The sequence below is a fragment of the Oceanibium sediminis genome, from assembly GCF_003265325.1.
Lineage (GTDB): Bacteria > Pseudomonadota > Alphaproteobacteria > Rhodobacterales > Rhodobacteraceae > Halovulum > Halovulum sediminis.
In genome coordinates this window covers 500569-555742 of the sequence record NZ_QGNX01000002.1, presented here as the reverse complement: position 1 = coordinate 555742, position 55174 = coordinate 500569, and the positions used below count along the sequence as shown (strand labels likewise).

General features: G+C 66.6%; 60 protein-coding genes and 1 pseudogene (2 of these 61 running past the window's edge). 31 read left to right on the top strand and 30 right to left on the bottom strand.

Annotated features, from left to right (window positions below; genetic code table 11):
- The 12 genes from DJ029_RS08155 to trpS form a co-directional block, all read right to left on the bottom strand.
- Positions 1-749, bottom strand: partial view of an aldo/keto reductase gene (locus DJ029_RS08155; RefSeq protein WP_112321855.1) — the 5' portion only. 256 nt of this gene lie to the left of the window's left edge; 749 of the gene's 1005 nt are visible here — the first part of the coding sequence; the start codon lies at positions 747-749; its stop codon lies beyond the left edge, outside the window.
- A gap of 39 nt (positions 750-788) precedes the next feature.
- Positions 789-1580 (bottom strand): purine-nucleoside phosphorylase, encoded by a 792-nt coding sequence (locus DJ029_RS08150; protein WP_112321853.1) that lies wholly within the window; start codon positions 1578-1580, stop codon positions 789-791.
- Positions 1581-2609 carry an ABC transporter permease gene (locus DJ029_RS08145; RefSeq protein WP_112321851.1) on the bottom strand — a complete coding sequence of 343 codons (1029 nt, stop codon included), beginning with the start codon at positions 2607-2609 and terminating at the stop codon, positions 1581-1583.
- The gene (locus DJ029_RS08140) at positions 2609-3706 is read right to left on the bottom strand and encodes an ABC transporter permease (RefSeq protein WP_112321850.1); all 1098 of its coding nucleotides are present in this window, start codon (positions 3704-3706) and stop codon (positions 2609-2611) included. Before DJ029_RS08140 ends, DJ029_RS08145 begins: the two co-directional genes overlap by 1 nt.
- Entirely contained in the window at positions 3703-5286 is a 1584-nt protein-coding gene (locus tag DJ029_RS08135; RefSeq protein WP_112321848.1) for an ABC transporter ATP-binding protein, read from the bottom strand. The genes DJ029_RS08140 and DJ029_RS08135 overlap by 4 nt, the downstream gene beginning before the upstream one ends.
- A 7-nt stretch (positions 5287-5293) precedes the next feature.
- Complete coding sequence (locus DJ029_RS08130) at positions 5294-6304, bottom strand: BMP family lipoprotein (protein WP_112321846.1); 1011 nt, start codon at positions 6302-6304, stop codon at positions 5294-5296.
- A gap of 164 nt (positions 6305-6468) precedes the next feature.
- A complete protein-coding gene (locus DJ029_RS08125) occupies positions 6469-6888 on the bottom strand; it encodes a GNAT family N-acetyltransferase (RefSeq protein ID WP_112321844.1) in 420 nt (139 codons plus the stop codon).
- Positions 6878-7483, bottom strand: coding sequence for a tRNA (adenosine(37)-N6)-threonylcarbamoyltransferase complex dimerization subunit type 1 TsaB (gene tsaB, locus DJ029_RS08120; RefSeq protein ID WP_308860889.1), 606 nt, complete (start codon positions 7481-7483; stop codon positions 6878-6880). Before tsaB ends, DJ029_RS08125 begins: the two co-directional genes overlap by 11 nt.
- 45 nt (positions 7484-7528) lie before the next feature.
- Positions 7529-8089, bottom strand: a complete 561-nt coding sequence (locus tag DJ029_RS08115; RefSeq protein ID WP_112322019.1) for a NifU family protein — start codon at positions 8087-8089, stop codon at positions 7529-7531.
- Between the two features lie 184 nt (positions 8090-8273).
- Positions 8274-8732: a universal stress protein gene (locus DJ029_RS08110; protein WP_112321840.1), complete on the bottom strand. Its 459-nt coding sequence runs from the start codon at positions 8730-8732 to the stop codon at positions 8274-8276.
- A 101-nt stretch (positions 8733-8833) separates the two neighbouring features.
- A complete protein-coding gene (locus DJ029_RS08105; protein ID WP_112321839.1) occupies positions 8834-9916 on the bottom strand; it encodes a hypothetical protein in 1083 nt (360 codons plus the stop codon).
- A 3-nt stretch (positions 9917-9919) separates the two neighbouring features.
- The gene (trpS, locus tag DJ029_RS08100) at positions 9920-10948 is read right to left on the bottom strand and encodes a tryptophan--tRNA ligase (RefSeq protein ID WP_112321837.1); all 1029 of its coding nucleotides are present in this window, start codon (positions 10946-10948) and stop codon (positions 9920-9922) included.
- Positions 10949-11033: 85 nt separating this feature from the next.
- Between trpS and DJ029_RS08095 the strand changes: the two genes are divergently transcribed.
- Positions 11034-11726 carry a rhomboid family intramembrane serine protease gene (locus DJ029_RS08095; RefSeq protein ID WP_112321833.1) on the top strand — a complete coding sequence of 231 codons (693 nt, stop codon included), beginning with the start codon at positions 11034-11036 and terminating at the stop codon, positions 11724-11726.
- A 3-nt stretch (positions 11727-11729) separates the two neighbouring features.
- Here the strand turns inward: DJ029_RS08095 and DJ029_RS08090 are convergent, their stop codons facing one another.
- Positions 11730-12302: a DNA-3-methyladenine glycosylase I gene (locus tag DJ029_RS08090; protein ID WP_112321832.1), complete on the bottom strand. Its 573-nt coding sequence runs from the start codon at positions 12300-12302 to the stop codon at positions 11730-11732.
- Positions 12303-12425: 123 nt separating this feature from the next.
- On the opposite strand from DJ029_RS08090, the gene DJ029_RS08085 reads away from it, so the two are divergent.
- Positions 12426-13286 carry an EAL domain-containing protein gene (locus DJ029_RS08085; RefSeq protein WP_157966303.1) on the top strand — a complete coding sequence of 287 codons (861 nt, stop codon included), beginning with the start codon at positions 12426-12428 and terminating at the stop codon, positions 13284-13286.
- A 10-nt stretch (positions 13287-13296) separates the two neighbouring features.
- On the opposite strand, the gene phaR is transcribed toward DJ029_RS08085, so the two are convergent.
- On the bottom strand, positions 13297-13899 hold the full coding sequence (gene phaR, locus DJ029_RS08080; protein ID WP_112321830.1) for a polyhydroxyalkanoate synthesis repressor PhaR: 603 nt from the start codon (positions 13897-13899) through the stop codon (positions 13297-13299).
- A gap of 257 nt (positions 13900-14156) precedes the next feature.
- Between phaR and DJ029_RS08075 the strand changes: the two genes are divergently transcribed.
- The 3 genes from DJ029_RS08075 (at position 14157) to phbB (ending at position 17513) form a co-directional block, all read left to right on the top strand.
- A complete protein-coding gene (locus tag DJ029_RS08075; protein WP_198671084.1) occupies positions 14157-15392 on the top strand; it encodes an alpha/beta fold hydrolase in 1236 nt (411 codons plus the stop codon).
- 126 nt (positions 15393-15518) lie between these two features.
- On the top strand, positions 15519-16694 hold the full coding sequence (locus tag DJ029_RS08070) for an acetyl-CoA C-acetyltransferase (RefSeq protein ID WP_112321828.1): 1176 nt from the start codon (positions 15519-15521) through the stop codon (positions 16692-16694).
- Positions 16695-16790: 96 nt separating this feature from the next.
- A complete protein-coding gene (gene phbB, locus DJ029_RS08065; RefSeq protein WP_112321827.1) occupies positions 16791-17513 on the top strand; it encodes an acetoacetyl-CoA reductase in 723 nt (240 codons plus the stop codon).
- Between the two features lie 179 nt (positions 17514-17692).
- On the opposite strand, the gene DJ029_RS21685 is transcribed toward phbB, so the two are convergent.
- Positions 17693-17851 carry a hypothetical protein gene (locus DJ029_RS21685; protein ID WP_157966301.1) on the bottom strand — a complete coding sequence of 53 codons (159 nt, stop codon included), beginning with the start codon at positions 17849-17851 and terminating at the stop codon, positions 17693-17695.
- 128 nt (positions 17852-17979) lie between these two features.
- On the opposite strand from DJ029_RS21685, the gene gcvA reads away from it, so the two are divergent.
- Positions 17980-18912: a transcriptional regulator GcvA gene (gene gcvA, locus DJ029_RS08060; RefSeq protein WP_112322018.1), complete on the top strand. Its 933-nt coding sequence runs from the start codon at positions 17980-17982 to the stop codon at positions 18910-18912.
- Between the two features lie 27 nt (positions 18913-18939).
- Complete coding sequence (locus DJ029_RS08055; protein WP_112321826.1) at positions 18940-19674, top strand: type 1 glutamine amidotransferase; 735 nt, start codon at positions 18940-18942, stop codon at positions 19672-19674.
- Positions 19675-19678: 4 nt separating this feature from the next.
- On the opposite strand, the gene rnhA is transcribed toward DJ029_RS08055, so the two are convergent.
- The 7 genes from rnhA to DJ029_RS08020 form a co-directional block, all read right to left on the bottom strand.
- Positions 19679-20134 (bottom strand): ribonuclease HI, encoded by a 456-nt coding sequence (gene rnhA / locus DJ029_RS08050; protein ID WP_112321825.1) that lies wholly within the window; start codon positions 20132-20134, stop codon positions 19679-19681.
- Positions 20131-20718: a class I SAM-dependent methyltransferase gene (locus tag DJ029_RS08045; protein ID WP_157966300.1), complete on the bottom strand. Its 588-nt coding sequence runs from the start codon at positions 20716-20718 to the stop codon at positions 20131-20133. Before DJ029_RS08045 ends, rnhA begins: the two co-directional genes overlap by 4 nt.
- A gap of 4 nt (positions 20719-20722) precedes the next feature.
- Positions 20723-21148, bottom strand: coding sequence for a DUF3429 domain-containing protein (locus DJ029_RS08040; protein ID WP_112321823.1), 426 nt, complete (start codon positions 21146-21148; stop codon positions 20723-20725).
- Positions 21149-21188: 40 nt separating this feature from the next.
- Complete coding sequence (ispH, locus tag DJ029_RS08035; RefSeq protein WP_112321822.1) at positions 21189-22139, bottom strand: 4-hydroxy-3-methylbut-2-enyl diphosphate reductase; 951 nt, start codon at positions 22137-22139, stop codon at positions 21189-21191.
- Between the two features lie 82 nt (positions 22140-22221).
- Complete coding sequence (locus tag DJ029_RS08030) at positions 22222-22656, bottom strand: YqaA family protein (protein WP_112321821.1); 435 nt, start codon at positions 22654-22656, stop codon at positions 22222-22224.
- A 37-nt stretch (positions 22657-22693) separates the two neighbouring features.
- The gene (locus tag DJ029_RS08025) at positions 22694-23347 is read right to left on the bottom strand and encodes a uracil-DNA glycosylase (protein ID WP_112321820.1); all 654 of its coding nucleotides are present in this window, start codon (positions 23345-23347) and stop codon (positions 22694-22696) included.
- Positions 23344-23919 (bottom strand): LabA-like NYN domain-containing protein, encoded by a 576-nt coding sequence (locus DJ029_RS08020; protein ID WP_112321819.1) that lies wholly within the window; start codon positions 23917-23919, stop codon positions 23344-23346. The genes DJ029_RS08025 and DJ029_RS08020 overlap by 4 nt, the downstream gene beginning before the upstream one ends.
- Before the next feature lie 119 nt (positions 23920-24038).
- Between DJ029_RS08020 and DJ029_RS21680 the strand changes: the two genes are divergently transcribed.
- The 11 genes from DJ029_RS21680 to era all read left to right on the top strand — a co-directional run bounded on the left by DJ029_RS21680 (position 24039) and on the right by era (position 33115).
- Complete coding sequence (locus DJ029_RS21680; protein ID WP_157966299.1) at positions 24039-24593, top strand: hypothetical protein; 555 nt, start codon at positions 24039-24041, stop codon at positions 24591-24593.
- 90 nt (positions 24594-24683) lie between these two features.
- Positions 24684-25448 carry a glycosyltransferase family 61 protein gene (locus DJ029_RS22085; protein ID WP_232823010.1) on the top strand — a complete coding sequence of 255 codons (765 nt, stop codon included), beginning with the start codon at positions 24684-24686 and terminating at the stop codon, positions 25446-25448.
- The gene (locus DJ029_RS08015; RefSeq protein ID WP_232823009.1) at positions 25442-25948 is read left to right on the top strand and encodes a glycosyltransferase family 61 protein; all 507 of its coding nucleotides are present in this window, start codon (positions 25442-25444) and stop codon (positions 25946-25948) included. The genes DJ029_RS22085 and DJ029_RS08015 overlap by 7 nt, the downstream gene beginning before the upstream one ends.
- On the top strand, positions 25929-26282 hold the full coding sequence (gene rpoZ / locus DJ029_RS08010; RefSeq protein WP_112321817.1) for a DNA-directed RNA polymerase subunit omega: 354 nt from the start codon (positions 25929-25931) through the stop codon (positions 26280-26282). Before DJ029_RS08015 ends, rpoZ begins: the two co-directional genes overlap by 20 nt.
- 48 nt (positions 26283-26330) lie before the next feature.
- The gene (locus DJ029_RS08005) at positions 26331-28475 is read left to right on the top strand and encodes a RelA/SpoT family protein (protein ID WP_112321816.1); all 2145 of its coding nucleotides are present in this window, start codon (positions 26331-26333) and stop codon (positions 28473-28475) included.
- 84 nt (positions 28476-28559) lie between these two features.
- Entirely contained in the window at positions 28560-29228 is a 669-nt protein-coding gene (locus DJ029_RS08000) for a DUF2062 domain-containing protein (RefSeq protein ID WP_112321815.1), read from the top strand.
- 43 nt (positions 29229-29271) lie between these two features.
- Positions 29272-30057, top strand: coding sequence for a pyridoxine 5'-phosphate synthase (locus DJ029_RS07995; RefSeq protein ID WP_112321814.1), 786 nt, complete (start codon positions 29272-29274; stop codon positions 30055-30057).
- A gap of 85 nt (positions 30058-30142) precedes the next feature.
- Entirely contained in the window at positions 30143-30586 is a 444-nt protein-coding gene (acpS, locus tag DJ029_RS07990; protein WP_112321813.1) for a holo-ACP synthase, read from the top strand.
- Between the two features lie 107 nt (positions 30587-30693).
- A complete protein-coding gene (gene lepB / locus DJ029_RS07985; protein WP_112321812.1) occupies positions 30694-31506 on the top strand; it encodes a signal peptidase I in 813 nt (270 codons plus the stop codon).
- A 14-nt stretch (positions 31507-31520) separates the two neighbouring features.
- Positions 31521-32210, top strand: coding sequence for a ribonuclease III (gene rnc, locus DJ029_RS07980; protein WP_112322017.1), 690 nt, complete (start codon positions 31521-31523; stop codon positions 32208-32210).
- A complete protein-coding gene (era, locus tag DJ029_RS07975) occupies positions 32207-33115 on the top strand; it encodes a GTPase Era (protein ID WP_112321811.1) in 909 nt (302 codons plus the stop codon). The genes rnc and era overlap by 4 nt, the downstream gene beginning before the upstream one ends.
- Positions 33116-33120: 5 nt before the next feature.
- Here era and DJ029_RS07970 read toward each other — a convergent pair whose 3' ends face one another.
- Positions 33121-34047, bottom strand: a complete 927-nt coding sequence (locus tag DJ029_RS07970) for a DMT family transporter (protein WP_198671083.1) — start codon at positions 34045-34047, stop codon at positions 33121-33123.
- Positions 34048-34176: 129 nt separating this feature from the next.
- On the opposite strand from DJ029_RS07970, the gene DJ029_RS07965 reads away from it, so the two are divergent.
- Together DJ029_RS07965 and recO are read left to right on the top strand one after the other, a co-directional pair.
- Positions 34177-34506 carry a DUF1491 family protein gene (locus tag DJ029_RS07965; protein ID WP_112321810.1) on the top strand — a complete coding sequence of 110 codons (330 nt, stop codon included), beginning with the start codon at positions 34177-34179 and terminating at the stop codon, positions 34504-34506.
- A 14-nt stretch (positions 34507-34520) separates the two neighbouring features.
- Entirely contained in the window at positions 34521-35249 is a 729-nt protein-coding gene (gene recO / locus DJ029_RS07960) for a DNA repair protein RecO (protein ID WP_112321809.1), read from the top strand.
- On the opposite strand, the gene DJ029_RS07955 is transcribed toward recO, so the two are convergent.
- Together DJ029_RS07955 and DJ029_RS07950 are read right to left on the bottom strand one after the other, a co-directional pair.
- Positions 35238-35654 carry an META domain-containing protein gene (locus DJ029_RS07955; RefSeq protein WP_157966298.1) on the bottom strand — a complete coding sequence of 139 codons (417 nt, stop codon included), beginning with the start codon at positions 35652-35654 and terminating at the stop codon, positions 35238-35240. The genes recO and DJ029_RS07955 overlap by 12 nt on opposite strands.
- Positions 35655-35822: 168 nt before the next feature.
- On the bottom strand, positions 35823-37520 hold the full coding sequence (locus DJ029_RS07950; RefSeq protein WP_112321807.1) for an acyl-CoA dehydrogenase family protein: 1698 nt from the start codon (positions 37518-37520) through the stop codon (positions 35823-35825).
- 241 nt (positions 37521-37761) lie between these two features.
- On the opposite strand from DJ029_RS07950, the gene DJ029_RS07945 reads away from it, so the two are divergent.
- The gene (locus DJ029_RS07945) at positions 37762-38532 is read left to right on the top strand and encodes a sulfite exporter TauE/SafE family protein (protein WP_112321806.1); all 771 of its coding nucleotides are present in this window, start codon (positions 37762-37764) and stop codon (positions 38530-38532) included.
- Between the two features lie 3 nt (positions 38533-38535).
- Here DJ029_RS07945 and DJ029_RS07940 read toward each other — a convergent pair whose 3' ends face one another.
- Together DJ029_RS07940 and DJ029_RS07935 are read right to left on the bottom strand one after the other, a co-directional pair.
- The gene (locus DJ029_RS07940) at positions 38536-40032 is read right to left on the bottom strand and encodes a gamma-glutamyltransferase (RefSeq protein WP_112321805.1); all 1497 of its coding nucleotides are present in this window, start codon (positions 40030-40032) and stop codon (positions 38536-38538) included.
- A 226-nt stretch (positions 40033-40258) separates the two neighbouring features.
- Complete coding sequence (locus tag DJ029_RS07935; RefSeq protein WP_112321804.1) at positions 40259-41872, bottom strand: phosphoenolpyruvate carboxykinase; 1614 nt, start codon at positions 41870-41872, stop codon at positions 40259-40261.
- 300 nt (positions 41873-42172) lie between these two features.
- On the opposite strand from DJ029_RS07935, the gene DJ029_RS07930 reads away from it, so the two are divergent.
- The 6 genes from DJ029_RS07930 to DJ029_RS07905 are packed head-to-tail and all read left to right on the top strand — an operon-like array spanning position 42173 to position 46636.
- Positions 42173-42871 (top strand): response regulator transcription factor, encoded by a 699-nt coding sequence (locus tag DJ029_RS07930; RefSeq protein ID WP_112321803.1) that lies wholly within the window; start codon positions 42173-42175, stop codon positions 42869-42871.
- Positions 42872-42876: 5 nt separating this feature from the next.
- The gene (locus DJ029_RS07925) at positions 42877-44589 is read left to right on the top strand and encodes a sensor histidine kinase (RefSeq protein ID WP_112321802.1); all 1713 of its coding nucleotides are present in this window, start codon (positions 42877-42879) and stop codon (positions 44587-44589) included.
- On the top strand, positions 44589-45050 hold the full coding sequence (locus DJ029_RS07920) for an HPr kinase/phosphorylase (RefSeq protein WP_112321801.1): 462 nt from the start codon (positions 44589-44591) through the stop codon (positions 45048-45050). Before DJ029_RS07925 ends, DJ029_RS07920 begins: the two co-directional genes overlap by 1 nt.
- Entirely contained in the window at positions 45040-45957 is a 918-nt protein-coding gene (rapZ, locus tag DJ029_RS07915; protein ID WP_112321800.1) for an RNase adapter RapZ, read from the top strand. Before DJ029_RS07920 ends, rapZ begins: the two co-directional genes overlap by 11 nt.
- Positions 45954-46367 carry a PTS sugar transporter subunit IIA gene (locus DJ029_RS07910; RefSeq protein WP_112321799.1) on the top strand — a complete coding sequence of 138 codons (414 nt, stop codon included), beginning with the start codon at positions 45954-45956 and terminating at the stop codon, positions 46365-46367. The genes rapZ and DJ029_RS07910 overlap by 4 nt, the downstream gene beginning before the upstream one ends.
- The gene (locus tag DJ029_RS07905) at positions 46367-46636 is read left to right on the top strand and encodes an HPr family phosphocarrier protein (RefSeq protein WP_112321798.1); all 270 of its coding nucleotides are present in this window, start codon (positions 46367-46369) and stop codon (positions 46634-46636) included. Before DJ029_RS07910 ends, DJ029_RS07905 begins: the two co-directional genes overlap by 1 nt.
- A gap of 12 nt (positions 46637-46648) precedes the next feature.
- Here the strand turns inward: DJ029_RS07905 and ptsP are convergent, their stop codons facing one another.
- From ptsP to DJ029_RS07890, 3 genes are all read right to left on the bottom strand, one after another.
- The gene (gene ptsP, locus DJ029_RS07900) at positions 46649-48907 is read right to left on the bottom strand and encodes a phosphoenolpyruvate--protein phosphotransferase (protein WP_112321797.1); all 2259 of its coding nucleotides are present in this window, start codon (positions 48905-48907) and stop codon (positions 46649-46651) included.
- Between the two features lie 12 nt (positions 48908-48919).
- The gene (locus tag DJ029_RS07895; RefSeq protein ID WP_112321796.1) at positions 48920-50149 is read right to left on the bottom strand and encodes an aspartate kinase; all 1230 of its coding nucleotides are present in this window, start codon (positions 50147-50149) and stop codon (positions 48920-48922) included.
- A 257-nt stretch (positions 50150-50406) separates the two neighbouring features.
- On the bottom strand, positions 50407-50823 hold the full coding sequence (locus DJ029_RS07890) for a DUF1178 family protein (RefSeq protein ID WP_112321795.1): 417 nt from the start codon (positions 50821-50823) through the stop codon (positions 50407-50409).
- Positions 50824-50962: 139 nt separating this feature from the next.
- Between DJ029_RS07890 and DJ029_RS07885 the strand changes: the two genes are divergently transcribed.
- From DJ029_RS07885 to DJ029_RS22610, 4 genes and pseudogenes are all read left to right on the top strand, one after another.
- On the top strand, positions 50963-52252 hold the full coding sequence (locus tag DJ029_RS07885) for an ATP-binding protein (RefSeq protein ID WP_112321794.1): 1290 nt from the start codon (positions 50963-50965) through the stop codon (positions 52250-52252).
- Between the two features lie 162 nt (positions 52253-52414).
- On the top strand, positions 52415-53401 hold the full coding sequence (locus tag DJ029_RS07880) for a substrate-binding domain-containing protein (protein ID WP_232823008.1): 987 nt from the start codon (positions 52415-52417) through the stop codon (positions 53399-53401).
- A gap of 111 nt (positions 53402-53512) precedes the next feature.
- Complete coding sequence (pstC, locus tag DJ029_RS07875; RefSeq protein WP_112321792.1) at positions 53513-54889, top strand: phosphate ABC transporter permease subunit PstC; 1377 nt, start codon at positions 53513-53515, stop codon at positions 54887-54889.
- Between the two features lie 11 nt (positions 54890-54900).
- Positions 54901-55174 (top strand): annotated as a pseudogene (locus DJ029_RS22610) (DUF3333 domain-containing protein) (its annotated part continues 197 nt past the right edge of the window); the annotation flags it as partial.

Genomic DNA, 55174 nt, shown 5'->3' with positions numbered 1-55174 from the left:
GCGTCGGTCGCGGCAAGGTTTGCGGTGAGGTTCTCGCCGGTGAAACGCGGGTTCCCGGCCAGGAAACCGGAGTCGCCGATCGTTTCGGGCGTCGGGGGCGTATCGCTCAGCAGGCCACGCCCCACGGGTGAGAAGGCTACAAGCGCCGCACCCTGACGCGTGCATTCCTGCACCAGCCCCAGTTCGGGTGCGCGGGTTTGCAGCGAGTATTCCGATTGCACCGCCGCCACCGGGTGCACCGCCGCCGCGCGGCGCAGGGTGTGGGGTGCGATCTCGGAAAAGCCGAAGGCGCGGATCTTGCCGGCCTTGATGAAGCCGGCCAGCGTTTCCGTCACCGCCTCGATCTCGATCGCGGGGTTGCGGCGATGGACGTAGAACAGGTCCACGGCCTCGATCCCTAGGCGGCGCAGGCTGCCGTCGAGCTCGGCCTCAAGATGTGCAGCGGAATTGTTGAAGCACCGCGCGCCGGTATCCGGGTCACGGGTGATCGCGGCCTTGGTCGCGATCCTGAAGTGATCGCGCGCCTCCGCCCCGCGTGCGGCAAGGAAACTTCCGATCGTGCGCTCCGAATGGCCCATGCCGTAGACATTCGCCGTGTCAATGTGATCGATGCCCAGCCGCATCGCCGCATCCAGCACCGCGTGGGAGTTCTGCTCGTTCGTCGGGCCGTAGAAATCCGTGAAGGACATCGCCCCGATCCCCACGGCCGAGACGCGGGGGCCGTCTGACCCCAGTTGGCGCTGTTGCATTATGCTCTCCCGTTTCGCACTGGCGGCGGCTGCGGCGGGCTATCCGCGTGACAGGTAGGCGCGCAGCACCTTTTCGAGCTTGGCAGCCCCGATGGGGGCCATCGCCTTGGTATGCTCATGGCTCAACACTTCGGAGGACATGCCCGCCGCCATGTTGGTGATCGTGGAAATCGCGGCGCATTTCAGCCCGAGGAACCGCCCGAGGATCACCTCGGGCACCGTGGACATGCCCACCGCGTCCGAGCCGAGCACGCGCAGGGCGCGGATCTCGGCCGGGGTTTCAAAGGAGGGGCCGGAATACCAGGCATAGACGCCGGTGTGCAGCGTCACGCCCTGCGCTCGCGCGGCGTCGTCCAGCGCGGCGCGCATGTCGCGGTTGTAGGCGTCGGTCATGTTGACGAAACGCGTGTCCGACGGCTCGCCAATCAGGGGGTTCAGGCCGGAAAAGTTGATATGGTCCGACAGCAGCATCAATTCGCCCGGTCCCATGCCGTCGCGCAGGCTGCCGGCGGCGTTGGTCAGGATCAGCTCTTCCGCGCCGAGCGCGCGCAGCACCTCCAGGGGCAGTTTCATCGCGCGAGGATCGCCAGACTCGTAGTAGTGCGCCCGACCGCCGAAGACGGCGACGCGCGTTCCCTCGAGATCTCCGATGACGAGCTTGGGGTTGTGCCCCGACACCCCGGCATGGGGAAAGCCGGGCAGGTCGGCGTAGTCGATCGCCACGCCGTCCACGCTGTCGGCCAGGTGGCCAAGTCCGGAGCCGAGGATCAGCCCGGTGGCGACAGGCGCATCGCCGGCCCGGTCGCGGATCAGGGTCAGCAGGTCTTCCATCTATCGTTCCTTCACATAGGGTTGACCGCCTGCCTTGGGCGGGGTGGCCTTGCCGATGAAGCCGGCCAGGATCACCACCGTCAGGATGTAGGGCAGGGCCTGCATGAACTGCACGGGGATGACGAAGGCGCCGACATCGACGTTCTGGTATTTCGAGCCGATCGCTTCGAGCAGGCCGAACAGCAGGCACGCCCAGAGCGCGGGGTAGGGTTTCCACTTGGCGAAGATCAGCGCGGCAAGCGCGATGAACCCGCGCCCCGCGGTCATGTCCTTCACGAAACCCGCGGCAGAGGTGCCCATCGACAGGTAGGCCCCGGCCAGGCCGCAGAGCACGCCGCAGATCAGCACCGCCGCATAGCGCTGGCGCGTGACGGAGATCCCGGCGGTATCGACCGCGCCGGGGTTCTCACCCACCGCCCGCAGGCGCAGGCCGAACCGCGTGGAAAACAGGATCCAAGCGGTCAGCGGTACCATCAGAAGCGCGATGTAGACAAGGATCACCTGGCCCGAAAGCACATCCCGGTAGAAGGGACCAATAACGGGAATTGCGCCGATAGTGTCCGCCAGCGGCAGGGTGAGCCCGATGAACCGCGCGCCTCCGGTCAGCTGCGGGGTCTGTCCGCCCATGGAAAACAGCGCCTCGCCGACCAGGACCGTCACCCCGGCGGCCAGGAAGTTGATCGCAACGCCCGAAATCAGCTGGTTGCCGCGAAGCGTGATGGACGCAAAGCCATGCAGCAGCGCCATCGCCATCGATGCGGCGATGCCCGCCATGACGCCCAGCCAGGCCGCCGTCCACCCAAGCCCCAGGCCCGAAATCTGGCCCGGAAACGGATCCGCCACATAGGGTGCCGCGGCCCAGGCGGCCACGCCCGCAGAGGCGAAGGCGGCGGCCAGCATCTTGCCCTCGAGCCCGATGTCGAAAATGCCCGCGCGCTCGGAAAACAGGCCGGCAAGGCACGCCAGCAGCAGCGGCGTTGCGTTGCGCATGGTGCTGTCGAACAGCTGGAAGAGTTCCGCCAGATCCATCACGCGCGCCCCCTGTTGAAGCGCAGGAACAAGCGTTCCACCGGGAAGCGGACCATGTTCTCAAGGCTGCCGGTGAACAGGATGACAAGCGCCTGGATCGTCAGGATCATCTGGCTGGGGATCGCCGGGATCTCGAACGCCAGTTCCGCGCCGCCCTGGTAGAGCACGCCGAACAGCAGTGCGGCCAGGATCACACCGACCGGGTGCGAGCGGCCCATCAACGCGACGGCGATGCCCACGAACCCCGCACCTAGCACCGAGTCGAGGTTAAGGCGGCGCAGATCGCCCATCACCGTGTTGATCGCCATCAGCCCCGCCAGCGCGCCAGAGATCAGCATCGTGATCATGATGATCCGCACCGGGGAAATCCCGGCGTAAACCGCCGCCTTGTCGGAAAATCCGAAGGCCCGGATCTCATACCCAAGCCGTGTGCGCCAGATCAGGACCCAGACGCCGAAGGCCGCCAGAAGCGCGAGGAAGACCGAGATATTCGCGGGCGAGCGGGAAAGCTCGATCCCGATCCAGTCCGCCATCTGGTCCAGCCGCGGGATCTGCGCCCCTTCCCCGAAACGCCGGCTTTCCGGCGACATGGAGCCGGGCACCTTGAAGACCTGGTTCAACACATAGACCAGCAGCGCGGCGGCGATATAGTTGAACATGATCGTCGTGATCACGATGTGGCTGCCGCGTTTCGCCTGAAGATAGGCCGGAATCGCGGCCCAGGCGGCCCCGAACATGGCCGCCGCGATCACCGCGAGGGGCAGCGTCAGCAGCCAGTGGGTCTGATCCAGCGACAGGCACACGATGGCCACGCCGATCCCGGCGACGCCGGCCTGACCCTCACCGCCGATGTTGAAGATGGAGGCATGGAAGGCCACGGCCACCGCCAGCCCGGTGAAGACGAAGCTGGTGGCGTAATACAACGTGTAGCCGAAACCATAGCTCGACCCGAGCGAGCCGTTGATCATGATCTGCATCGCGCGGATCGGATCCTCGCCGATGAAGATCACCACGAGTCCGGCGACGAAGAACGCAAGGAACACGTTGATCGCCGGGATCAGCACAACATCCGCCCAGGCGGGCAGGGTCTTCTTCATTGCGGTCCCTCTTTCGGATCAATCCCCGCCATCAGCAGGCCCAGTTCGTTTTCGTCCGTGTCCTGCGGCAGGCGTTCGCCGGATATGGCGCCGTCGAACATCACCACGATGCGGTCCGACAGGGCCAGGATTTCCTCAAGCTCCACGGACACCAGCAGCACCGCCTTGCCCTTGTCGCGTAGGGCGACGATCTGGTTGTGGATGAACTCGATCGCGCCGATATCCACGCCACGGGTCGGCTGGCCGATCAGCAGGATGTCGGGGTTGCTCTCGATTTCGCGCGCGATCACGATCTTCTGCTGGTTCCCCCCCGAGAAGTTGGAGGCCTTCAGATCGCAGTTGGCGGGGCGCACGTCGTATTTCTCGATCTTTTCGCGGGCGTCGTCGCGCATGAAGGTCCGACGCAGAAACCCCTTTGGGGACGAGTATTCTGCCCGGTCGTGATAGCCGAAACAGGCGTTTTCCCAGGCCGAATAGGGCATGATCAGCCCCAGCCGGTGCCGGTCCTCGGGCACATGGGCGATGCCGTGATCGCGCCGCTCACCCGCATCCGCTTGGGCGGACAGGTCCAGCGCGCGGCCGTTCATCGTGACCGTCCCGCCAGAGGCGGCGGTGATCCCGCCAAGCACTTCCAGCAGGGCGGACTGGCCGTTGCCCGCGACCCCGGCGACGCCCAGGATCTCGCCCGCCTTCAGGTCCAGGTCGATCCCCTTGAGGCGTTCCACGCCGTCCGGGTCGCGCACGCGCAGGCCGCGGATTTCCATCAGCGTTTCGCCGATATTCGGCGGGCTCTTCTCGATCCGCAGCAGGACCTTGCGGCCCACCATCAGCTCCGCCAGTTCGGTGGGCGAGGTGTCGGCGGTCTTGACGGTCGCGGTCATCTCACCCTGGCGCATGACGCTGACGGTATCAGTGATCGCCATGATCTCGCGCAGCTTGTGGGTGATCAGGATGATCGTCTTGCCCTCGCGCTTCAGCCCTTCGAGGATGCGGAACAGGTGATCCGCCTCGGCCGGGGTCAGCACGCCGGTAGGTTCGTCCAAGATCAGGATGTCGGCCTTGCGGTACAGGGCCTTCAGGATTTCGACCCGCTGCTGGAAACCGACCGCCAAGTCGCCGACAACGGCGTCCGGGTCCACTTCCAGTTCGTATTCGCGGGCAAGTTCGGTCAGCAGGGTGCGGGCCTTCGCGAGGCTGGGCTTCAGCATCGCGCCATCCTCGGCGCCCAGCACGACGTTTTCCAGCACGGTGAAAGGCTGGACCAGCATGAAATGCTGATGGACCATGCCGATCCCGGCGCGGATCGCGTCGTCGGAATTGTTGATCTGCGTGGGCGTACCGCCGATGCGGATCTCGCCCTTGTCGGCCTTGTAGAAGCCGTAGAGGATCGACATCAGGGTCGATTTTCCGGCACCGTTTTCCCCCACGATGCCGTGGATGGTGCCGCGCTGCACCTTCATCGAGATGTCTTTGTTGGCCTGCACCGGCCCGAAGGACTTGGAGATGCCGGTCAACTCGATCGCGGTGGCATCAGGGGCGGCCTCGGGCCGCCCCTTCAGGTTGTCTTCAACGACGGTCATCAGGCCCTCAGGACGCTGGGCAGCTGTCGTCGGTGGTGTAGTCGTGCACCTGGATCTCGCCCGAGATGATCTTGGCCTTCGCGTCTTCCACGGCGGCGATCATGTCCTCGGTCAGCAGGCTTTCGTTGTTCTCGTCAACGGCATAGCCGACGCCTTCCTCGGCGACACCCCAGACTTCGAGGCCGGGCTCGAACTTGCCCTGCTGGGCAGCCTTGAACGCGTCGTAAACGGCCACGTCCACGCGCTTGAGCATGGAAGTCAGGACCGAGCCGGGGTGCAGGTAGTTCTGGTTGGCGTCCACGCCGATCCCCATCACGCCGTTGTCGGCCGCTGCCTGAAGCACGCCGCGCCCGGTGCCGCCGGCCGCGTGGTAGACCACGTCAGCGCCCTGGTCGATCTGGCCGGTGGCCAGTTCGCCGCCCTTCACGGGGTCGTTCCAGGCCGCGCCGGTGGTGCCGGTCATGTTCTGGATCACGGTCGCGTCGGGATTGACCGATTTCACGCCCTGCACGTAGCCGCAGGCGAACTTGCGGATCAGGCCGATGTCCATGCCGCCCACGAAACCCACGGTGCCGCTTTCGGACTGCATCGCCGCCAGCACGCCGACGAGGAAGGAGCCTTCATGCTCCTTGAAGACGACCGAGCGGACGTTGGGCAGATCGACATAGGCGTCGATGATCTGGAACTGCGTGTCGGGGAATTCGGCGGCCACCGCCTCCATCGCGCTCTGCTGGGCGAAACCGGCGACCACGATCGGGTTGTTGCCCTGTTCCGCGAAACGGCGCAGAGCCTGTTCGCGCTGAGCGTCGGACTGGATCTCGAACTCACGGTATTCGATGCCGGTTTCCTGCTTGAAGCGCTCGGCACCTTCGAAGGAGGCTTGGTTGAACGACCGGTCGAACTTTCCGCCGAGGTCGAAGATGACAGCGGGCTTGATTTCGACATGGCCGTCGGCGACTGCCGTGACGGTTGATCCCAGAAGGGCAGCAGCGCCCATGAGGGCAGTAACGAATTTCATGAATGTAGCCTCCGTATGTTGGTGCGCTTCATCGCCCGGCCCCCGTTGGTTGACCTGGTTAGGGCCTTTGGCGGTCCTCCGGGCGGCGGTGAAACTGCCGGCAAGTAAAGTCGGACGTGCATGAGGGGTCAATCGGTTTTTACCGTTGACGCAACTGCAGGCTCTCAGCGCAGGGATTTGCCCAGCACATGGGCAGAGACCGCGCTGCGCCCCTGCGCGGTGTAGTAATCCTTGCGATACCCGCGGGGGGCGAAGCCGGCGGCGGCGTAAAGCGCGCGCGCGGGGGCGTTGGTGTCGGAGACTTCCAGCAGGATATCCTCGGCGTTCCGGGAAAAAGCCCATTCCTCCAGGCGCTTGAGCAGTTTTCGCGCGCATCCTGAGCGGCGGGATTCCGGCGCGACGCAAAGGGTCAGCACCTCGATCTCCGGGCCGGCGCAGCGCGCCAGCAGGAAGCCGGGCGCGGGATCGCAGAACAGCGCTACGCCGGGGGAGGCCAGCAGTTGCGCGAACTCGGGCGCGCTCCAGGGTCTCGGGGGGGCGGGAAAGGCGCGGGCGTGCAGCCGTGCAAGTGCCTCAGGAGTCATCCAGAATCACCGGTGGCGGATCGGCGGGCAGCGCCGCGTCGGCCGCGCGCAGGTACAGGGGGGCAGGGGGGCTGAACGGGGCGCTCATGCGCGCCGCCACCCGCGCGAAGGCGGCGATCGGGGCCGCCGCGGTTTCGGGGCCCGCCGTCAGGCCAAGGGTGTTGGCCAGTTGCGCGGCGCGATGGCCGATCACCCGCGTTTCGGGCGGCAGGGACAGCGCGCCGGGAGTCTCAAGGTCGACTTGGCGCGGCGGCAGCGCGGCGGCGCCGAACCCTTGCAGGTAGATCCGCCCCTGGCGTGCATCGATGCTGACCAGCGTCGGGCCTTCCTCCGCCTCGGCCAGCGCCTCGAAGCTGGTGACGCCGAGCGCGGGAATGTCGAGCGCCAGCGCCAGCCCCCGCACCGCCGAGACGGCGATCCGCGTGCCGGTGAAATTGCCGGGCCCGACCCCGACGGCGATACGGTCGAGGTCCCGCCAGCTCAGCCCCGCGGTTCCCAGCGCCTTTTCGGCGAGGGGCAGCAGCGCATCGGCCTGGCCCCGCGTCATCGGCTCGTCGATCTCTGCGACCACGGTGTCGTCAATGAAAACGGCCACCGCACAACGTGCCGTGGCCGTATCGAGCGCAATCAGGCGCATGGCTCAGGCGGCGACGGGGCGCACCTCCGTCACCTCCGGGATATAGTGGCGCAGCAGGTTCTCGATCCCCATTTTCAGCGTCATGGTGGAGGAGGGGCAGCCGGCGCAGGCGCCTTGCATATGCAGGTAGACGACCCCGCGCTCGAACCCGTGGAAGGTGATGTCGCCGCCATCCTGCGCCACGGCAGGGCGCACGCGGGTGTCCAGCAACTCCTTGATCTGGTTGACGATCTGGGAATCGGGCCCGTCATGGGCCGCATGGCCAACGGCGCCGCTGTCGCCTTCCATCACCGGCTGGCCGGACTGGTAATGCTCCATGATCGCGCCAAGAATGGCGGGCTTGATATGGGCCCAGTCGGTGGTTTCGTCCTTGGTGACAGTGACGAAATCAGGCCCGAAGAAAACGCCGGTCACGCCTTCGACGGCAAACACGCGGCTCGCCAGCGGGGAGGTCGTGGCCGCCTCGGCACTGGGGAAATCCGCGGTGCCGGCGGGCAGGACGGCCTCGCCGGGCAGGAACTTCAGCGTCGCGGGGTTCGGGGTCGATTCGGTCTGTATGAACATGTTCATGGGTCCTTCTGGCTCATACCCAATCTGGGGCTCCTGACCAAATAAGTCAAGCATTCTGGAATGTTTCTAAACTGGGCGGGGGTAGCGTCGCGGCGTGGCCACGTGGGCGTCACGTGGCGCTATGTGCACCGCTGGCAGGGGCGGGCTGAAAGTGGCGCGGCCCGCCCGGAAACACCGCTCAACTGACGGCGATGATGTCTTCCTTGGTCATCGAGCCGGGAACGACAGTGACCGGCACCGGCATCTCGCTGACGCGGCGACCGGCGAGTTCGGTCACCAGCGGCCCCGGGCCGTCGCCCTTGGTGCCCGCGCCGAGCACGAGGATGCCGATCTGCGGGTCGGCCTTGATATGGTCGATGATCTCGCGCGCTTTTTCGCCTTCGCGGATGGCAAGGGTCGGGGTCACGCCCTCGACCTTTTCCATACGCTCCTTGAACACCTCGAAATGGGCCTCGATCTTCTCGCGCGCTTCCTGGCGCATGATGTCGCCCACGCCGATCCAGTGCTGGAACTCCTCAGGTGCGATGATGCCGAGAAGCTCGACGCCGCCACCGGTTTTCGAGGCGCGAATGGCGGCGAAGCGCATCGCGTTCAGACACTCGGGCGTATCATCCAGTACCACGAGAAACTTGCGCATGTATCAGTAATCCAATCAGGTCAGCTTGTCAGGGCGATCCTGCGACATGGGCCAAGGCTGCGCAAGCAGAAGCGTGAGGAAGCGCCGATTCTTCGTCGCTTTCAGCGGGCCGCGCGGCGCACAATGCGCCCCGACGCCCCCTGCGCCAGGCTTGCGAGGATCGCCAGCGCCTGCAGCGCCAGCGCGATGGCAAGACCCACGAGAGTGCGTCCCGCGCGGCTGAACCGTGCGGTCAGCCGCAAGGCACGGGATTTTCCGAGCCGGTTGGTGACGGCCACGGTCCTGAGGCCGCCCGCCTCGGACAGGTTGGCGATGCGCCTTGCATCCGCGCCGTTGTCGATCAGCGGCAGAAGCGCCAGCGCGTGGGAGTTGGGCACCGCCTTCTGCATCCGCCCGAGGTAATCGAGCAGCGCCGCCCCTTCGCCCAGGGCGCGGGGGTTCAGCGCGGCGCGGTAGGCGTTGGGATCTAAACCCGCGCGCAGTCCCCGCGGGAGCTTGTCGAAATCGACCAGCTCCCCGCCGATCCGGGCAAGCTGCGCTTGTAACGCCGGTGTCAGCCCGTCCGCCCGGCGCGCCACGCGGATCACCGCGACCCCGCCCTTCACGCTGGCCGAGGAGCCCGCCGTGACAAGGATCGCCAGCGTCGCCCCGAGCCCCACCCCGGCGAGGGCGACGTTCACCTTGTCCACGGGGTCCCCGTTCATCCAGGCCCGCGTCTCGGCGGACAGCGCGCGGACGTCGCCGATGGGGGTCACCTCCACCGCTAGGGCGCAGACCAGGCCGTCGCTCATTCGGCACCCGGGTAACCCCGCGGCGCAGGCGGCGCAGTTCTTCGATTGGCCGAGCACGCCCCTGTCCCGGGCGCGCGCCGCGCTCAGCCGTGCGTCAAGCGCGGGATCGAGGGGCAGCGCGCGGGCGCGGACGATCTCCATCGTGCTGTCGATGAGCACCCAGTCCACCGGCTCCGCGTCGAGCGCGCGCGCCAGCGTGTCCCGTGCCCAAGGGCCGTCGAACTCCGTGCCGATCACCCGGTCGAGCGCGCGCTGAAACTCCGGAAGGCTGCGTTCGGCATAGACTTGGCCCAGTGGCGTGCGGGCCAGCATCGCAAGGGCCACCACCAGCGTCAGGATCGCGGACAGGCGCAGCAGCCTTGCCGCCCAGAGGATGGCCCCCCGGACGGCCATGGCCTATCGGCTCCGCACGAAGCCGATGATGTCGTAGGTGCGGTCCAGGATCGGCTCCGCGATCTCGGCCGCGCGGTCCGCGCCATTGCCGAGGATGCGGTCGATCTCGCCCGGGTCGGACATCAGTTCCGCCATCCGGGTGGAGATGTGGGACATCTTCTCGACCGCAAGGTCCGCCAGCGCGGGCTTGAACGTGCCGAACTGGCTGCCGGCATATTCCGCGATCACCGCCTCCGGCGTGGTTTCCGCCAGCGCGGCGTAGATGTTGACCAGGTTGCGCGCCTCGGGCCGGTCGTCCAGCCCGTCCAGGGTTTCGGGCAGAGGCTCGGGGTCGGTCTTGGCCTTGCGGATCTTCTTCGAGATGGTGTCCGCGTCGTCGGTCAGGTTGATCCGGCTCATGTCCGAGGGATCGGACTTCGACATCTTCTTGGTGCCGTCGCGCAGGCTCATCACCCGTGTCGCCACGCCTTCGATCATCGGCTCGGGCAGGGGGAAGAAATCTGGCGCCTCGAAGTCCAGGTTGAACTTCGTTGCGATATCGCGGGCGAGTTCAAGGTGCTGCTTCTGATCCTCGCCCACGGGCACATGGGTCGCGTGATAGACAAGGATATCCGCCGCCATCAGTGCGGGATAGGCATAGAGGCCAAGCGACGCCTTCTCCGCGTTCTTGCCCGCCTTGTCCTTGAACTGGGTCATGCGGTTCATCCAGCCCATCCGCGCCACGCAGGAAAACACCCAGGCAAGCTGGCTGTGCGCAGGCACCTGGCTCTGGTTGAACAGGATCGAGCGGGCCGGGTCCAGGCCACAGGCGATGAAGGCCGCAGCCACTTCCCGCGTGGCGCGCGCCGTGCCTTCGCGACCGGCCCAGGCATTGGTGATCGAGTGCTGGTCGACCATGCAATAGATCGTCTGCCACGCGTTGTCCTGCATCTCCACGAAGCGCTTTACGGCGCCGAGGTAGTTACCCAGTGTCAGCCCACCGGTGGGCTGGACGCCGGAAAAGACGCGCGGTTGGTGCGTGCTCTCGGTCATGGTCATCCTGTCAGGTCTGTGGTTAAACCGGGGTGCTTATCGCGCCGCGGCAAGGGCGCGTCAACACGCAGCACAGACAGGCCCCATGTTCGACCCCGACCACAGCGCCCCGCCCTTCAACCCGATTCCGCCGGTCGTCGCCGCGCTGGCGATCGTGATCTTCGGCATCGAACTGGTGTTCCAGGCCGGGGCCCGCGGCTTCATCGGCGGCCCCGAGGCGGTTGGCTGGCGGCTCACCGCGCTCAGGGACTACGGGTTCTTCGCCGGTTATTTCGACTACATGCTCGAAAGCCAGACCTGGCCCTTCGACGGGCTGAAGCGCTTCGTCACCTATCCCTTCATCCACTACAGCCTGACACATGCGCTGTTTGCCTGCGTCCTTCTGTTGGCGCTGGGTAATTTCGCGGGGCGGATGTTCCGGACCTGGGCGATCCTGGTGGTCTTCTTTGCATCCTCGGTCGTCGGGGCATTGGTGTTCGGCCTGACCAGCACCACCGAGGCGCCGCTGTTCGGCGCCTACCCGGCCATCTATGGCTTGCTGGGGCTTTATACCTGGGCGCTCTGGGTCGCGGCGGAGGAGTTGGGCGCAAACCCATACGCCGCCTTCCGCCTGGTGGGAATCCTGGTCGCGATCCAGGTGGTCTTCATCCTGATCGACGGGCGCTGGGATGGCCTGTTCGCCGAGATTGGCGGCTTTGCGACCGGTTTCGCGCTCGCCACGATCGTGGCGCCCGGCGGGTTCACGCGGCTGCGCCGGAAGTTGCAGGGCCGGCGCTGACCCTCAGGGCGCCATGCCACGGATCTCGGCGTGGCGGGGGCAGCCCGTCAGGTGGTCGTTCACCATCCCCGTCGCCTGCATGAAGGCATAGACGATGGTCGGCCCGCAAAAGGTGAACCCCGCCTTCTTCAGATCCTTCGAGAGTCGCGTGGACAGCGGCGTGAAAGCCGGCACGTCGGCCATGCGCGCCCAGGTGTTCTGGATCGGCGCGCCGTCGACGTATTTCCACAGGTAGTCGGCAAAATCTTCCCGCGCCTCGATCTCGTTGAAAAGCTGGGCCGAGCGGATGGCGCTGCGGATCTTGCCGCCATGGCGCACGATTCGGGGATCCGCGAGCAGGCGGTTCACGTCCGCCTCGGTATAGCGTGCGACCCGTTCGGGATCGAACCCGTCAAAGGCCGCGCGAAAGGCGTCGCGCTTCTTCAGGATCGTAATCCAGCTCAGCCCCGCCTGGAACCCGTCGAGAATCAGTTTTTCCCACAAGGCACGGCCGTCAAACTCGGGAACGCCCCATTCAAGGTCATGGTAAGAAACGTAAATTTCTTCATTCCCACACCACGGACAGCGGTCGCTCATGTCATCCCCCTCAACATCTTGACGATGGGAACATTTTTAGAACATTCGGGCAATATTTACCGTGGATTAACTGCCGGAACGCCACTTTCGCGTCAGGGATCAGCCCGGAAAGACGAGGCGCAAATGACACGCGACGACAAACAGACCGACCACTACAAGGACGCCGCAGGGACGGCCGACATCACGATGCCCAAGGCGCTGAAAGGCGTGGGGCAGCGCGATGTGACGGCGTCCCGCGCCATGGTGGCGCGCGCATTGCAGGTTGGGGCCGTCACGGTTGTCTATCAGCCCGTGATCGATGCCCGCTGCCTGCCGCAGATCGCCTTTTACGAGGCGCTGATCCGCTTGCGTAGCCCCTCGGGCGGGCTGCTTGCGCCGGGGCAGTTCCTGCCGGCGATCCAGGGCACGCCGCTGGCCTCGGCGATCGACAGGGTGGCGCTGGCCAAGACCTTGGCGCAGCTTCGCGCGATGCCCGATACCCGGATCTCGGTCAACATCTGCCCGATGACGCTGGACGATCCGGCGTGGCTTTCCACCTTGTCCATGGCCGCGAACGAAACGCCGGACCTGCCCTACCGCCTGATCGTCGAGATGACGGAGGACGAGGGCTTCCTCGCCCATCCGCGCTGCGCCAGCTTCCTCGCCTCGCTCCGCTCGCTCGGGGTCAGCGTGGCGCTGGACGATTTCGGGGCGGGGGCGACCGGCTTCAGCCATTTCCGCGAGCACCGTTTCGATATCGTGAAGATCGACGGCAGCTACGGGGACCAGCTTGCGACGAACCCCGATGCGCAGGCGCTGGTGCGCGCGATGCTGGGGCTGGCCCGGCATTTCGAGATGCTCTCGGTGATCGAGTACATCGACAACCCCGAGGACGCGGCTTGCGCGGTACGGCTCGGCGTCGATTGCATGCAGGGGTATCTGTTCGGGCGACCGTCAGAGGACATGGACGGGCGCAGCGGCACGGACGGTACGGCGATCGGTTGAGCCGGCGCGCTCAGCCGTCCTTTGACAGGGTGTTGAGCTGGTCCTGCATCGCCTTCAGCTGGCTCTTCAGCTCTTCGAGGTCTACATCCTTCGCCCCGCCCGCCGGTTTCGCATCGGGGGTGGCGTCCCGGGCTTCCTCGGGGTGCTGGCCGCCGAAGGGGCGGAACATGCGCATGGCGTTCTCGTAGATTTCCATGTTCGTGCGCGTCAGCGCCTCGAAATTCGCCAGGGCGGGATTGACGCCAAAGGCCGAGGTCACGCTTTCGCGCAGCTTTTCCTGGTTGCGCAGGAACGTCTCCATCGACGCTTCGAGGTAGCCGGGCACCACGCCTTGCAGGGAATCCCCGTAGAGCCGGATCAACTGGCGCAGGAAATTGGCGGGCAGCATCGTATGGCCCTTGGCTTCCTCCTCGAAGATGATCTGGGTCAGCACGGCGCGGGTGATATCCTCGCCCGATTTTGCGTCGCGGACCACGAAATCCACCCCGTCCCGCACCATTTCGGCCAGGTTCTCCAGCGTGACATAGGCTGATTTCTGGGTGTTGTAGAGCCGCCGGTTGGCGTACTTCTTGATCACCACGGGGTCTTCTGTTTCGGTCCGGGCGCGGGCCATGCAACGGCTCTCCTTATGATCACAATTCAGGCATAGCATCGGGCGTTTCCGCGCCGCAACGGAATTTTTGCATACGCGAACACGCCTTGGCCATGCTACCCCCGGCTTGTCATGACGAAAGAACCGCCCCCCCCGGCAAAGACGCCGCCCCCGCCGGAAACCGAAAGGGACCGGGCCGTGCGCTACCTCGACCTGTGGGAAGCGTACCTGAGGCATGTCGCCATCACCGGCCCCGTCCCCCCGTCGTCCGAGAGCCGATGACCGCTGACCTGCCCCCCGTCGCCCCCCATCGTGTCGGGCAACCCGCACCGCTGCCGTTCCACATCGGGGCGGCGGTGGCGGCGTATCAGCAGGCGATCCTCGCCGCGCCGAACGCGGCGGAGCCGTCATTCCCCTGGCATCCCGATCTGCCCCGCTACACCGGCGCGCCGCCGGACCTGCTGGCGCTCACCCATGAGGCGGCGTCGCGGCTGTCCGCGATGATGCGCGGCGTGGAACTGTGGCAGCGCCACCCCTGGCGGCGCAGCCTGACGCCGCCGCCGGTGATCTGGCGCAGCGGCACATCGCAGCTTTTCGACTATGGCCAGACGCCGGAGGCAACCGATCCCGCCGGGCCCGTGGTGCTTGTCGTGCCGTCGCTGATCAACCGCGCCTACATCCTGGATCTGATGCCGGGGCGGTCGTTCCTGCGCGGGCTTGCCGCGGCGGGGCTGCGCCCGCTGCTGCTCGACTGGGGCGCGCCGGGAATGATGGAGGCGCGCTTCGACATCGAGGACTACATGACGCGCCGCCTGATGCCGGCGCTGGCGGCGGCCAGCGTGCTGGGCGGCGGCGCCCCGCCCGCCGTGCTCGGCTATTGCATGGGCGGAACGGTGGCGGCGGGGCTGGCGCTGACCACGCCCGAGATCCGCGGCCTGGTCACCATCGGCGCGCCCTGGGATTTCGCGGCGGCGCGGGGCACGGCGCAAGGCGCGCGCGCCGCGGCGGCCCAAGGTGGCGGGGCGGCGCAGGTGCGCGCGATCCTGCGCACCCTCTCGGACGCGTTCGGCGCGGTGCCGGTCAGCGTCTTCCAACACCTGTTCGCCGTGGTTGACCCGATGCAGGCGGCCCGCAAGTTCCGGCGATTCGCCGAAACTCCGCAGGATAGCGCGGAGGCGGAGTTCTTCGTCGCGATGGAGGATTGGCTCGCCGACGGCGTGCCCATGGCCGGACCCGCGGCCGAAACGCTTCTGGTCGACTGGCACCTCGAAAATACCACCGCGCGGGGCCAGTGGCCGCAGGGCCGATACGGGAGGGATCGCCCGCCAAGCTTGATCGTTGCCGGCCGGCGCGACACAATCGCCCCGCCCGCCGTTGCCGGTGGCCTGCGCCGGGTCCTGCCCGACGCGGAACTTCTGTCGCCGCCGCTCGGGCATGTCGGCATGATTACGGGGGCGGCGGCCCCCGACGCCGTCTGGGGGCCAGTCGCCGCTTTCCTGCGCGACCTGCCATAGGGGGGGAGAGACTCGGCTGCGACGGTATGCAACAGTGCAAACGAGGTGGGTACTGTTATGCTGCAGTGCAGCAATACAAGCTTGGTTCAGTACTATACTGTCCAAAAGGGAAGAAAAGGGAACGCCATGACAAACATCGTAATCGCTTCCGCCGCCCGCACGGCCGTCGGCAGCTTCAACGGCGCATTCGCCAACACCCCTGCCCATGATCTTGGCGCGACGGTCATCAAGGCCGTGCTGGAGCGCGCGGGCGTCGAGGCGGGCGATGTCTCGGAAACGATCCTTGGCCAGGTACTGACCGCGGGGCAGGGCCAGAACCCCGCCCGCCAGGCGCATATCAATGCGGGCCTGCCGGTCGAATCCGCGGCCTGGGGGATCAACCAGGTCTGCGGCTCGGGCCTGCGCGCGGTGGCGCTGGGCGCACAGCACATCATGCTCGGCGATGCGGAAATCGTGGTCGCGGGCGGCCAGGAAAGCATGAGCCTTTCGCCCCATGTCGCGCATCTGCGCGCGGGGCAGAAGATGGGCGACATGAAGTTCACCGACTCCATGATCAAGGACGGCCTCTGGGACGCCTTCAACAACTACCACATGGGCACCACCGCCGAGAACGTGGCCCAGAAGTGGCAGATCAGCCGCGAGGACCAGGATGCTTTCGCTGTGGCCAGCCAGAACAAGGCCGAGGCCGCGCAGAAGGCCGGCAAGTTCGATGACGAGGTGGTCGCCTTCAGCGTGAAGACCCGCAAGGGCGAGATCGTGGTCGACAAGGACGAGTACATCCGCCACGGCGCCACTATCGAGGCGATGCAGAAGCTGCGCCCGGCCTTCTCCAAGGACGGGTCGGTCACCGCGGGCAACGCCTCGGGCCTGAACGACGGCGCGGCGGCGACGCTGCTGATGAGCGCCGAGAACGCCGCGAAGCGCGGCATCAAGCCGCTGGCGCGCATCGCATCCTACGCGACCGCCGGGCTCGACCCGTCGGTCATGGGCGTCGGGCCGATCTATGCCAGCCGCAAGGCGCTGGACAAGGCGGGCTGGTCTGTGGGCGACCTGGACCTGGTGGAGGCGAACGAGGCCTTCGCCGCGCAGGCCTGTGCCGTGAACAAGGACATGGGCTGGGATCCGGAGATCGTGAACGTCAACGGCGGTGCGATCGCCATCGGCCACCCGATCGGCGCAAGTGGCTGCCGGGTGCTGAACACGCTGCTGTTCGAGATGCAGCGCCGTGACGCGAAGAAGGGCCTGGCCACGCTGTGCATCGGCGGCGGCATGGGCGTTGCGCTCTGCGTCGAGCGGGACTGAAGACGGCTGGTGGGCGGACTGCCCACCCTACAAAGACCCGAAGGTCAGGCCCTGGCCCAGGCCTTCGGGAATAAACTTGAACAAGGAGGACTGAGAATGGGACGTGTTGCACTTGTAACCGGAGGGTCGCGCGGGATCGGCGAGGCCATTTCGAAACGACTGCAGGCGGATGGCTACACGGTTGCCGCCACCTATGCCGGCAACGACGAGAAGGCCGCGGCCTTCACCGCTGAAACCGGCATCAAGACCTACAAGTGGAACGTTGCTGATTACGAAGCCTCCAAGGCCGGGATTGCCCAGGTCGAGGCCGACCTGGGGCCGATCGAGGTGGTTGTCGCGAACGCCGGCATCACCAAGGACGCGCCGTTTCACAAGATGACCCCGGAGCAGTGGAGCGCGGTGATCGACACCAACCTGACCGGCGTGTTCAACACCGTCCACCCGATCTGGCCTGGCATGCGTGAGCGCAAGTTCGGGCGGGTGATCGTGATTTCCTCCATCAACGGGCAGAAGGGGCAGTTCGCGCAGGTGAACTACGCGGCGACCAAGGCCGGGGACATCGGCATCGTGCGCTCGCTCGCGCAGGAGGGCGCGCGCATGGGGATCACCGCCAACGCGGTCTGCCCCGGCTATATCGCCACGGAAATGGTGATGGCGGTGCCCGAGAAGGTGCGCGAGTCGATCATCGCGCAGATCCCGGCGGGCCGCCTGGGCGAGCCGGAAGAGATCGCCCGCTGCGTGGCGTTCCTGGCCTCGGACGATGCGGGCTTCATAAACGGCTCGACGATCTCGGCCAACGGGGCGCAGTTCTTCGCCTGAGGTCCTGCGCCCGTTTGGCGGGCCTGTCGCCCCGTGCCGGGCGGCGGGTCGCCGGGGCGGCGCCGGAGCCTCCGGCGGGGATATTTGAAGACTTTGGAAGGCGGGCGCTTCGCCTTCCCTGGCAAGAGGAAGGGCCGCTCCCGGTGTGGGGCGGCCCTATCGTCTTCAGCGGGATGGGGTCAGGCGGGGCGCGCCGGCGCGATGGCGTGCACCTGCAGCTTGCCCCGGGAGGCCAGGGTACGAAGGCTTTTCAGGGCGTCGTGGAAGGCGCGTGAGCGTTCCATCCGGCCGAGCGCGATGGCGTCTTCACGGGTAAGGCTGTGTTTCGCGTGGGTCATGGCGGGTTTCCTCGTAGCGTGCCGGGCAGGGGCGCTGCCCTGTCGATCCTGTCCCCAATATGACGGGGCGCGGGGGCGTCGACAAACGAGTCTTTCTTCTGCTTCGATTAAGTTATACTTATGTGGTCATGGTCGATCGCCTGCCACCGCTCACGGCTTTGCGCGCCTTTGAAGCTGCGGCGCGGCATATGAGCTTTGCCCTGGCGGCGGAGGAACTGGCGGTGACGCCGGCGGCGCTGAGTTACCAGATCAAGAACCTTGAAGCCCATCTGCAGGCGCCCCTGTTCCGGCGGCTGAACCGGGCCGTGGAATTGACCGAGGCGGGGGCGGCGCTGTTGCCCTATGCCTCGGAGGGGTTCGATGCGCTGCGCCAGGGCTGGCGCGCCGCCCAGCGCACGTTGGAGGGGGCGGTGTTGAACATCACCGCGGGGCCCGCGTTCACCGCGAAGTGGCTGGCGCCGAAGCTGTTCCGGTTCGCGCAGCAGAACCCGGACATCGAGCTGCGCTTCAGCGCGACGCTGCGCGTGCTGGATTTCGACCGGGACGCCGTGGACTTGGCGATCCGTTTCGGGCAGGGCCGGGACGAGGGGTATTTTTCTGAGGCGCTTTATCGCGGTTGGATCACGCCGATGATGCGCCCGGATATCGCTGCGCGGGTTGCCAGCCCCGCGGACCTGCTGAAGGAAAACCTGATCCATGACGAAAGCCTCGATTTCCTGCGGACGCCGCCGAATTGGGCCTGCTGGTTCCAGCATGCAGGCGTCGATGCGGCGCAGGTCCGGGGGCCGCATTTCACGCAGGCCGATCACGCCCTGGACATGGCGCTGGAGGGGGGCGGCGTGGCGCTCGGGCGCAGCTCCATCGCGCTGACGGCGTTGCAGAGCGGCGCCCTTGTCGCGCCGTTCCCGCTGGCGCTGACGGTGGACGCGCATTATCGCATGGTCTGCCCGCTGGGGCACGAGACGCGGCCGCGCATCGCCCGTTTCCGGGAATGGATCCATGCCGAGCTGGCCGCCGCCGCGCCGCTTGCGGAAGGGCGGGAGTTTGTCCATATCGAGTAGGAAATCCCCCTGCCGAGGACATTTGACATGAAGATCGGGATATTGCTGACCGGGACCCTGCCCGAGGTGATCGTGGCGCGTGGCGGCGAGTATGACGCCTATTTCAAGCGCCTGCTGCTGTCGGTCGATCCCGAGCTGGAGCTTTTCACCGTGGATGTCGTGAACGGCGAGGCGCTGCCCGCGCCGCAGTCGGCGGACGGCTGGCTGATCACCGGCTCTCGCCATGGCGTGTACGACGACCTTCCCTGGCTGGAGCCGCTGAAGGCGTTCTGCAAATCAGCGATCGCCGCTGGGGTGCCCGTGGTGGGCGTCTGTTTCGGCCACCAGCTTCTGGCCGAGGCGCTGGGCGGCAGGGCGGTCAAGTCCGACAAGGGCTGGGCGCTGGGCGTCCACAGCTACCAGCCCGGGGCAACGCCGGAATGGCTGCCCGAGGGGTTGCGTAGAGCGTGGTCGGGCCACGTGGTGCACCAGGACCAGGTCGTCGCCCTGCCCGAGGGTGCCACGGTGCTGGCCAGTTCCGACTTCTGCCCTTATGCCGCGCTTGCCTACGGCGACCCGGAGCGCCCCGATGCGCTGAGCGTACAGCCCCATCCGGAATACACCAACGAGCTGTTCAACATGGTGTCCGAGCATCGCCTGAGCGCGACGGTTCCCGCGGAAGAACGCGCGGCCGCGGCCGCCACGCTGGATATTCCCGTGGCCAGCCGCGACTGGGCCGAGGCGATGGTGCGCTACTTCCGGCGGATGAACGCCGCGGCCTGAACGCTCAGCGTTTCTTGAAGGGCGCCATGCCGGCGCGGGCCAGCTCGTCCGCGCGTTCGTTTTCCGGGTGCCCGGCGTGGCCCTTGACCCAATCCCAGGTCACGTCGTGGCGCGCGGCGGCGGCGTCCAGCGCCTGCCACAGGTCGGCGTTCTTGACCGGCTTCTTCGCGGCGTTCTTCCAGCCGTTGCGCTTCCAGCCATGGATCCACTTGGTGATGCCGTCACGGACATAGGTGCTGTCGGTCACGATCCGCACCGAGGAGGGGCGGCTGAGGGTCGTCAGCGCCTCCAGCGCGGCGGTCAGTTCCATGCGGTTGTTCGTGGTCTCGGCCGCGCCGCCGGAGAGGTCCTTTTCCTTGACGATCTTGCCGTCCCGCGTTGCGTGCAGGACCACGCCCCAGCCGCCGGGGCCGGGATTGCCGGAACAGGCGCCATCCGTGTAGGCGATGATCTTGTTCATGCGCGCGCCCAGACCGTCAGGTTCAGGCTTGGCGTGCCGTCGTAGTTCGTGCCGGTCCCGTGGGTGATTTCCCAGTCGGTAAACCCGGTCTGCTGCAGCAGGTTCGTCATTTCTTCCTCTCGAAAAGGGGTGTAGAGGCGCCCGAGGTCGTCCCGCCAGTCGCGGGGGCCCTTCTGGACGCCGATATAGAGCAGGCCGCCGGGACGCAGCGCCGTGTGGATGCGTTGAAGGATGTCGGCGCGATCCTCCCGGTCTGCGTGCTGCAGGGCATAATGCGACCAGATCGCGTCGTAGCGCGCGCGGCGCGACAGCGTCTTGAAGTGGGCGACCTTCAAGTCGAGGTCGTAGCGCTTCTTCGCTTCCTCGGCCAGGCCCGCGCTGGCGTCGAGCGCATCGACGGTATGGCCCATGTCGCGCAGGGCGGCCGCCGCCCAGCCGACGCCGCAGCCGAAATCGAGGACCCGTGCCCCGTCCGGCAGGCGCGCGGCAAAAGCGGCCAGTTTCGGGTGTTCGGCGGACTCTGTGGCGAAGTCTGCGTATTCGGCTGCGTTGCCGTCATAGAAAGCGAGCGTCCTGTCGTCCACGGTCTCACCCCAGTTTCCCGGCCACGAGGCAGGCCAGAACGCCAAGCGTCAGCGGCGCGCGCAGGGCAATCCACCAGCGCGGGCCAAGGCCCCAGCCGCGGAACATCAGGTCGAGCGCGAAGAGGAACACGAAGCCGATGATCAGCGACAGCAACGCATCGGGCGAAACCGCGACCACCGCCGCCCAGATCGCTGGCGCGACGCTGACCGCCATCTGCTTCCAGCCGGTCCTGCCCGCCTGTGCCGCGAATCCCCAAAGGCAGCCCCCCATGAAGGCGAGGATCGTTGACCCGTAGGCCTGCAGGATCAAAAGGCCGGTGATCGGATTCTCAATCCCCGGCATGAGCCCGTGAACCGCCAGAGCCCCGGCGAGGAAGGGCAACAGCCCGGCGAAGCCGAGGATAAGGGCGGGGCGTGGAATCGCGTTCATCGTGTTGATCCTTGCGGGGTTCGGGCGAAGTCGCCGCGGCTCAGGCCACGGGCTCGCGCAGGACGCGGGGGACCTTGAATTCCACGTTCTCCACCGCCGTTTCAACCATCTCGACCGTAATGTCGTAGCGATCCGCGAAGGCGCCGATCACTTCGTCAACCAGCGTTTCGGGGGCCGAGGCCCCGGCAGTGATGCCGACGGCGCTCACCCCCTCGATCGCGCGCCAGTCGATGTCGGCCGCGCGCTGCACCAGCATCGCATAGGGCGCGCCGCCGCGGGCCCCCACCTCGACCAGCCGCTTGGAGTTGGAGGAGTTCGGCGCGCCGATCACCAGAAGCGCGTCGATTTTCGGCGCCATCGCCTTCACCGCTTCCTGACGGTTGGTGGTGGCATAACAGATGTCTTCCTTGTGGGGTCCGACGATGGCGGGAAAGCGCGCCTTGAGCGCTTCGACGATACCGGCTGTGTCGTCCACCGAAAGGGTGGTCTGGGTGATGAAGGCCAGCCGCGCAGGGTCGCGCGGGGTGAGGGTGGCGACATCCTCCACGGTTTCGACCAGCAGCACCTCGCCCTCGGGCAGCTGGCCCATGGTGCCGAGCGTTTCGGGGTGGCCGGCGTGGCCGATCATCACCATCTGCAGGCCGTTGTCGTGGTGGCGCGCCGCTTCGATATGAACCTTGGACACAAGGGGGCAGGTCGCATCGACATAGATCATCTGACGTCGGGCCGCCTCGGCTGGGACGGCCTTCGGCACGCCGTGGGCGGAAAAGATCACGGGGCGGTCGTCGGGGCAGTCGTCCAGCTCCTCGACGAAGACGGCACCCTTGGCGCGCAGCCCATCGACTACGTATTTGTTGTGCACGATCTCATGGCGGACAAAGACCGGGGCGCCCCATTTTTCCAACGCCATTTCCACGATCTTGATCGCCCGGTCCACGCCCGCGCAAAAGCCGCGCGGCGCAGCAAGGTAGAGGGTCAGGGGCTGGGGCATCGGCACCTCTCGGGTTGCAGGACTGGAACCGTTTATACGCAGGGCGACCGCGCACTGCCACCCCCACCGGCGCATCGCGCGATCATACCGCCGCCAGCCCCCAGAGGACGATCGCGTAGCGCAGGGTTTTCACCGCGCCGACGATGACGACGAAGGCCCAGAGCGGGCAGCGCATGATCCCTGCGACCACCGTCACCGCATCCCCGAACGGCGCCCATGAGATCAGCAGAGACCACAGACCCCAGCGGATATACCACTCCTGCGCCCGTTCAAGCTGTGTGTCGCTTACCGGGAACCATCGGCTATGCCGGAAGTGCTCGATCCAGCGCCCGATGACCCAGTTCAGGACAGAGCCGAGCGTATTGCCGACGCTGGCCACGCACAGCAGGGCCCAGACCGGCGCATCCTGCCGGAAGTAGAGCGCGCCGAGCACGATCTCGGACTGGAACGGCAGGAGCGTCGCGGCGCCGAAGGCCGCGGCGAACAGGATGGCGAGGGCGCTGAGCGTGTCTGTCATCAACTCCGGGAACCTGCCGGTCTGTGCCCCCGGCCGATCACTCCGGGGCGTTGCCGTCGCGCATGATCGCGTCGCGCACCCGGCCCAGGACGGCGTCCAGCATGGAGGGCGTCAGTCGGCGGGTGTTCATGTTGTAACGCGAGCAGTGGTAGCTGTCGAAGACCTGCAAGCCGTTCAGGCGATGCTCGGCCCCGTGTTCGAAGGGCGCAGCCGTCTGCGGCACGTCGAGACAGCGCAGCAGCGCCTCATGCGCGACGCGCCCGACGCAAAGGACCGCGCGCAGCCGGGGCAGGGCGGCGATGCGCGCCGCAAGGAAGGGGCGGCATGCGGAGAGCTCCTCCCCGGTGGGGCGGTTGTCCGGGGGCAGGCAGCGCAGGGCGTTGGTGATCATCGTGTTCTGCAGCGCGATATCGTCCCGCCCGTCCGAGTCGTAGGTGCCGCTGGCAAGCCCGTTGCGCGTCAGCGCCTCGAACAGGGTCCTGCCGGAATCATCCCCCGTGAACGCCCGCCCGGTGCGGTGCGCGCCCATGCGCCCCGGTGCAAGGCCGAGGATCAGAATGCGCGCGTCCGCCGCCCCGAAAGAGGGGACAGCGCCGCCCCACCAGTCCGGGTGCGCCCGCGCCAGGGTGCGGCGATGCGCGACCAGGCGGGGGCAGCGCCGGCAGCCTTTCGGCGGCTCGGCCCGACTCACCCTTCGGTGTCGCCCCGCGCGGCGGAAGTCCTGTTGTAGTCCTCGCGCGGCGGGCGGCCGATCACGTCGCGCAGGTCCTCCAGCTCGATGAAGTTGTCGCACTGGCGGCGCAGTTCATCGGCAATCATCGGCGGCTGCGAGCGGATGGTGGACACCACCGAGACCCGCACGCCCTGGCGTTGCAGGCTTTCGACCAGTGGCCGGAAGTCACCGTCGCCTGAGAACAGGACGATGTGATCGACCCGCGGCGCAAGCTCCATCGCATCGACCGCGAGCTCGATGTCCATGTTGCCCTTGACCTTGCGTCGGCCCATGCTGTCGGTGAATTCCTTGGCTGGCTTGGTGACCATGGTAAAACCATTGTAATTCAGCCAGTCGACCAACGGCCGGATCGGCGAATACTCTTCCGATTCCAGCAGCGCGGTGTAGTAGAAGGCGCGCAATAGCTTGCCTCGCCTCATGAACTCTGCGCGTAAGAGTTTGTAGTCTATATCGAAGTTCAGGGCCTTTGCTGCGGCATACAGATTTGACCCGTCTATGAAAAGCGCGATGCGCTCATCCCGATAGAACATCAGTAATCCCCCGGTCAGAAATTGACTTTTCAGGTACACAAAAAGTCTCTCTAGGTGTACTAACGTGTTCACGCCCTGCGCAACACCTAAACGAGAAAAGACGAACACGACCGCCCGGAATGTCCAACCTGATTGCAATAGCAGCCCCCGTGCATGAGGAGGCACCGGATCCGCCCGACCTGATCGCGCATGCGGTCTGGTTGCTGAAGGGGCAGGGTCTTGTCGTCACGGCACAAAGTGCGTTGTACCGCGCCCCGTCCGGTCGGGAAGGGGACGGCCCCGATGTTGTCTCGTCCGTCATAGCGGCGCGCAGCGATCATTCGCTCGACGCGCTTATTGCGTCGGCCCGGCGGGTGGAGGCCGCGCTCGGCGCGAAACGTCCGCAGGCCGCGCCGCAGATCGAGGTGCTGACCAGTGGCGATGCCGTCTTGCCCGATGAACTGACGGTTCGCCGGGCAATGGCCGATGGCGCGGGGGCGGGCGCGGTATGGCCGCACCCGCAGCTACACCTTCAGCCGCGCTACCTGGTCCCGCTGGCGGAAGTCGCGCCGGACTGGCTTCACCCCGTCCTCGGCCAGACGGCCCGCGCCCTGCTTGAGGCCAGCCCCGACGCACAGCGACTGGCGTCCGCGGTGAAGGACGCCGGAGAAGCGCCGCGGGATGTTGCGGAGTAGATTTACGCGAAATGATTTAATGGAAGCCTGCCTTCCCTCGTCTGATTGCGACGGCAGGTAAGCAGACTGTTTTTTAAGGTATTCCGGCCAATGAAGAATGTCGACGTCGTTCATGGGACGGTAAATACCGGTTTTGTCCCGCTGACCGCGCCGGGAAAGGTCATTCATGATCTGCGATCGGCCAAGCGGGGGCTGCTGGATACCGTGCCGTTGAGGATCGCGTTGCTCACGCGGTCGATAAACATGGACCGCCGGATCGCTCCGGACCCGATTTTCCATGCCCCCGCCATCCTGTCGATTGGCCCCGTGTACTCGGTCGACGGGCAGCCCATCGAGGCGATGTTCGACGGCTACCACCATTCTCACCTGGCCAGGCGCTACAAGAAGGTGGTCAAGCAGCACAAGGTCATGTTCCGACGGCGCGACATGCGGATCGCGGGGGAGCGTGCGTACTTCATAGAAAAGCACAGCCTTGGAAACTACTTCCACTGGGTGACGGAGGGGTTGCCGCGCCTGGCCGCCGTCCTCTCTCATGGTGAGCGGATCGGTATCCGTCAGATCGTGGTGAACAGCGGCAACGCCGGCGCGCTCGGGTTCAAGCTGGAATCGCTGAAGGCTCATTTTCCCGAACTGGCCGACAAGGTGGTGTTGAACGCGCACCGGCGGGCCTGGGCCTTCGATGGCTTCACGGGGACATCGGCGAGTCTGTCGCATTTCCAGGCTGTCTCCAGTCCCGCAAGGCGCATATTTGGCGGCGCGCGTGGCACGCGCCTGACCTCCGCCACGCAGGAGTTCGCCGCGCTGGCCGCAGACCGGACCCGGGGCCTGACAGCGTCAAGTTCCGTCGTGTGCTGATTTCGCGCGCGGATGCGCCCACGCGCAAGATCAGCAACGAGGATGAAGTGTTCAAGGCGCTTCAGCCCTTGGGGTTTGAGCGCATTCGCGCGACGGACTACAGCCACGCCGAGCAGGTTTCGATTTTCCGCAATGCCGAGGTGATCGTCGGCGCGCATGGCGCAAACCTTGCGAATCTGATCTTTGCCAGCCCCGGCGCCCAGGTTTTTGAGATTACGAACCAGCAATTCATGAACCGGTTCTACTCTTTCGCCGACCTCGCGAACCTGCGCGGTTTGAGGTACCGCCTGCTGGTGGCGGACGAAGACGGGGACATGGCCAAGATCGTGAACAATGTGGGCAACAACATCAGGATGAGCCCGGTTTCTGTACGGGTGTTTCCGGGTTTACCCAATAGGGCGGCGGCTTATGCCTGCCCCCTTGCACCGCAAGGGATTCTCCACTACATGACAGCCTTCCCACCCCTATCCGGAGGTCCCGATGGCCCGCGTTACCGTTGAAGATTGCGTCGATAAGGTCCCGAACCGTTTCGAGCTTGTCATGCTCGCAGCGCATCGTGCGCGTGAGCTGTCCTCGGGGGCTGAGCTGACGGTTGACCGCGACAAGGACAAGAACCCGGTCGTCGCCCTGCGTGAAATCGCGGACGAGACGCTGACCGCGGACGTGCTGCGCGAGGCCGCGATCGAAAGCCACCAGCGCCAGATCGAGGTGGATGAGCCGGAAGAGGATTCTATGGCGCTTCTCATGTCCAACGACCAGCCTGAGCCGGTTCAGGACGACATGTCCGAGGAAAAGCTTCTGCGTGCGCTGATGGAAGCGCAAGGCGAAAGCTGACCGACGCCCCCGGCGGCCTGTCCGGGGCCGCCTATTGGATAAAACGCGATGATCAGTGACGAGGAACTCGTTGACCTGATACGGGTCTACAACCCGCATACCGATGCGGCCCTCGTCAAAGATGCCTACGCCTACGGGATGGCCGCGCACGAGGGGCAGGTGCGCCGCTCAGGCGAGCCCTATTTCACGCATCCGATCGAAGTCGCCGCGCTGCTGACCGAGCAGCGCCTCGACGATGCGTCGATCATCACCGCCCTGCTGCACGACACGATCGAGGATACCGGCTCCACCTATGACGCGGTGGAGCAGCGCTTCGGCACGGAGATCGCGCAGCTCGTCGATGGCGTCACCAAGCTGACCAACCTGGAGCTGAGCTCGGTCGAGACCGAGCAGGCGGAGAATTTCCGCAAGCTGCTGATGGCCATGTCCAAGGACCTGCGCGTGATCCTGGTCAAGCTGGCGGACCGGCTGCACAACATGCGCACCATCAAGTTCATGACGCCCGAGAAGCAGCAGAAGAAGGCGCGTGAGACGATGGACATCTATGCGCCGCTGGCCGGGCGCATGGGCATGCAATGGATGCGCGAGGAGTTGGAGGACATCGCCTTCCGCATCCTCAACCCCGACGCACGCCAGTCGATCATCCGCCGTTTCATCACCCTCAAGCGCGAGACGGGCGACCTGATCCCCCAGATCACCGAGGATATCCGCAAGGTGCTCGACCAGTCGGGGGTCAGCGCGGAAGTGATCGGGCGCGAGAAGAAGCCCTATTCGATCTGGCGCAAGATGGAGGAGAAGGGCGAAGGCTTCGGCCGCCTCTCGGACATCTACGGCTTCCGGATCATCGCCGACACCGTTCCCGATTGCTACATCACGCTCGGGGCCGTGCACCAGCGTTGGGCGGCGGTGCCGGGGCGGTTCAAGGACTACATCAGCCAGCCCAAGTCGAACGGTTACCGTTCGATCCACACCACGGTTTCGGGGCGCTCCGCCAAGCGGGTGGAGATCCAGATCCGCACCCGCCAGATGCACGAGGTCGCCGAGACCGGCGTCGCCGCGCATTGGAGCTACCGTGAGGGCGAGCGTTTCGAGAACCCCTTCGTGGTGGACCCGGTCCGCTGGCTGGCCCAGCTGACCGAGCGCTTCGAGCAGGCCGACAACCCGGCGGAATTCCTCGACTACGTGAAGCTCGAGATGTTCACCGACCAGGTGTTCTGCTTCACCCCCAAGGGCGACGTGATCAAGCTTCCGCGCGGCGCGACGCCGATCGATTTCGCCTATGCCATTCACACCCGGATCGGGGACAGCTGCGTCGGCGCCAAGATCGACGGGCACCGCGTGCCCCTGTGGACCCGGCTGCGCAACGGCCAGTCCGTGGTGATCGTGCGCGCCGAGGGCCAGCGCCCCCAGGCCAGCTGGGAAGAGATGGTCGTGACCGGGCGCGCCAAGTCCGCGATCCGCCGCGCCCTTCGGGAAGAGCATCGCGCGGGCCATATCCGCCTTGGCCAGGAAATCGCCCGCGTGGCGCTGGAACGGGTGGGCAAGAAGGCTACGGACAAGGCGCTGAAGACGGCGGCGAAGCAACTGTTGCTTGAGGATGCGGACGACCTTCTCGCCCGCCTCGGCGCGGCCGAACTGACCGGCCAGGAGCTGATCCGCACCCTGTACCCTGAGCTGATCCGCGACGACGACATGACCCGCGACGGGATCGGCCCCGAGCGTCCGATCATCGGCCTGCCCGGCGGGCAGACGGCGCAGCCCGCGCCCTGCTGCCAGCCGATTCCGGGTGAGCGTATCATCGGCATCGCGGTGCGTGGCCAGGGCGTGCAGATCCACGCGATCGACTGCCCCACGCTGGCCGCGCTGGAGGACCAGGCGGACCGCTGGATGGACCTGCGCTGGACCGATGGCGCCGCACGAACGCCGCATTTGGCGTGTATCGAGGCAGTGATCGCAAATGACGCCGGGGTGTTAGGGCGGATTTGTACCTTGATCGGGGAACAGCGGGCGAACATTAGCGACATCGTGTTCACGGACCGCAAACCCGATTTTTACCGGATCGTCATCGATCTGGAGGTAAGAGACCTCAAACACTTGCATAACGTGCAGACCGCACTTGAGGCTGACAGCGATGTCACGCAGGTAACTCGGTTCCGGGGGCTTGTAGCCGACCCGATAGGGACCAGCTATTAGGATATTCGCGGCGCGCGGATGATAGGGTAACAAGGGACGGCATCCGGGCGGGTAAGACCGGGATGCCATGGGGAAGACGCGAGGATGGTTTTCAAACGGCGCACACCGCTGTCCACGGCACGGAAGATCCAGGACTGGATCTATCCGCGGACCGGTTGGCGTCGCGCCATCGAGTATTTCGCGCATCGCGTGAAACGTCTGCCCGATACCCCGCACAAGATCGCGCTCGGCTTCGCCTGCGGCGTCTTCGTGTCGTTTTCCCCGCTGTTCGGCTTTCACTTCCTCTATGCCGCGCTGGTCGCGTTGATCGTGCGGGGCAACGTGCTGGCGGCCTGTCTCGGCACGTTGATGGGCAACCCGGTGACCTTCCCGCTGATCGCCTCCGCCGCGCTCACGCTGGGGCGGCAGGTCTACGGGCTTGGGGGCAGCGGCACAGAGGTGCACGGCGTCAAGGACAGTTTCTTCGGCGCGCTCGCCGGGCTTTGGGAATCGCTGCTGTCGCTTGTCGGATACGGTGAGCCGGCCTGGGGCACCCTGTCGATCTTCTTTTACGAGGTGTTCCTGCCCTATTACGTCGGCGGGCTCGTGCCGGGCCTGATCACGGCAGGGGTGTGCTACTTCGTCTCGCGGCCGCTCGTCGCGGCCTACCAGCAGCGGCGCCGCTCGCGGCTGTTGCTGAAGGCGCAGGAAAAGCTGGCGAAGAAAAAGGCTGACCGCGCGGCTGCTTCCATGGCAAAGGAAGGGTCGCGGTGATCCGCGCACTGCACCCGCTTCCAAGCTGAGGAAAGGACTCGACATGTCCCGTCTTACCCGACCCGCCGGCAACCTGCGCCTGGGCGTGAACATCGATCATGTGGCAACCGTGCGCAACGCGCGCGGCGGGGACGTGCCCGACCCCGTGCGCGCCGCCCGGCTGGCCGAGGCCGCCGGCGCCGACGGGATCACCGCGCATCTGCGCGAGGACCGCCGCCACATCCGCGACGCGGATATCGAGGCCCTCATGCGCGACATCACCGTGCCGCTGAACTTCGAGATGGCGGCCACCGACGAAATGCAGCAGATCGCCCTGCGCCACAAACCGCACGCGGTCTGCATCGTCCCCGAGCGGCGGGAAGAACGCACCACAGAGGGCGGGCTTGAGGTCGCGCGCGAGGAAAGCCGACTCGCCCAATTCATTGCGCCCCTGCGCGAGGCGGGGTGCCGGGTGTCGATCTTCATCGCCGCCGACCGCGCCCAGATCGAAGCGGCGGCGCGCATCGGCGCCCCGGTGATCGAACTGCACACCGGCGCCTATTGCGATGCCCACGCTGAAGGGCGCCTGGCCGAGCGGGACGCGGAATTCGCCCGCCTGCGCGACATGGCCGCCTTCGCCCACGACCTGGGGTTGGAGGTGCACGCGGGCCACGGGCTGACCTTCGACACGGTGCGCCCCATCGCCGCCCTGCCGGAGATCATGGAGCTGAACATCGGGCATTTCCTGATCGGCGAGGCGATCTTCTCGGGCCTCGATTCGGCCATCCGGCGGATGCGCTCGGAAATGGATGCCGCCCGGCGCGACGCCTTTGACAGCGGCGTTGCCTGAGCCACGGGGCGATGGACCGGCTGCAGGGCGCCCCGCGCCGCGGCGGCCGTTCGCGCCCCAAACGCCCCCTGGACAGGACTTCGGCATGATCCTCGGCGTCGGAACCGACCTTTGCAACATCGAGCGGATCGAGGGAACGCTGGCGCGTTTCGGCGACCGGTTCCGCAACCGCGTCTTCACCGAGACGGAGCAGCGCAAGGCAGAGCGCCGCGCCGACACGCCCGGCACCTATGCCAAGCGCTGGGCCGCGAAAGAGGCCTGTTCCAAGGCGCTCGGGACCGGCTTGCGCATGGGAATCGCCTGGAAGGACATGGCCGTCAGCAACCTGCGCAGCGGTCAGCCGGTGATGCAGGTGACCGGCTGGGCCGAAAAGCGCCTGGCCGAGATGACGCCGCCCGGTCATGAAGCGATCATCCACGTGACCCTGACCGACGATTACCCCTGGGCGCAGGCCTTCGTCGTGATCGAAGCGCGCCGCCTGCGGCGCGAACCGGACGAAGGGGCCGATGCCTCCGGCGGGGATATTTGAAGACTTTGGAAGGGGGCGCGGCGAACGGGCGGCTGGCGGGCGCTTGACACGACCGGGGCTTAGCGCGACAAGCGCGCGATCCCTAAACAGGCAAGTGGCGAGCATTCATGGCGAAGACGAAGAAATCGGGCGGCGGCATTCTTGAGCTGATCAAGACGCTGGTCTATGCGCTGCTGCTGGCGGGCGTGATCCGTACTTTCCTGTTTCAGCCGTTCTGGATTCCGTCGGGCTCCATGAAGGAAACCCTGCTGATCGGCGACTTCCTGTTCGTGAACAAGTTCGCCTATGGCTACTCGGCGGCGTCCTGCCCGTCCTACGGCGATTTCAACCTGTGCGGCGCCTTCGAGGAGAAGGAGGGCCGGCTGTTCGGCTCCACGCCGGAGCGGGGCGATGTCATCGTCTTCAAGCACCCCGTCACCGGCGAGGATTATATCAAGCGCCTGATCGGCCTGCCCGGTGACATGATCGACGTGCGCGACGGCCAGATCATCCTGAACGGCACTCCGGTGCCGCAGGTTCCCGACGGCGAGTTCATCGAGACCTACGCCCAGCAAGGCCCGGTGCGCAGCCTTCCGCGATGCCTGCGGGATGCGCCCGTGGGCCTTGGCGGGGACTGCGCCAAGACCCGCGCGATCGAGACCTTGCCCGAGGGGCGCAGCTACCCGGTGCTGGATATCGGCATCACCTCCGCCGACACCCGCGGGCCGTTCGAGGTGCCCGAGGGCCAGTTCTTCTTCATGGGGGACAACCGGGACAATTCCATCGACAGCCGCTTTCCGCAGGTGCGCAACGGCGTCGGCTTAGTGCCGTTCGAGAACCTGATCGGGCGCGCGGATCGCATCATGTTCTCCTCCGCTGGGTCGTCGATCCTTTATTTCTGGACCTGGCGCGGGGATCGTTTCTTCCGCGCGGTCAACTGAGCGATGGGGGCGTGGTGAAGCTGACGGCGGCGCAAACGGCCCTGGTCGAGCGGCTGGGACACTGTTTTTCCGAGCCGGGCCTTCTGGTGGAGGCGCTGACCCATGCCTCGCTGACGACGCCGGTGCGCGGTGACAACCAGCGCCTGGAGTTCCTTGGCGACCGTGTCCTTGGCCTGGTGATCGCGGAGGCGCTGCTCGATGCGGACAGGGGCGCGGCGGAGGGAGATCTTGCGCCGCGGTTCAACGCGCTGGTGCGCAAGGAAGCCTGCGCCGCGGTGGCGGAGGAGATCGGCCTTGGCGAGGCCATGCTGATGGGCCGCTCGGAACGCGCCACCGGCGGGCGGCGCAAGACCGCGCTGCTCGGCGATGCGATGGAGGCGGTGATCGCCGCCGTCTACCGCGATGCGGGTTTCGGTGCGGCGCGCGCGCTGGTCCTGCGCTTGTGGGCGTCGCGGATCGCCGCGGCGGACGCCATCGACCGCGACCCCAAGACCGCTTTGCAGGAATGGGCGCAGGCGCGCGGGATGTCGCCGCCCGACTACATCGAGGAAGCACGCGAGGGGCCGGATCACGCGCCCGTCTTCACCATTGCCGCCGTTCTGCCCGGGGGAGAGCGCGCCCGCGCCAGCGCCCCGTCCAAACGCGCCGCACAGCAGGCCGCCGCGCGCGCCCTGCTTCAGATGCTTGAAAAGGAAACCCCATGACCGCCACCCGCTGCGGCTTTGTCGCCCTGATCGGTGAGCCGAACGCCGGCAAGTCGACGCTGTTGAACCGCATGGTGGGGGCGAAGGTATCCATCGTCACCCACAAGGTTCAGACGACGCGTTCCCGTATTCGCGGCGTGGCGCTTGAGGGCGAGTCCCAGATCGTTTTTGTCGACACCCCCGGCCTGTTCAAGCCGCGCCGCCGGCTGGACCGGGCGATGGTCTCGGCCGCTTGGTCGGGGGCGGCGGACGCCGATCTTGTCGTGCTGATGGTGGAAGCGCACCGCGGCCTGACGGAGGGGGTGGAGACGATCCTCAAGACGCTCGACGATCGCGGCGGCACGCAGAACATCGTCCTGGCGATCAACAAGATCGACCGGGTGAAGCGCGAAAACCTGCTCGCCCTCAGCGAGAAGCTGAACGCGGAACGGGATTTCGCCGCGACCTTCATGATCTCGGCCGAGAAGGGGCACGGGGTGAAGGACCTGAAAACCTGGCTGGCCGAACGCCTGCCCGAGGGGCCCTGGCTTTATCCCGAGGACCAGATCGCGGACCTGCCGCTGCGCATGATCGCGGCCGAGATCACCCGTGAGAAGTTGACCCTGCGTTTGCACCAGGAACTGCCCTACCAGCTGACCGTCGAGACCGAGCAGTGGGAAGAGAAGAAGGACGGCTCGGTCCGCATCCAGCAGATCATCTATGTCGCGCGCGCCGGTCACCGGGGCATCGCGCTTGGCCCCAAGGGCGAGACGATCAAGCAGGTCTCCATCGCCGCGCGCTCCGAGCTCGAGGAATTCCTCGGGCGGCGGGTGCACCTGTTCCTTGAGGTGAAGGTGCGCGAGAACTGGGAAAACGAGATCGAGCGTTACGAGGAAATGGGCCTCGACTTCCGCGACGGCGACTGAGGCGGTCAGGCCCGCCCCATGCGGCGGGCGCGCATCGCAAGGCGCTCCCGGTGCAGGGTGTAGAGGCCGGTGGACATGATGATCGACGCGCCGAACAGCGTCCAGCCGTCGGGCAACTGGCCGAACACCAGGTAGCCGAGGATCGTGCCCCAGATCAGCATCGAGTACTGCACCGGCGCGACCACGACGGCCTGCGCGACTTCCATCGCCTTGATGACGCAGATCTCGCCAAGGGCGGCGGCCAGCGCGCAGGCCGCCAGCAGGCTGATCTGCGTGCCGGTGCTCGGCGTGACCCAGACGAAGGGCAGCGGCAGGATCAGAATCGCGCTGCTGACCAGCGCGGTGTAGGCGACGGTCGTCGATGTCCGGTCGCCGCCGCTGAGCATCCGGCTGATGATCTGGCGCACGGCGAACATTGATGCGGCCAGCATCACCAGCATCACCGCGGGGTGAATGACGCCAAGGCCGGGGCGCACGACGATCAGGGTTCCCATGAAGCCGATGATGACCGCGATCCAGCGCCGCCGTCCCACCGGCTCTCGCAGGATCAGCGCGCCGAGCGCGGTGACGATGAAGGGCGCGACGAAGCTGACCGCCACCGCGTCCGCCAGCGGGACGTAGGAGACGGCGAAAATGAACAGGGTGGCCGACCCGGCGGCCAATGCGCCACGGACGATCTGTAGCCGAGGATGGTCCGTGCGCAGGACGGCGGTGCCGCGCAGGCACAGCATCACCAGCACGCCGAGGACCAGCCCCGACTGGCGGATCCAGACGATCTGGATGGGGTGGAAATCCGCCGTCAGCAATTTGGCCATCGCGTCCACCCCGGAATAGGACAGCATGCCGATCGCCATGAACATCAGCCCCAGTCCATTGTCCGCGCGCAAGGGTTTCTGTGCCGGGATGATGGGGGCGGCGGGACTGATCGGCATCTGTGGTAAGCTCCGGGCGCCGCGCAAACGGCGTTTGGGGGGACGTCCTGTCCGGTCTACGCCGCTTTGCCGAGGCTTCCAAGGGAAACGATCTGGACAGCGCCGCTTGCGCCGGTCAAACAGACCCTCATGGCACGTCTTACCGCTGAATTCTGGGTCCAGGCCTACCTGACCCGCCTGCGCCTCGCGGACATTCCCGCATTCGTCGTCGCCCGTGGTGACGCGACGGCGGGGGCCGTTCTGATCAAGCAGTCGCCGCTGGACGGCAGCGCGCGGGCCTATACCCGCCAGTACGACGGCACCGGAGCGCGCGTCTGGAGCACCCTCGCCGAAGGGGACGAAGCGGAGGTGGACGCCGCCATCGCCCGGCAGCGCGGCTATGACCCCGATCTCTGGGTGATCGAGGTGGAGGATCGCGCCGGCCGTCACCTGCTGGAGGAGGAGGGCCTGCGTGACTAGCCCGGGGGGCCGAAATGGACTGGCGTGAGGAAGGCGTGCTGCTGGCCGTGCGCCGCCACGGCGAAAGCTCCGCGATCATCGAGGTGATGACCGAGGCGCGCGGCCGCCACGCGGGCCTCGTGCGCGGGGGCGGCGGGCGGCGCATGGCGCCGATCCTGCAACCGGGGGCGCAGCTTGACGTGGCGTGGCGCGCCCGGCTGGAGGATCACCTGGGCACCATGACGGTGGAGCCGATCCGCGCGCGCACCGGGCTGATGGGGGACCGGCTGGCGCTGGCGGGCCTTGGCGCGGTGACCGGCCTGGCCAGCTTCGCCCTGGGCGAGCGCCACGCCTATCCTTCGCTCTACCGCGAAACCGTCGCGCTGCTCGACCTGATGGAGGCGGGGCAGGACTGGCCGGCGCAGTATGTCGGCTGGGAGCTGCACCTGCTGGGCGTGCTCGGCTTCGGCCTGAGCCTGGACAGTTGCGCGGTGACCGGCGCGCGCGAGGAGCTGGTCTATGTCTCGCCCCGCAGCGGGCGGGCCGTCTCGGCCTCGGCCGGGGCGGAATGGGCGGCACGGCTTCTGCCGCTGCCCCCGTTCCTGCGCCAGGATACGGTCGAGACGCCGATCACGGCTGATGCGCTGCGCGACGGGCTGCGCCTGACCGGGTATTTCCTGACCCACCAGCTTGCCCGGAGCCTCGGCAAGGAAAGCCTCCCGCCGGCCCGCGACCGGCTGGTCAGCGCGTTCTCACGGCTGTGAGGGGTCGCGCGCGGTCGAGGTGAAAAACAGGCTTTGCCCGGCGTTGTTGGTCATCAACAGGCTATCGCCGCCGATTTCCGCGAAGTCCATCGCCTGCAACGCGATGAAGAAGGCATCCTCGCTGCGCTGCTGGTCGCAGGTGCGCCGGGTGCTGGCGAGGTCGGTGATCTCCAGCCAGGGCAGCGGCGCTTTCTGCACGGCGGTGTAGGTGTTGCACGGCCCCGCGCCCGAGACTTTCCCATCGTTCAGCAGCCGGACCGTCGCGCCGAAGGTAACCGGCGCGTCGTTGAAGGCCGCCAGCCGGTAGACGGTGCCCGCCGGGGCAGCCTCTCCCACGGTGTCGGGCAGGGGCGCACAGGCGGCAAGGATGCTGACGGCTGCAAGGGCGAGGGTGGGCCGGATCACGGGAATGTCCTTTCTGCGCTTTGGGCCAGAGCATAGCCCCGGTCCGGGCCGCCTGTAACCCTGTCCCGACCTTGCCGGGGGGAATACGGCGCCCTTCCGCCGGGGATGCGAAAACACCCGGACAGGGCCCGTGCGTTTCGTGAAGTCCGAAGGGGGAGGGAAGCTGCCTCAGTTCCGTCCGGACTCCAGAAGCCGCCGGGCAATCACCTGGGCCTGGATTTCGGCGGCGCCTTCGAAAATGTTCAGGATCCGGGCGTCGCACAACACCCGGCTGATCGGGTATTCCAGCGCGAAACCGTTTCCCCCGTGGATCTGCACGCCGTTGTCCGCGGCGGACCACGCCACCCGCGCCGCCAGCAGCTTGGCCATGCCGGCCTCCAGGTCGCAGCGGCGCCCGGCGTCTTTCTCGCGCGCGGCGAAGTAGGTCAGCTGCCGGGCGATGGCGATCTCGACAGCCATCATGGCGAGCTTGCCGTAAACGCGGGGAAAGGCGGCGATCGGCTTGCCGAAGGCCTGGCGGTCCGTGGCATAGGCCTTCGCCAGTTCCATGGCGTTCTGTGCCACCCCGATGGCGCGCGCGGCCGTCTGGATCCGCGCGCTTTCGAAGGTTTGCATCAGCTGGCGGAAACCCTGGCCCTCGGCCCCGCCGAGCAGCGCGGTTTCGGGTACCCGGTGCCCGTCCAGCGCCAGGGTGTATTCCTTCATCCCGCGGTATCCGAGCACCTCTATCTCGCCCCCCGCGATGGTGGCGTCGGGGAAGGGCTCCGCGTCCGTGCCGCGGGTCTTTTCGGCCAGGAACATGCTCAGGCCCGCGTAATTGTCCGTGTCGGGAACCGAGCGGGCGAGGACGGTCATCAGGTCCGTGCGCCCGCCGTGCGTGATCCAGGTCTTGTTGCCGGTCAGCACCCAATCCTGCCCATCGCGCACCGCGCGGGTTTTCAGCGCGCCAAGGTCGGACCCGGTGTTCGGCTCGGTAAATACGGCGGTTGGCAGCGTCTCGCCACTGGCGAGGCGGGGCAGCCAGTGGGCTTTCTGCTCCTCTGTCCCGCCGCACAGGATCAACTCCGCCGCGATTTCCGAGCGTGTCCCGAGCGAGCCGACACCGATATAGCCGCGCGACAGTTCCTCGGACACCACGCACATGGCGGTCTTGCCCATGCCCGCGCCGCCGAATTCCTCGGGGATTGTCAGGCCGAACACCCCGAGTTCAGCCATCTCGTCGATGATCCCGATCGGGATCAGTTCGTCGTTCAGGTGCCAGCCATGGGCGTCCGGCGTGACCCGCGCCTCGGTAAAGCGGCGGAAATGATCGCGGATCATCTCCAGCTCCTCGTCGAGGCCGGTTGCCCCGACGCTGAGCGCGCCGTCGCCCGCGCCCATCAGCGTCACCAGCCGCGCCCGCGCCGCATCCGTGTTGCCCGCCGCGATCAGCTGCGCGACAGCGGGCGCGGCGCGAAACCTGTCCCGCTGGGCGGGAGAGACCCCCATGTCCGCGCTGCGCGCCATTTCGCCTTGGCTCATGGGAATGCCGCCGTCGATCTGGGCTAGGTATTCGCCCGCGCCGATCTGAAGGATCAGAGCCTCCACCTCTCCGAAAGCGCCTTCGGCGGCCAGACGCTCCGCCCAGAGGTGCAGCTGGCGCAGGCACTGGACATAGGTCGATAGCCAGGCCAGCCCGTGGGCGGCGTGCTGCTCCGCCTCGAGCGCGGCATTGGAAACGCGCCCGTCCGCGCCGGAAATCCGCGCCGCGACAGCATTGCGCGCGGCGGCTTCCAGCACCTCCACCTCCGGCAAGGCGGCCGCCAGAAGGGCGGGGGCGTCAGGCAGCACGACGGGCGTTTCGAAGCTGTGGCGCGGGTCGGTCATCTGGGCATCCTTGTGCGTTGCGGAATCATCGTTGTGCAGTTGCTCAGACCCTAGGCGGTTCGCGGCGGCGGGTCAATTGTCGCGCAACAAAAAGACGAATAGTGCAATCATGCAGAAATATAGTTGCGTGCGGAATTCGATGCGGGCGGTTCCCCTTCGCCCCTTGCGCGCAGCCCTTTCACATGGCGGCAATCCCGTTCATAAGCGCAGAAAGCCGTCTTTCTCAGAGGAATCCCGTGTCATGTCAGAACTGGTCAGCGACTTCGGGCTGGTGCTCGTGATCGCCTCTTTCGCGGTGATGTTCTTCGCGGGCTTCGTCAAAGGCGTCGTTGGCTTCGCGCTGCCGATGATCACGATCAGCGGGATCGGCTCCCTGATGAGTGCCGAGCTTGCGATTGCCGCCGTCGTGCTGCCCGGGCTTGTCACCAACCTTCAGCAATCGGTGCGCCAGGGGGTTGGACCGGCCTGGGCGACGTTCATCAAGTTCTGGCGGATGAACCTGCTGATGCTGCTGCTCATCGGCGTGTTCGCGCAGCTTGTCGTCATGTTGCCGGACAGGGTCCTGTTCTTCATCCTCGGGACGATGGTCAGCCTGCTGGGGCTGGTGCAGCTCTGGGGTTGGCGCCCCCATTTCGCGCCGCGCTACAACACCCTGGCGGAAACGATCACCGGGATCGTGGCCGGCTTCTTCGGCGGGCTGGCCGGGGTCTGGGGGCCGCCGATCCTTCTTTACCTGCTCGCGCGCGATATCGAGAAGCTCGAAGTGGTGCGCGCCACGGGCATCGCCTTCCTGCTCGGCTCGATCATGCTGCTCGGGGCACACCTGGTCTCGGGGGTGCTGAACACCACCAGCTTGCCGTTCTCGGCCGCGCTCATCGTGCCGGCGGTGGGCGGGATGCTGCTCGGGCAGATCGCCCAGGACCGGCTGGACCAACAGCGGTTCAAGCGGGTGACGCTTGTGGTGCTGGTGGTCGCGGGGGCGAACCTGCTGCGCCGCGCGCTGATGGGCTGACGCCTATCCGGTCAGCCCGACCCCGGCGCGCCGCGCATCCCCGACAGCCAGGACAGAGCCGTTGGCCGCGCGATGTGCGGTATGGACGCCACCGAAGAACATGTTCGGCTCCGCCCAGGCGCGCGCCTCCGGGAAGGCGGCCAGCAACTGCGCGCGGCGGGCCTCGTCGGCGCCGATCTCGAAGCTGAGCCGCCCGCCGTCATAGTGCAGGCGCGGCGCGGCAACCGCGTCCTCCACCGACAGCTCGAAGTCCAGCAGGCCGAGCGCGACATTGCTCAGCGCCGAGCGTATCCGCGCCGACCCCCCCGAGCCGAGGATCGTCAGCGCCCCGTCGCGCCGCCGGATCGCCATCGGGCACATCATGGACGCCAGCCGCTGCCCGGCCCGCCAGGCCACTGGGCCGCCGGGCACGAGGTCCTCCTCGCCCAGCATGTTGTTCGGGACGATCCCGGTGCCCGGGATCAGCCTGCCGGAGCCGGTGCCATTGGACATCGTCAGCCCCACGCCGCTGCCGTCGCCCGCGATCACCGAAATATGCGTCGTCCCCCGGATCGAGGCGCGATGCCCCGCCAGCGTTTTTTCCAGGACCGCCACCAGCTCAGGTGCAAGCGCGCGCCCCGCGTCGGCGGGGGCGCCGTCCATGTCCATGCGCTTGCGGATCGCCGCGATCTCGGCAAAGGCATGGGCCAGCAGGGCCGGTTCCGGGCGATGGGGCAGGGCGCTCAGCGCAAGGGCGACCTGCACCCCACCAAGCGAGGGCGGCGGGTTCAGCGCCACCTCGGCGCCGCTCCGCGACAGGGTGAGCGGCGCGCGCGAGATCCAGCGCGCCGCCTTCAGCTCGTCAACGCTGACCTGGCTGCCGGGCAATCCCGCCAGGCCCTGGCCGATCTCGCCCTCGGTGTAGAACCGCGCGCCTTCCAGCGCGCCCACCTCCAGCACATCGGCCAGGGCCGGGTTGCTGACCAGCGTTCCCGCAGGGGGGATCTTGCCACCTGGGGCATAAAGGGCTTCCACCTCGGGATGCGATGTCAGGATCGGCGCGACCAGCCCGGCGATATAGGCCATCCGCTCGTGCTGGGCATGACCGTGGCGAGCGGCGCTGACCGCCGGTGCGAAAAGCTGGGGCAGCGGCATCCGCCCCAACCGGGCGTGGGCCTCGAACAAGGCCGGCATCAGGCAGGGAACGGCGACGGTGCCCGCCCCGATGTGGAAATCCTGCGTTTCGGTTCCGAAATCGACGGTGATCGTCGCGAGGTCCAGCTCGCCCTCGGGCAAGGCGCGGGAAGGCGTTTCCACGAAGGCATCGATCACCCGGGGCGCGCGCCCCGCTTCGGCCAGCATCAGGAACCCGCCGCCCATTGGCCCCGCGAGCACCGGCTCGACGACGAACGCCATGGCGGCGGCGGCCACGGCGGCATCCACGGCGGTGCCCCCGTCGCGCAACACCTCTGCCGCCGCCTCGCTGGTCAATGCGTGACCGGTCGCAACCGCAAAACTCATAGGCCGGATCCTCCCCGAAGCGCCGATACCCCGAACGCCACACCAGAGCAAGCTCCGGGTAAAAAGGCCAGACGCGGCCCCTCCAAAGTCTGAAAATATCCGCGCCGCAGGCACCGGGCGCCCCTTGCGGGCGCCCGGTTCGGGCCGTCGCCCCGGTGATCCGGGGCGCTGGGCTGCACGTGAAGTCCCGGGCCGCGGCCTTGGCGGGCGCGGCCCGATCCCGCCGTTACATCGAGCCGCGGAACACCACGGCTTCTTCCATCACGTCCTTGTCGACGAACGCCTCGTACTGGCGGAAGTTCTCCTCGAACATCCGCACCAGGCGGGCCGCCTGGCGGTCATAGGCGTCCGGCTTGTCCCAGGTGCGGCGCGGGTCCAACAGCAGGTCCGGCACCCCGGGGCAGGAGGTGGGCACCGCAAAGCCGAAGGCGTCGTCCATGCGGTAGGTCTGCGACTGCAGCGAGCCGTCCATCGCCGCGGACAGCAGTGCGCGCGTCGCCTTGATCGGCATCCGCGAGCCGACGCCGTAGGCCCCGCCCGTCCAGCCGGTGTTCACCAGCCAGCAGGTCGCGCCGGTCTGGGCGATCTTGTCGCGCAGCAGCGCGCCATAGACTTCCGGTCGGCGCGGCATGAAGGGCGCGCCAAAGCAGGTCGAGAAGGTCGGCTGCGGCTCGGTCACGCCCTTCTCGGTCCCCGCCACCTTGGAGGTGAAGCCCGACAGGAAGTGATACATCGCCTGCGCCGGCGTCAGCCTGGCGATCGGCGGCAGCACCCCGAAGGCGTCGCAGGTCAGCATGATGATGTTCTTGGGCACCCCGCCGCGCGCCGTGGCAGAGGCGTTGGAGATTGCCTCCAGCGGGTAGGCGCAGCGCATGTTGGGGGTCAGGCTGTCGTCCTTGAAGTCGAGCTTCTTGGTATAGGGATCATACACCATGTTCTCGATCACCGTGCCGAACCGGGTGGTGGTGGCATAGATCTCGGGCTCGGCCGTGGGGTTCAGGTCAATCGTCTTCGCATAGCAGCCGCCTTCGAAGTTGAAGGTGCCCTTGTCCGACCAGCCGTGCTCATCGTCGCCGATCAGCGTGCGGGTGGGTTCGGCCGACAGGGTGGTCTTGCCGGTGCCCGACAGGCCGAAGAACACGGCGACGTCATGGGGATCGTCCGGCGCGTGGTTGGCCGAGCAATGCATCGGCATCACGCCCTTGGCAGGCAGCAGGTAGTTCAGCAGCGTGAAGACGGACTTCTTGTTTTCCCCCGCGTAGGAAGTGCCGCCGATCAGGATCATCTTCTTGGCGAAGTTGAGCGCGATCACCGTTTCCGAGCGGCAGCCGTGCTTTTCGGGATCGGCCTGGAAGCTGGGGCAGTTCAGGATGGTGTATTCCGCCAGGAAACTTTCCAGCTCTGCCGCGTCGGGGCGGCGCAGCAGGTGGCGGATGAACAGGTTGTGCCAGGCGAGTTCCGTGATCACACGCACGTTCAGGCGGTAATCGGGGTCCGCGCCGGCGAACAGGTCCTGCACGAACAACTCTCCGCCTTCGATATGCTTCAGCATGTCCGCGTGAAGCGCGTCGAAATGCGCGGGGTCCATCGGGGGGTTGTTTTCCCACCAGATGTCATCCTCGACGGAAGGGTCGCGGACGACGAACTTGTCCTTGGGCGACCGCCCTGTGTGCTTGCCGGTGCTGACCAGCAGGGTGCCACCGTTCCCGAGCTCCCCCTCATTGCGACCGAGGGCTGCCTCGATCAATGCGGGTTCCTGCAGGTTGTAGTGGATCTGCGCGACGTTCGGAAAACCGGTCTTTTCCAGCGTTGCCGCCGGATTGACCATGCCGTTTGTCATGGGTCCATATGCTCCTTGATCGGTCCGGCGCACATTCTTTTCGGCGGCGGGCCTTCTCCCCAACAAGCTGCCATATTGGCCGGAGGGCCAGTTCCGGGCGTCAGGCGAACAGCGATCCCTGACTCGACATGACAGCGGCGATAGCGCCTCTTTAGGGCGGCGGAGCGGCGGAATCCACGGCAAAATATGTGTCATGGGTGCGTCACATCGGGCCACCTTGCCCTAATTCCGCCCCCATTCCCTTGGTATTTGGGTTTATGCATGTGAGAGTCATGCAAAACGACATTTGAGGAGCAGGCCATGTCAGCGAACATCGCTTTGGTGGATGACGATCGCAACATCCTTACGTCTGTGTCCATGGTACTTGAGGGCGAAGGTTACGCCGTACGCACCTTCAACGACGGTGTCGCCGCTCTCAGCGCGTTCGAAAAGACAATGCCCGATCTCGCCATTCTCGACGTCAAGATGCCGAGGATGGACGGAATGGAACTACTGCGCCAGTTGCGCACCCGATCCGACATGCCGGTGATCTTCCTGACCTCCAAGGACGAGGAGATCGACGAGCTGATCGGCCTGCGCATGGGCGCGGACGACTACATGCGCAAACCCTTTTCCCAGCGCCTTCTGGTGGAGCGGATCCGGACGATCCTGCGCCGCCGCGAAAACGCGTTGAAGGACCCGGTGGAGGGCGAGACCAACACCATGGTGCGCGGCAGCCTGACGATGGACCCGCTGCGCCACGCGGTGAACTGGAAGGGCCAGTCGATCACCCTGACCGTGACCGAGTTCCTGATCCTCCAGGCGCTGGCCCAGCGTCCCGGCTTCGTGAAGTCGCGCGACCAGTTGCTGGACGTCGCCTACGACGACCAGGTCTATGTCGATGACCGCACGATCGACAGCCACATCAAGCGGATCCGCAAGAAGTTCAAGGTGCATGACGACGACTTCGCGTCGATCGAAACGCTCTACGGCATCGGTTACCGCTACAACGAGGCGTAAATCCCGTGTTCGGACGCCGCCCAGAGGTGGAAGGCTCCGAAGGACCGTTCAGGATCATCCTCTCGCATCCCGACTACGAGGAAAGCGAGCCCGAGCGTCGCGGTTCGGAGGATCTGCTGGACTGGACGACCCGCTTCGGACGCCGCTCACCGCTATCGCGCAAGATCATCACCTTCAACCTGGTCGCGCTTGGCGTGCTGCTGGCGGGGGTGCTCTACCTCAACCAGTTCCAGGGCGGGATGCTGGAACTGCGCACCCGTTCCCTAGTGACCGAGGCAAACCTTCTGTCCGACGTCCTGTCCGAGGATATCGAGGACGTGGGCGTCTACCTGGCCACCGAGCGGTTGCAGAACCTGGCCCCCGTGATCACCGGCCGGGTCGCTTTTTACGATACCGACCTCGACGTGTTGCAGACCGTGACGACGCAAGCCGCCGAAGGGGCTGGCATCGATGCGGTCACGCCCGAAGACACGCCGCGCCAGAGCGCGTTCATCTCCATCATGTCCGGCGCGTGGGACCGGCTCAGCCGGATCTTTGCCGCGCGCCAGCCCGGGAACCAGGCCAGCCTGACGACTGAGGCATTGCGCCCGCTCATCCGCAGGGTGCTGGCCGAGGGCGAGATGCAGATCTCCAAGACCAGCACGCTGACCGGGGACAAGGTGGTGTCCGTCGCGCTGCCCGTCACGCCGTCAGGCGGCGGGCCGGCGGTCGGCGTGCTGCTGGTTTCCACCATTCCGGGCGATATCGACAGCTTCATCCGCGCCGAGCGGGAGCAGATCCTCCAGGTTTTCGCGCTGGCGATCATCACCTCCATCTTCCTCAGCCTCGTCCTGGCCAACACCATCGTGCGCCCCCTGCGCGACCTGTCTGAGGCCGCGCATGAAGGCGGCACCCGCAATGCGCGCCAGGTGAACCCCGAGCGGATCAACATCCCCGACATGAGCGGCCGCCCGGACGAGATCGGCTACCTTTCCTCCACCATGCGGCTGATGACCGCCGCGCTGTTCGACCGGATCGAGGCGAACGAAAGCTTCGCCGCCGACGTGGCCCATGAGATCAAGAACCCGCTGACCTCGCTGCGCTCGGCGGTGGAAACGATGCCCTACGCCAAGACCGAGGAAAACCGCGCCCGCCTGGCAGAAGTCATCAAGCAGGATGTGAACCGGCTGGACCGGCTGGTGACCGACATTTCCAACGCCTCGCGGCTGGACAGCGAACTAGTCCGCGACCAGATGGTCTCCTTCGACCTTCATCAGCAACTGTCGAGCCTGATCTCCTATAACGAGACGCAGGCGAAGGCGGTCGGGGCGACGCTGAAAGGCGACCTCATCCCCGAGCCGCTGATGATCACCGGCATGGAGGGCCGCCTCGCGCAGGTGTTCGTCAACCTCATCACCAACGCGCTGAGCTTCGCCGGCGAGGGCGATGCGATCCTCATCCGAACCGAGGTGCTGCGGCGCAGCCGCGTCCGCATCTATGTCGAGGATGAGGGCCCCGGCATCCCGGATGACAACCTGCAGGACGTGTTCAAGCGTTTCTATTCCCAGCGCCCCGAGGCAGAGGCGTTCGGCAACCACTCGGGCCTCGGCCTCGCGATCTCGCGGCAGATCATCGTCGCCCACGGCGGGGAGATCTGGGCAGAGAACATCCGCGACGCCGGGAAGGGTCGCGATACGCCGCCCAAGGGCGCGCGCTTCGTCGTCGAGTTACCGCTCTGATGGGCGAGCGGCTCCACGCGACTTGCGTGGCGCTGGACGGGCGCGGGGTTCTGCTGCGCGGAGTATCGGGCAGCGGCAAATCCTCGGTCGCGGTGCAGATGATCGGCCTTGGCGCCACGCTGGTCGCAGACGATCACGTGCTGGTCGCGCGGCGGGGCGATGCGGTGATCGCCACCGCGCCGCCCCGCCTTCGCGGAATGATAGAGGTGCGCGGCATAGGCCTGGCCCGGTTGGATTTCGTGCCCGAAACTGTCATATGTCTGGTGGCAGACATGGACAGGGCGGCGGGCCAGCGCCTGCCGGACCCTGAGCAGGTCACGATCACAAGCCGGTGCTTGCCGTTGATTCGAGGCAAGAACAGGCCATATCTGGCGCAGGAACTCATGGCATTCCTTCGTGCGGGACAGGACCCGCTTTTCGCGGATCCCGCGCAAGGTGTCGAACAGACCGATGACAGTTGACCCCCTCCCCTCAGCCGCCCGACAGGATGTGGCCATCGTGACCGGCCCTTCGGGTGCCGGGCGGACCACGACGATCCATGCGCTGGAGGACCTGGGCTTCGAGGCGATCGACAACCTGCCGCTCAGCCTGGTGGAGCGCCTGTTCGTCGGGGAAACCCCGTCACGCCCGCTGGCGATCGGCACCGACCCGCGCACGCGCGACTTTTCCCCCGAGGGGCTGGTGGCGGTGCTCGACCGGCTCAGCGCGGATGAGCGGCTGAACGTCTCGCTCGTCTATGTCGATTGTTCCACCGACAAGCTGCTCCAGCGCTATTCCGAAACGCGTCGGCGGCATCCGCTGGCCCCCCAGGAAACGCCGCTGGCCGGGATCGAGCGTGAGCAGCGCTTGCTGGCGCCGTTGGTGGGGCGTGCGGATATCATGATCGACACCTCGGCGATGTCGCCCCATGACCTGAAGGACGAGGTGGGGCGCTGGTTCTCACGCTCGTCGGCGGCGGACCTGGCGGTGTCGGTGCAGTCCTTCAGTTTCAAGCGCGGAACGCCGCGCAGCGCGGACATGGTGCTAGATTGCCGGTTCCTGCGGAACCCGCACTGGGCGCCGGCGCTGCGCCCGCTGACCGGGCTGGACGCGGCGGTAGCGGATTACGTCGGGGAAGATCCGCTGTATTCACCTTTCTTTGATCGGGCTTTGGATATGTTGACCCTGTTGCTTCCCGCGTACAAGGCAGAAGGCAAGGCGTATTTCACGCTGGCTTTCGGTTGCACGGGGGGGCGGCATCGCTCCGTCTGCGTGGCGGAGGCGGCGGCTTTTCAGCTTGCACAGGCCGGGTGGCGGGTGTCTATTCGCCACAGGGAGCTTGAGCAAGCATCTGGGGAGGTGGTGCTCGAAGACGTGGTGAAGATGTGATCGGGATCGTGATAGTTGCCCACGGCGGGCTGGCCACCGAGTATCTGGCGGCCCTGGAACACGTTGTGGGTAAGCGCCCGGGAATCCGGGCAATCAGCATCGGCGCAGAAGATGCCCGCGCGGAAAAGCAGGCGGAAATCGACGCTGCTGTCGCGGAGGTGGACATCGGCGACGGTGTGGCCGTGGTGACCGACATGTTTGGCGGCACGCCTTCCAACCTTGCCATCGCGGCCTGCGATACGCCGGGCCGCAAGGTGCTTTACGGGGTGAACCTGCCGATGCTGATCAAGCTGGCCAAGGCGCGCAACAAGCCCCTGGACGTCGCCGTGCAATGCGCGCTGGATGCGGCGCGAAAGTACATCAACTGTGCCGACGGACTCGGCATCCGCACGGGCGTACTGTCGGCCTGATGCCGAAAATGACCCTGAACATCACGAACGAGCGGGGCCTGCATGCGCGGGCCTCGGCCAAGTTCGTCGAGATCGTGGAAGCCCACGATGCCGAGGCGGAAGTCAGCCGCGACGGCATGTCCGTGTCGGGTGATTCGATCATGGGCCTGCTGATGCTGGCCGCCTCCAACGGGACCTCGATCGAGGTCGAAACCTCGGGCGCTGATGCGGACCGGCTGGCGGCAGAGCTGAAATCCCTGGTCGAGGACAAGTTCGGCGAGGGCAAGTAACCGCCCCGCATGTCAGAGCGGCGCGCCGGTTTCCTGCAACCATTTCATCAGTGCCGGGCGCACCGACTGCTCGCCCGAGCGGCGGGCCTCGTCTATCGCGATACGCGCGGCACCCAAGTCCACCGCACGCAGCAGGCGCTTGACCGGGCCGATGGAGGCGGGGCGCATGGACAGGCTGCGCAGCCCCATGGCGGTGAAGGCCAGCGCATCCACCGGGCGGCCGGCATCCTCTCCGCAGAAGCTGACAGGGGTGCCGAGGGCATCGCAGCGGGCGACGATCTGTTCGATGAAGGTCAGGAAGCTTACGTTCAGCGTGTCGTAGCGGCGGCGCACCAACTCGTTCTCGCGGTCGGCGGCGAAGAAGAACTGCTTCAGGTCGTTCCCCCCGATGGATATGAAATCCGCCAGTGCGAAAAACTGGTCAGGCGCGAATGCGAGCGAGGGGGTCTCAAGCATCGCGCCCACTTCGATCGTGGTGGGCACCGTGTTGCCGCGCGCCCGCTCCTTGGCGCAGACGTCCCACAGGATATCCCGTGCGGCGCGGAATTCGTCGAACTGGGCGACGAAGGGGAACATGATGCGCATCGGCCGCCCGGCGGCGGCGCGCAGCAGCGCCTGCAACTGCCAGACCATGATGCCCTTGCGGTCGAGCCCGATGCGGATCGCGCGCCAGCCGAGCGCGGGGTTCGGCTCCTCCGGGCGCTTCATGTAGGGCAAGGCCTTGTCGGAGCCGATGTCCAGCGTGCGGAAGGTGACCGGCTTGTCCCCGGCGCTGTCCATCACCCGGCCGTAAAGCGCGACCAGCTCGCTGCGGCGCGGGACGGTGCGGCGCAAAAGGAAGGCCAGTTCGGTGCGATAAAGGCCTACCCCCTCGGCCCCCGAGGGTCCGAGGCTGGGCAACTCGGCGATCAGCCCGGCGTTCATCTGCAGGGACACGCGGGTGCCGTCCAGCGTTTCGGCGGGTAGATCCCGCAGCCCGACATAGGCTTCCTGCGCGGCGGCCAGCATCTCCATCTTGGCGCGGAAGGCGGCGGTCACGTTTTCCTCGGGGCGCAAGTGCACGATGCCTTCGTCGCCGTCGACGAGGATCGGGTCGCCGTTGACCGCCTCGCGCGTGATGCGGCTGGCCTGGAGCACCAGGGGGATCGCCAGCGCGCGCGCCACGATCGCGGCGTGCGACCCGACGGAGCCTTCCTCCAGCACCACGCCCGACAGGCGGCGGCCATAGTCCAGCAATTCACCGGGGCCGATGTTGCGCGCGATCAGGATCGCGCCCTTGGGGATATCGTCATGCGAAATCAGCTCACCCCCGGTGAGCAGGCGCAGGAGCCGGTTGGACAGGTCGTCCAAGTCGTGCAGGCGTTCGCGAAGGTAAGGGTCCGAAATCCGGGCCATGCGGGCGCGGGTGGCCGATTGCTCGCGTTCCACGGCGACTTCCGCCGCGAGTCCCGCGTCGATGCTCGCCTCCATCCGGCGGACCCAGCCGCGGTCATGGGCGAACATGCGCCAGGCGTTCAGCACGTCGCGATGCTCACCGGCATCGGCCAGTTCGCCACCGTCGAGCATACCGTCCACCTCCGCCCGCAGGCGTTCCAGCGCATCCGTCAGGCGCGCGCGCTCGGCGGACGGGTCGTCGGCGACGGGGTTGGTGATGACGATCTGCGGATCATGGGTCAGCACCACGCCTTCGGCGGCGCCTTCCTGGCCGATGACGCCGCGCACGAAGAAGGGCTGCTGGTGCAGCGGCGGCATGTCCTGCGGCCCGCTGCCGGTAAAGGCGCCGAGCTCGGCCATCTCGGCGATGACCATCGCGACGACTTCAAGCCCGTGGACCTCGTCCTCGGTGTATTCGCGGGGATCCTGGTTCTGGATCACCAGTACGCCCAGCACTTCACCGAGGCGCTGGATCGGCACCCCCATGAAGGAGGCGTAGATCTCTTCGCCGGTTTCGGGGCGGTACTGGAAGCCGCGGGTATGGGGGGCGTCGTCGGTGGCGACCGGCTCGGCGGTTTCGGCGATGCGCCCGACCAGCCCCTCGCGCACGCGCATCCGCGTCTGGTGCACCGCGGTGGGGTTCAGACCGGTGGTGGCGCACAGCTCAAGCGTGTCATCGGGACGGCGCAGGTAGATCGAACAGACTTCCGCGGCCAGAGAGACCGACACAAGCTCGGTTATCCGGTCCAGCCGTTCCTGGCCTTCGCCGGCTTCGGCCAGCGTGTCACGCAGGCGCTTGAGCAGGACGCGGCTTTCAACCGCCTGGGTCTTCACCATTCCGGGAGCCTGTCAATTTGCCTTCTCCAGATCGAAGGCATCATGCAGTGCCCGGACCGCAAGCTCCAGATACTTTCTGTCGATCAGCACGGAAACCTTGATTTCGGACGTCGTGATCACCTTGATGTTCACCCCGTCATTGGCCAGCGCGCGGAACATCTTCTTGGCCACGCCCGCATGGGAGCGCATGCCGATCCCCACGATGGAGACCTTGGCGACATTGGTGTCCGCGTCCAGCCCGTGGTAGTTGATCTCGCCCCGCTCCATGGCCTGTTCCAGCGCCTTGCGCGCGTGGGGCACCTCGTCCACCGGGCAGGAGAAGGTCATGTCGGTGCGCCCCTCCTCCGAGATGTTCTGGACGATCATGTCCACGTTCACACCGGCATCCGCCAGCGGCCCGAAGATCGCCGCGGCGATCCCGGGGCGGTCGGCCACGGAAATCAGGGTCAGCTTGGCTTCGTCGCGCTGAAACGCAACCCCTGAAACGACATTGCTTTCCATGATTTCCTCCTCGTCACAAACCAGGGTGCCGGGCTTGTCCTCGAAGGAGGATAGCACCTGCAGGCGGACCTTGTAGCGCATCGCGAGTTCGACCGAACGGGTTTGCAGGACCTTCGCCCCGAGAGACGCGAGTTCGAGCATCTCTTCGTAGGCGATGCGGTCCAGCTTGCGGGCTTCGGCCACGATACGCGGATCGGTGGTGTAGATGCCGTCGACATCGGTGTAGATATCGCAACGCTCCGCCCCAAGGGCGGCGGCGAAGGCGACGGCGGTCGTATCGGACCCGCCGCGGCCCAGCGTGGTGATGCGGTTTTCCGGCGACAGGCCCTGGAAGCCCGCGATCACGGCGACCTGCATCCCGTCGGAGAATTTCGCGTCGAGGTTCTGCGTCTCGATATCCTCGATCCGGGCCGCGCCATGGGCCGAGGTGGTGCGCACCGGCACCTGCCAGCCCTGCCAGCTGCGCGCCTCGATCCCCATGGCCTGGAGGGTGAGAGCCATCAGCCCCGAGGTGACCTGCTCGCCGGAGCTGACGACGGCGTCGTATTCGCGCGCGTCGTAGAGCGCGCCGCTTTCGCGCACCCAGCCGACCAGTTCATTGGTCTTGCCGGACATCGCCGAGACGACAACGGCCACGTCATAGCCGGCGTCGACCTCGCGCTTGATGCGCGCGGCCGCGTTTCGGATTCGGTCCAGGTCGGCCACCGAAGTGCCGCCAAATTTCATTACCAGCCGGGGCATGGGCAGGCTCCGCCACTTGTGTCGCGGCGTGGTTTAGGCGGCTGCAACCTGTGCTGCAAGGGAAATGCGGTTGATCCGCGCAAAATGGGGCGGTCATGGCCCCGGGAGCACTCCCGCCGCCGGGGGCGCATCGCTGTCGCGATGCGCCCCCGGCCGTTGGGCTAGGCCCGTGGATTTCATCCACGGGTCCGGAGGGATTCTTGCCTCCCGCGGGGATATTTGGGGACTTTGGAAGGGGGCTTCCCAAGTGGGGGCGGTCAGTTCGTGGCCTTGCGGCTCCAGGGGAGGGGGGCGACGGGGATGCCTTCCTCGATCAGGGCGCGGGCGTCTTCGAGTTTCGCCTCGCCGTAGATGGGGCGTTGGGGACGTGTGCCTTCGTGCTGGGCGCGGGCTTCGGTGGCGAAGTTCCGGCCGACGTCGGTCGCTTCGGATTCGATTTTATTGCGCAGGGTCTTCAGCGCCTGTTCTGCGGCGCTGGCCGGTTGCGACAGGGGGCGCGCGGCCTCGTCCTGGGTGACGACTTTCGGGGCCATCAGGGCTTTTTTCACGCCGCCGCCGCCGCAGACGGCGCAGGCGAGGTGGCCGGAGGCTTCCAGCCGGTCATAGTCCTTGCCGCTGGAAAACCAGCTTTCGAAATCATGCCCCTGGGCGCAGGTCAGTCGGTAGCGGATCATCTTTCGGTCCCGGTACGACGGCGCAAATGCCGTCCGTCGACAGATAGCCATGGACACGCGGAATGCAATGCCGCTTCTCAGAACGGGCGCGGGGTGTTAGGCAGCGCGCGAACGGAAAAGCAGGAAGGACGGCCACCAGATGCCCGTGCGTTCCGGAACCCTCGCCTGGTTGGCGTTCGCCTGTGTGGCGATCGTGCTTGTCGGCGGCACCCTGGGCCTTGGCCCCCTGGGCGAGACGATCGCGATCCTTGGCGTCTTCGGCCTTGCCGTCGCGCTTGGCGCGAGCGGCCGGGCCCCGGTGCCCGACCAGGCGCCGGCGCGCGATGCCCCGCCGCTGCCCGGCGGATTCGGTCAGGCCCTGTTGCAGCGGCTGCCCGCGCCGCTGATCGTGGTCGGCCAGGACCGGCGTCTGACCTACGTGAACCCGGCGGCGCACGGCATGTTGCCGCAGGCCAGGGTCGGGGCGCATTATTCAAACGCGACCCGCGCGCCGGGGTTCATCGAAGCCGTCGAATCGGTGCTCCGGGACGGGCGGGACCGCAGTTTCACCTTCACCCAGTTGCAGGACCAGGAGCGGCACTACGAGGCGCGGGCCTCCTACTTGCCGGAGGGTGCGGGCGGCGCTTTCGGAGACGGGGCGCAGGTCCTCGTGCTGATCGAGGATCGCACCCGCGACAAGGCGATGCTGCAGACCAGGTCCGACTTCGTTGCCAACGCGAGCCATGAGCTGCGCACGCCGCTGGCCTCCATCCTTGGTTATATCGAGACGTTGCAGGGCCATGCGCGGGACGACCCGGAGGCGCGCGAGCTGTTCCTTGGCATCATGCTGCAACAGGCGAGCCGGATGCAGCGGCTGGTGGACGACCTGATGTCGCTCAACCGGATCGAGCTGAACGCCCACCAGCGCCCGGAGGCGCGGATTCCCCTGCGCCGGACCGTGGCCGAGGCCGCCGAGGCGCTGTTCCCGCTGGCCAGCCGGTCGGACGTGCTGCTGATGCTGGACCTCGACCTGGACCAAGGCGATGTCGAGGTTCTTGCGGATCGCGACCAGATTTCCCAGGTCACGGTCAACCTGATCGACAACGCGATCAAGTACGGCCGCTCGGGCGGGCGCGTCCGCGTCGTTCCGGCGGAGAAGGACCCGCGATTCCCGGGCATGACCGGGGTTTCCGTGATCGACGAGGGCCCCGGCATCGCGCGCGAGCATATCCCGCGGATCACCGAACGGTTCTACCGCGTCAGCAACAAGAAAAGCGCCGAGGTGGGCGGCACCGGGCTGGGGCTGGCGATCATCAAGCACATCATGACCCGCCATGGCGGCACACTGGACATACAGTCGAAACCGGGGGAGGGCAGCCGGTTCACGATCTGGCTTCCGCTGGCACTGGAATCGGGTGATTCTGTCGGGGCCTCAAGGAATGACGCGTAATAACAAATGGTTACGGTGTCATATAACTGTCGCGCAACTGAAATAAAGATGTCGCCGCGGCTGGCTAGGTTGCCGGCGAGCATCGGGGTACGCCCGATGTGGCGGAGCATCGCGTTCAAGGGCGGCTTCGTGTCCCATCAGCAAGTATCCGGAGAGATCCCCGTGAAACTTACCCATACCGTTTCCATCGCGCTGGCCGGCGCTCTCGTCGTTGCAGCGGGTGCTGCACAGGCCCGCGATCAGATCCGCATCGTCGGCTCGTCCACCGTCTTCCCGTTTTCCACCGCCGTGGCCGAGCAGTTCGGCAAGACGACCGACTTTGCGACGCCGGTCGTCGAGTCCACCGGTTCGGGCGGCGGTCTGAAGCTGTTCTGTGCCGGTGTGGGTGTCGAGCATCCCGACATCACCAACGCCTCGCGCCGCATGAAGGCGTCCGAATTCGAGCTGTGCAACGAAAACGGCGTGACCGAGATCGTCGAATCCAAGATCGGTTATGACGGCATCGTCGTGGCGAACGCGACCTCCGGTCCGACCTTCGCGCTGACCCGTGAGCACCTGGTGATCGCGCTTGCCGAGCAGGGCCCGAAGCCGACGCTCTGGTCCGAGGTCGATCCCTCGCTGCCCGCGATCGAGATCGAGGTTCTTGGCCCGCCGCCGTCCTCGGGCACGCGCGATGCCTTTGAAGAGCTGGTGATCGAAGAGGCCTGCGAAGGCGCTGGCATCCCGTGTGAGGGCATTTCCATCCGCGAAGACGGCGTCTATGTCGACGCCGGTGAGAACGACAACCTGATTGTTTCCAAGCTGGAAGCGAACCCGAACGCGCTGGGCGTCTTCGGCTTCTCGTTCCTCGACCAGAACTCCGATGCGCTGAAAGGCGCCACCGTGGACGGTGTCGAGCCGACCTTCGAGGCGATTGCCGACGGCGACTACCCGGTGTCGCGCTCGCTCTACTACTACATCAAGAAAGCCCATGTGGGCGTGGTTCCCGGTCTGGCTGAATATGCCGCGGAATTCGCCTCGGACGCGGCTGCCGGCGAAGATGGCTACCTTGTCGACAAGGGCCTGATCCCGCTGCCCGAAGAGGCATTCGAAGCGAACGCAGATGCGATTGCGAACATGACGCCGATGACCGGTTCCGAGTGGGATTGATCCCGACCGGATGAGCTACTGGCCCGGGGCGCGATGGATCGCGGCCCGGGCCGCGACGTGACAACAACGAAGACGCGGCGCGCGATTGGCGCCGCTTGAGGGGCAGCAGCGATGATCGGTACCGCGTTCCTGATTGTGATCGGACTGGCGTTCATGTTCATGGCGCTGGCGCGTCGGCAGGCCTTTGGCGTCGCCGACGGGAACCTTGCGCAGCTGCACTCACGCCCGGGCTATCACGGGCTTTATGCCTTTCTGATCGCCGCGCTGGCTGGCAGCGCCACGCTGATGGTGGTGACCATCGGCGGCAACATCGCGATCAATGCGGCGCTGATGTCCCAGATCGCCGATGCGCTGCCCGACGCCCTGCGGATCGAGCGGCAGCTTGTCCTGTCCGACGCCATCGCCCTGGCCGAGGGGCGCTTGTCCAGCCAGGACGACGCGCTGCGCCAGGCGGTGGCGGTACGCTTTACCCAGCTTGAGGGGATGCGCGTCTGGGGCGCGCTCGGCCTGGGGCTGATCGTGGCCTCGCTGACCGGGGGGCAGGCGCTTCGCAGTGTCAGCCTCGGATTCCGGGCGCGCAACCGCTCGGAGCAGATCCTGCGCGGCATCCTGGCCGCCTGTGCCGTGATAGCAGTGCTGACGACCATCGGGATCGTGCTGAGCCTGATCTTCGAGACGCTGAGCTTCTTCGACAAGATCGGCTGGCGGGTCGACAAGTACCTGTTCGGTACCCGCTGGTCGCCCCTGTCCGGGGTCAGCGCGGGCCAAATGGACCCGGATCGCGTGGGCGCGGTGCCGCTGTTCGCGGGCACCTTCCTGATCACCATCATCGCGATGCTGGTCGCGGTGCCGATCGGGCTTTTCGCCGCGATCTACCTGTCTGACTTCGCGTCCAAGCGCGTGCGCGCCATCGCCAAGCCGATGCTGGAGATCCTGGCCGGGGTACCGACGGTGGTCTACGGTTTCTTCGCCGCGATCACGGTCGCGCCGTTCATCCGGCGGACGGGCGAGTCGATCGGCCTGGACGTCGCCTCGGAATCCGCGCTGGCGGCCGGGGTGGTGATGGGGATCATGATCATTCCGTTCATCTCTTCGCTGTCCGACGACGTGATCAACGCGGTGCCCCAGTCGCTGCGCGACGGCTCTTACGGGCTGGGCGCGACGAAGGCGGAAACCATCCGCCAGGTGGTGCTGCCCGCGGCCCTGCCGGGGATCGTTTCGGCAGTGCTGCTCGGGATCTCCCGCGCGGTGGGTGAGACGATGATCGTCGTCATGGCCGCGGGGCAGGGCGCGAACCTGACCCTGAACCCGCTTGAGGCGGTCACGACGGTGACCGTTCAGATCGTCATGCTGATCACCGGCGACACGGAGGCGTCGACCGCCGCCGGCCCGGCGTTCACGCTGGGGTTCACGCTGTTCTGCATCACTCTGGCGCTGAACATCTACGCCTTGCGGACGGTCCGCAAGTACCGCGAAATGTACGACTGAGGGTTCCGTTGATGGTTGCGCTGTCCGATCTTTCCACCTCTCACGGTTCTGCCGCCGCCCTGTCCCGGCTGAGGAAGCGGCGCCGTGCCGAGGTGCGGCTGAAAGCCTATGGAATCGCCGCCATCTCGCTGGCGGCGCTGGCGCTGGTGACGCTTATGTCCACCGTGGTCGGCCAGGCGGTCGACGCCCTGACCGAGACTTACATCACGCTGGACGTGCCCCTGGATCCGGAGGAAATCGACCCCGAGGGCACGGGGGATCCGGCGGAAATCGGGCGCTACAACT

Coding starts and splice junctions, on each gene's coding strand:
- DJ029_RS08150 (WP_112321853.1), bottom strand. CDS start 1,580: ATGGAAGACCTGCTGACCCTGATCCGCGACCGGGCCGGCGATGCGCCT.
- DJ029_RS08145 (WP_112321851.1), bottom strand. CDS start 2,609: ATGGATCTGGCGGAACTCTTCCAGCTGTTCGACAGCACCATGCGCAAC.
- DJ029_RS08140 (WP_112321850.1), bottom strand. CDS start 3,706: ATGAAGAAGACCCTGCCCGCCTGGGCGGATGTTGTGCTGATCCCGGCG.
- DJ029_RS08135 (WP_112321848.1), bottom strand. CDS start 5,286: ATGACCGTCGTTGAAGACAACCTGAAGGGGCGGCCCGAGGCCGCCCCT.
- DJ029_RS08130 (WP_112321846.1), bottom strand. CDS start 6,304: ATGAAATTCGTTACTGCCCTCATGGGCGCTGCTGCCCTTCTGGGATCA.
- DJ029_RS08125 (WP_112321844.1), bottom strand. CDS start 6,888: ATGACTCCTGAGGCACTTGCACGGCTGCACGCCCGCGCCTTTCCCGCC.
- DJ029_RS08115 (WP_112322019.1), bottom strand. CDS start 8,089: ATGTTCATACAGACCGAATCGACCCCGAACCCCGCGACGCTGAAGTTC.
- DJ029_RS08110 (WP_112321840.1), bottom strand. CDS start 8,732: ATGCGCAAGTTTCTCGTGGTACTGGATGATACGCCCGAGTGTCTGAAC.
- DJ029_RS08105 (WP_112321839.1), bottom strand. CDS start 9,916: ATGGCCGTCCGGGGGGCCATCCTCTGGGCGGCAAGGCTGCTGCGCCTG.
- trpS (WP_112321837.1), bottom strand. CDS start 10,948: ATGACCGAGAGCACGCACCAACCGCGCGTCTTTTCCGGCGTCCAGCCC.
- DJ029_RS08095 (WP_112321833.1), top strand. CDS start 11,034: ATGTTCGACCCCGACCACAGCGCCCCGCCCTTCAACCCGATTCCGCCG.
- DJ029_RS08090 (WP_112321832.1), bottom strand. CDS start 12,302: ATGAGCGACCGCTGTCCGTGGTGTGGGAATGAAGAAATTTACGTTTCT.
- DJ029_RS08085 (WP_157966303.1), top strand. CDS start 12,426: ATGACACGCGACGACAAACAGACCGACCACTACAAGGACGCCGCAGGG.
- phaR (WP_112321830.1), bottom strand. CDS start 13,899: ATGGCCCGCGCCCGGACCGAAACAGAAGACCCCGTGGTGATCAAGAAG.
- DJ029_RS08075 (WP_198671084.1), top strand. CDS start 14,157: ATGACCGCTGACCTGCCCCCCGTCGCCCCCCATCGTGTCGGGCAACCC.
- DJ029_RS08070 (WP_112321828.1), top strand. CDS start 15,519: ATGACAAACATCGTAATCGCTTCCGCCGCCCGCACGGCCGTCGGCAGC.
- phbB (WP_112321827.1), top strand. CDS start 16,791: ATGGGACGTGTTGCACTTGTAACCGGAGGGTCGCGCGGGATCGGCGAG.
- DJ029_RS21685 (WP_157966301.1), bottom strand. CDS start 17,851: ATGACCCACGCGAAACACAGCCTTACCCGTGAAGACGCCATCGCGCTC.
- gcvA (WP_112322018.1), top strand. CDS start 17,980: ATGGTCGATCGCCTGCCACCGCTCACGGCTTTGCGCGCCTTTGAAGCT.
- DJ029_RS08055 (WP_112321826.1), top strand. CDS start 18,940: ATGAAGATCGGGATATTGCTGACCGGGACCCTGCCCGAGGTGATCGTG.
- rnhA (WP_112321825.1), bottom strand. CDS start 20,134: ATGAACAAGATCATCGCCTACACGGATGGCGCCTGTTCCGGCAATCCC.
- DJ029_RS08040 (WP_112321823.1), bottom strand. CDS start 21,148: ATGAACGCGATTCCACGCCCCGCCCTTATCCTCGGCTTCGCCGGGCTG.
- ispH (WP_112321822.1), bottom strand. CDS start 22,139: ATGCCCCAGCCCCTGACCCTCTACCTTGCTGCGCCGCGCGGCTTTTGC.
- DJ029_RS08030 (WP_112321821.1), bottom strand. CDS start 22,656: ATGACAGACACGCTCAGCGCCCTCGCCATCCTGTTCGCCGCGGCCTTC.
- DJ029_RS08020 (WP_112321819.1), bottom strand. CDS start 23,919: ATGTTCTATCGGGATGAGCGCATCGCGCTTTTCATAGACGGGTCAAAT.
- DJ029_RS21680 (WP_157966299.1), top strand. CDS start 24,039: ATGTCCAACCTGATTGCAATAGCAGCCCCCGTGCATGAGGAGGCACCG.
- DJ029_RS22085 (WP_232823010.1), top strand. CDS start 24,684: ATGAAGAATGTCGACGTCGTTCATGGGACGGTAAATACCGGTTTTGTC.
- rpoZ (WP_112321817.1), top strand. CDS start 25,929: ATGGCCCGCGTTACCGTTGAAGATTGCGTCGATAAGGTCCCGAACCGT.
- DJ029_RS08005 (WP_112321816.1), top strand. CDS start 26,331: ATGATCAGTGACGAGGAACTCGTTGACCTGATACGGGTCTACAACCCG.
- DJ029_RS08000 (WP_112321815.1), top strand. CDS start 28,560: ATGGTTTTCAAACGGCGCACACCGCTGTCCACGGCACGGAAGATCCAG.
- DJ029_RS07995 (WP_112321814.1), top strand. CDS start 29,272: ATGTCCCGTCTTACCCGACCCGCCGGCAACCTGCGCCTGGGCGTGAAC.
- acpS (WP_112321813.1), top strand. CDS start 30,143: ATGATCCTCGGCGTCGGAACCGACCTTTGCAACATCGAGCGGATCGAG.
- lepB (WP_112321812.1), top strand. CDS start 30,694: ATGGCGAAGACGAAGAAATCGGGCGGCGGCATTCTTGAGCTGATCAAG.
- era (WP_112321811.1), top strand. CDS start 32,207: ATGACCGCCACCCGCTGCGGCTTTGTCGCCCTGATCGGTGAGCCGAAC.
- DJ029_RS07970 (WP_198671083.1), bottom strand. CDS start 34,047: ATGCCGATCAGTCCCGCCGCCCCCATCATCCCGGCACAGAAACCCTTG.
- DJ029_RS07965 (WP_112321810.1), top strand. CDS start 34,177: ATGGCACGTCTTACCGCTGAATTCTGGGTCCAGGCCTACCTGACCCGC.
- recO (WP_112321809.1), top strand. CDS start 34,521: ATGGACTGGCGTGAGGAAGGCGTGCTGCTGGCCGTGCGCCGCCACGGC.
- DJ029_RS07950 (WP_112321807.1), bottom strand. CDS start 37,520: ATGACCGACCCGCGCCACAGCTTCGAAACGCCCGTCGTGCTGCCTGAC.
- DJ029_RS07945 (WP_112321806.1), top strand. CDS start 37,762: ATGTCAGAACTGGTCAGCGACTTCGGGCTGGTGCTCGTGATCGCCTCT.
- DJ029_RS07940 (WP_112321805.1), bottom strand. CDS start 40,032: ATGAGTTTTGCGGTTGCGACCGGTCACGCATTGACCAGCGAGGCGGCG.
- DJ029_RS07935 (WP_112321804.1), bottom strand. CDS start 41,872: ATGACAAACGGCATGGTCAATCCGGCGGCAACGCTGGAAAAGACCGGT.
- DJ029_RS07930 (WP_112321803.1), top strand. CDS start 42,173: ATGTCAGCGAACATCGCTTTGGTGGATGACGATCGCAACATCCTTACG.
- DJ029_RS07920 (WP_112321801.1), top strand. CDS start 44,589: ATGGGCGAGCGGCTCCACGCGACTTGCGTGGCGCTGGACGGGCGCGGG.
- rapZ (WP_112321800.1), top strand. CDS start 45,040: ATGACAGTTGACCCCCTCCCCTCAGCCGCCCGACAGGATGTGGCCATC.
- DJ029_RS07905 (WP_112321798.1), top strand. CDS start 46,367: ATGCCGAAAATGACCCTGAACATCACGAACGAGCGGGGCCTGCATGCG.
- ptsP (WP_112321797.1), bottom strand. CDS start 48,907: ATGGTGAAGACCCAGGCGGTTGAAAGCCGCGTCCTGCTCAAGCGCCTG.
- DJ029_RS07895 (WP_112321796.1), bottom strand. CDS start 50,149: ATGCCCCGGCTGGTAATGAAATTTGGCGGCACTTCGGTGGCCGACCTG.
- DJ029_RS07890 (WP_112321795.1), bottom strand. CDS start 50,823: ATGATCCGCTACCGACTGACCTGCGCCCAGGGGCATGATTTCGAAAGC.
- DJ029_RS07885 (WP_112321794.1), top strand. CDS start 50,963: ATGCCCGTGCGTTCCGGAACCCTCGCCTGGTTGGCGTTCGCCTGTGTG.
- pstC (WP_112321792.1), top strand. CDS start 53,513: ATGATCGGTACCGCGTTCCTGATTGTGATCGGACTGGCGTTCATGTTC.